52 protein-coding genes and 1 pseudogene (1 of these 53 cut by a window edge) are annotated in these 55,774 nt (G+C 69.0%); 29 read left to right on the forward strand and 24 right to left on the reverse strand.

Annotated elements, in window-relative coordinates:
* The 7 genes from AB4112_RS29660 to AB4112_RS29690 form a co-directional block, all read left to right on the forward strand.
* A partial coding sequence (locus AB4112_RS29660) for a hypothetical protein (RefSeq protein WP_441724836.1) occupies positions 1–246 on the forward strand: 246 nt, incomplete at its 5' end.
* Positions 247–595: 349 nt separating this feature from the next.
* Positions 596–1,483 (forward strand): NAD(P)-dependent oxidoreductase, encoded by an 888-nt coding sequence (locus AB4112_RS29665; protein WP_441724839.1) that lies wholly within the window; start codon positions 596–598, stop codon positions 1,481–1,483.
* Positions 1,480–2,493: a thiamine pyrophosphate-dependent dehydrogenase E1 component subunit alpha gene (locus AB4112_RS29670; protein WP_441724842.1), complete on the forward strand. Its 1,014-nt coding sequence runs from the start codon at positions 1,480–1,482 to the stop codon at positions 2,491–2,493. Before AB4112_RS29665 ends, AB4112_RS29670 begins: the two co-directional genes overlap by 4 nt.
* On the forward strand, positions 2,490–3,476 hold the full coding sequence (locus tag AB4112_RS29675) for an alpha-ketoacid dehydrogenase subunit beta (RefSeq protein ID WP_441724845.1): 987 nt from the start codon (positions 2,490–2,492) through the stop codon (positions 3,474–3,476). Before AB4112_RS29670 ends, AB4112_RS29675 begins: the two co-directional genes overlap by 4 nt.
* On the forward strand, positions 3,473–4,843 hold the full coding sequence (locus tag AB4112_RS29680; RefSeq protein ID WP_441724849.1) for an acetoin dehydrogenase dihydrolipoyllysine-residue acetyltransferase subunit: 1,371 nt from the start codon (positions 3,473–3,475) through the stop codon (positions 4,841–4,843). Before AB4112_RS29675 ends, AB4112_RS29680 begins: the two co-directional genes overlap by 4 nt.
* Before the next feature lie 94 nt (positions 4,844–4,937).
* Positions 4,938–6,071 (forward strand): helix-turn-helix transcriptional regulator, encoded by a 1,134-nt coding sequence (locus AB4112_RS29685; protein WP_309796826.1) that lies wholly within the window; start codon positions 4,938–4,940, stop codon positions 6,069–6,071.
* Positions 6,072–6,167: 96 nt separating this feature from the next.
* Positions 6,168–6,614 carry a DoxX family protein gene (locus AB4112_RS29690; protein ID WP_309796827.1) on the forward strand — a complete coding sequence of 149 codons (447 nt, stop codon included), beginning with the start codon at positions 6,168–6,170 and terminating at the stop codon, positions 6,612–6,614.
* A 20-nt stretch (positions 6,615–6,634) separates the two neighbouring features.
* Here AB4112_RS29690 and AB4112_RS29695 read toward each other — a convergent pair whose 3' ends face one another.
* From AB4112_RS29695 to AB4112_RS29705, 3 genes are read right to left on the reverse strand one after another with little or no spacing between them, the layout of a single operon-like run.
* The gene (locus AB4112_RS29695) at positions 6,635–7,414 is read right to left on the reverse strand and encodes a MetQ/NlpA family ABC transporter substrate-binding protein (RefSeq protein ID WP_441724854.1); all 780 of its coding nucleotides are present in this window, start codon (positions 7,412–7,414) and stop codon (positions 6,635–6,637) included.
* A 26-nt stretch (positions 7,415–7,440) separates the two neighbouring features.
* Complete coding sequence (locus tag AB4112_RS29700; protein WP_309796832.1) at positions 7,441–8,106, reverse strand: methionine ABC transporter permease; 666 nt, start codon at positions 8,104–8,106, stop codon at positions 7,441–7,443.
* Positions 8,075–9,133, reverse strand: coding sequence for a methionine ABC transporter ATP-binding protein (locus tag AB4112_RS29705; RefSeq protein ID WP_441724858.1), 1,059 nt, complete (start codon positions 9,131–9,133; stop codon positions 8,075–8,077). The genes AB4112_RS29700 and AB4112_RS29705 overlap by 32 nt, the downstream gene beginning before the upstream one ends.
* 642 nt (positions 9,134–9,775) lie before the next feature.
* On the opposite strand from AB4112_RS29705, the gene AB4112_RS29710 reads away from it, so the two are divergent.
* From AB4112_RS29710 to AB4112_RS29720, 3 genes are all read left to right on the forward strand, one after another.
* On the forward strand, positions 9,776–9,991 hold the full coding sequence (locus tag AB4112_RS29710) for a hypothetical protein (RefSeq protein ID WP_309796837.1): 216 nt from the start codon (positions 9,776–9,778) through the stop codon (positions 9,989–9,991).
* Between the two features lie 221 nt (positions 9,992–10,212).
* Positions 10,213–12,033, forward strand: coding sequence for an ABC transporter ATP-binding protein (locus AB4112_RS29715; protein ID WP_441724861.1), 1,821 nt, complete (start codon positions 10,213–10,215; stop codon positions 12,031–12,033).
* 74 nt (positions 12,034–12,107) lie between these two features.
* Positions 12,108–13,379 carry a glycosyltransferase family 4 protein gene (locus AB4112_RS29720; RefSeq protein ID WP_441724864.1) on the forward strand — a complete coding sequence of 424 codons (1,272 nt, stop codon included), beginning with the start codon at positions 12,108–12,110 and terminating at the stop codon, positions 13,377–13,379.
* Positions 13,380–13,399: 20 nt separating this feature from the next.
* Here the strand turns inward: AB4112_RS29720 and AB4112_RS29725 are convergent, their stop codons facing one another.
* The 4 genes from AB4112_RS29725 to AB4112_RS29740 form a co-directional block, all read right to left on the reverse strand.
* Positions 13,400–16,600 (reverse strand): class I SAM-dependent methyltransferase, encoded by a 3,201-nt coding sequence (locus AB4112_RS29725; protein WP_441724867.1) that lies wholly within the window; start codon positions 16,598–16,600, stop codon positions 13,400–13,402.
* Positions 16,601–16,818: 218 nt separating this feature from the next.
* Positions 16,819–17,529, reverse strand: a complete 711-nt coding sequence (locus AB4112_RS29730; protein WP_309796842.1) for a class I SAM-dependent methyltransferase — start codon at positions 17,527–17,529, stop codon at positions 16,819–16,821.
* A 193-nt stretch (positions 17,530–17,722) separates the two neighbouring features.
* Positions 17,723–19,192: a glycosyltransferase family 2 protein gene (locus tag AB4112_RS29735; protein ID WP_441724870.1), complete on the reverse strand. Its 1,470-nt coding sequence runs from the start codon at positions 19,190–19,192 to the stop codon at positions 17,723–17,725.
* Positions 19,192–20,598, reverse strand: a complete 1,407-nt coding sequence (locus tag AB4112_RS29740) for a rhamnan synthesis F family protein (RefSeq protein ID WP_309796846.1) — start codon at positions 20,596–20,598, stop codon at positions 19,192–19,194. The genes AB4112_RS29735 and AB4112_RS29740 overlap by 1 nt, the downstream gene beginning before the upstream one ends.
* A gap of 164 nt (positions 20,599–20,762) precedes the next feature.
* Here AB4112_RS29740 and rfbA point away from each other — a divergent pair, with 164 nt between their 5' ends.
* A complete protein-coding gene (gene rfbA, locus AB4112_RS29745; RefSeq protein WP_309796848.1) occupies positions 20,763–21,659 on the forward strand; it encodes a glucose-1-phosphate thymidylyltransferase RfbA in 897 nt (298 codons plus the stop codon).
* 6 nt (positions 21,660–21,665) lie between these two features.
* Positions 21,666–22,628 carry a hypothetical protein gene (locus AB4112_RS29750; RefSeq protein WP_309796850.1) on the forward strand — a complete coding sequence of 321 codons (963 nt, stop codon included), beginning with the start codon at positions 21,666–21,668 and terminating at the stop codon, positions 22,626–22,628.
* Between the two features lie 72 nt (positions 22,629–22,700).
* On the opposite strand, the gene groL is transcribed toward AB4112_RS29750, so the two are convergent.
* Complete coding sequence (gene groL / locus AB4112_RS29755) at positions 22,701–24,350, reverse strand: chaperonin GroEL (RefSeq protein ID WP_441724874.1); 1,650 nt, start codon at positions 24,348–24,350, stop codon at positions 22,701–22,703.
* 47 nt (positions 24,351–24,397) lie between these two features.
* Positions 24,398–24,685: a co-chaperone GroES gene (locus tag AB4112_RS29760; protein WP_441724877.1), complete on the reverse strand. Its 288-nt coding sequence runs from the start codon at positions 24,683–24,685 to the stop codon at positions 24,398–24,400.
* A gap of 316 nt (positions 24,686–25,001) precedes the next feature.
* On the opposite strand from AB4112_RS29760, the gene AB4112_RS29765 reads away from it, so the two are divergent.
* Together AB4112_RS29765 and AB4112_RS29770 are read left to right on the forward strand one after the other, a co-directional pair.
* A complete protein-coding gene (locus AB4112_RS29765; protein WP_309796857.1) occupies positions 25,002–25,250 on the forward strand; it encodes a hypothetical protein in 249 nt (82 codons plus the stop codon).
* A 6-nt stretch (positions 25,251–25,256) separates the two neighbouring features.
* Positions 25,257–25,916: an exopolysaccharide biosynthesis protein gene (locus AB4112_RS29770; protein ID WP_441724880.1), complete on the forward strand. Its 660-nt coding sequence runs from the start codon at positions 25,257–25,259 to the stop codon at positions 25,914–25,916.
* Positions 25,917–25,945: 29 nt separating this feature from the next.
* Here AB4112_RS29770 and AB4112_RS29775 read toward each other — a convergent pair whose 3' ends face one another.
* Positions 25,946–26,290 (reverse strand): hypothetical protein, encoded by a 345-nt coding sequence (locus AB4112_RS29775; protein ID WP_309796861.1) that lies wholly within the window; start codon positions 26,288–26,290, stop codon positions 25,946–25,948.
* Positions 26,291–26,549: 259 nt separating this feature from the next.
* On the opposite strand from AB4112_RS29775, the gene AB4112_RS29780 reads away from it, so the two are divergent.
* A complete protein-coding gene (locus AB4112_RS29780) occupies positions 26,550–26,981 on the forward strand; it encodes a hypothetical protein (protein ID WP_441724883.1) in 432 nt (143 codons plus the stop codon).
* A 3-nt stretch (positions 26,982–26,984) separates the two neighbouring features.
* On the opposite strand, the gene AB4112_RS29785 is transcribed toward AB4112_RS29780, so the two are convergent.
* Genes AB4112_RS29785 through AB4112_RS29800 form a run of 4 tightly spaced genes read right to left on the reverse strand, consistent with a single transcriptional unit; the run spans position 26,985 to position 30,619 of the window.
* Positions 26,985–27,749, reverse strand: coding sequence for an amino acid ABC transporter ATP-binding protein (locus AB4112_RS29785; protein WP_441724886.1), 765 nt, complete (start codon positions 27,747–27,749; stop codon positions 26,985–26,987).
* The gene (locus AB4112_RS29790) at positions 27,746–28,723 is read right to left on the reverse strand and encodes an amino acid ABC transporter permease (protein ID WP_441724889.1); all 978 of its coding nucleotides are present in this window, start codon (positions 28,721–28,723) and stop codon (positions 27,746–27,748) included. The genes AB4112_RS29785 and AB4112_RS29790 overlap by 4 nt, the downstream gene beginning before the upstream one ends.
* Entirely contained in the window at positions 28,720–29,613 is an 894-nt protein-coding gene (locus tag AB4112_RS29795) for an ABC transporter substrate-binding protein (RefSeq protein WP_441724892.1), read from the reverse strand. Before AB4112_RS29795 ends, AB4112_RS29790 begins: the two co-directional genes overlap by 4 nt.
* A 49-nt stretch (positions 29,614–29,662) precedes the next feature.
* Positions 29,663–30,619, reverse strand: a complete 957-nt coding sequence (locus AB4112_RS29800; RefSeq protein WP_441724895.1) for a hypothetical protein — start codon at positions 30,617–30,619, stop codon at positions 29,663–29,665.
* A gap of 118 nt (positions 30,620–30,737) precedes the next feature.
* Between AB4112_RS29800 and AB4112_RS29805 the strand changes: the two genes are divergently transcribed.
* Both AB4112_RS29805 and AB4112_RS29810 read left to right on the forward strand, forming a co-directional pair.
* Positions 30,738–32,090 carry an aminotransferase class I/II-fold pyridoxal phosphate-dependent enzyme gene (locus tag AB4112_RS29805; protein WP_441724898.1) on the forward strand — a complete coding sequence of 451 codons (1,353 nt, stop codon included), beginning with the start codon at positions 30,738–30,740 and terminating at the stop codon, positions 32,088–32,090.
* A 78-nt stretch (positions 32,091–32,168) separates the two neighbouring features.
* Positions 32,169–32,978: an HpcH/HpaI aldolase family protein gene (locus AB4112_RS29810; protein WP_309796876.1), complete on the forward strand. Its 810-nt coding sequence runs from the start codon at positions 32,169–32,171 to the stop codon at positions 32,976–32,978.
* Between the two features lie 15 nt (positions 32,979–32,993).
* On the opposite strand, the gene AB4112_RS29815 is transcribed toward AB4112_RS29810, so the two are convergent.
* Positions 32,994–33,815 carry a carbohydrate ABC transporter permease gene (locus AB4112_RS29815; protein WP_309796878.1) on the reverse strand — a complete coding sequence of 274 codons (822 nt, stop codon included), beginning with the start codon at positions 33,813–33,815 and terminating at the stop codon, positions 32,994–32,996.
* Positions 33,816–33,916: 101 nt separating this feature from the next.
* Between AB4112_RS29815 and AB4112_RS29820 the strand changes: the two genes are divergently transcribed.
* Both AB4112_RS29820 and AB4112_RS29825 read left to right on the forward strand, forming a co-directional pair.
* Positions 33,917–34,198, forward strand: a complete 282-nt coding sequence (locus tag AB4112_RS29820; RefSeq protein WP_441724903.1) for a type II toxin-antitoxin system RelE/ParE family toxin — start codon at positions 33,917–33,919, stop codon at positions 34,196–34,198.
* Between the two features lie 12 nt (positions 34,199–34,210).
* Positions 34,211–34,513: a HigA family addiction module antitoxin gene (locus AB4112_RS29825; protein ID WP_309796882.1), complete on the forward strand. Its 303-nt coding sequence runs from the start codon at positions 34,211–34,213 to the stop codon at positions 34,511–34,513.
* Positions 34,514–34,536: 23 nt separating this feature from the next.
* Here AB4112_RS29825 and AB4112_RS29830 read toward each other — a convergent pair whose 3' ends face one another.
* The 4 genes from AB4112_RS29830 to AB4112_RS29845 form a co-directional block, all read right to left on the reverse strand.
* The gene (locus tag AB4112_RS29830) at positions 34,537–35,520 is read right to left on the reverse strand and encodes a carbohydrate ABC transporter permease (RefSeq protein ID WP_309796884.1); all 984 of its coding nucleotides are present in this window, start codon (positions 35,518–35,520) and stop codon (positions 34,537–34,539) included.
* 76 nt (positions 35,521–35,596) lie between these two features.
* Positions 35,597–36,817 carry an ABC transporter substrate-binding protein gene (locus AB4112_RS29835; protein ID WP_309796886.1) on the reverse strand — a complete coding sequence of 407 codons (1,221 nt, stop codon included), beginning with the start codon at positions 36,815–36,817 and terminating at the stop codon, positions 35,597–35,599.
* Between the two features lie 41 nt (positions 36,818–36,858).
* On the reverse strand, positions 36,859–37,785 hold the full coding sequence (locus tag AB4112_RS29840) for a sugar phosphate isomerase/epimerase family protein (protein WP_309796887.1): 927 nt from the start codon (positions 37,783–37,785) through the stop codon (positions 36,859–36,861).
* Positions 37,782–38,813 carry a Gfo/Idh/MocA family protein gene (locus AB4112_RS29845; RefSeq protein WP_441724909.1) on the reverse strand — a complete coding sequence of 344 codons (1,032 nt, stop codon included), beginning with the start codon at positions 38,811–38,813 and terminating at the stop codon, positions 37,782–37,784. The genes AB4112_RS29840 and AB4112_RS29845 overlap by 4 nt, the downstream gene beginning before the upstream one ends.
* Positions 38,814–38,992: 179 nt before the next feature.
* On the opposite strand from AB4112_RS29845, the gene AB4112_RS29850 reads away from it, so the two are divergent.
* The 5 genes and pseudogenes from AB4112_RS29850 to AB4112_RS29870 all read left to right on the forward strand — a co-directional run bounded on the left by AB4112_RS29850 (position 38,993) and on the right by AB4112_RS29870 (position 43,421).
* Positions 38,993–40,030 (forward strand): LacI family DNA-binding transcriptional regulator, encoded by a 1,038-nt coding sequence (locus AB4112_RS29850; RefSeq protein WP_441724912.1) that lies wholly within the window; start codon positions 38,993–38,995, stop codon positions 40,028–40,030.
* 461 nt (positions 40,031–40,491) lie between these two features.
* A complete protein-coding gene (locus AB4112_RS29855; RefSeq protein WP_441724915.1) occupies positions 40,492–42,687 on the forward strand; it encodes a phosphocholine-specific phospholipase C in 2,196 nt (731 codons plus the stop codon).
* An 80-nt stretch (positions 42,688–42,767) separates the two neighbouring features.
* A pseudogene (locus AB4112_RS29860) lies at positions 42,768–42,902 on the forward strand (IS701 family transposase); the annotation flags it as partial.
* A gap of 49 nt (positions 42,903–42,951) precedes the next feature.
* A complete protein-coding gene (locus tag AB4112_RS29865; protein ID WP_309796896.1) occupies positions 42,952–43,275 on the forward strand; it encodes a substrate-binding domain-containing protein in 324 nt (107 codons plus the stop codon).
* Complete coding sequence (locus tag AB4112_RS29870) at positions 43,248–43,421, forward strand: substrate-binding domain-containing protein (protein ID WP_309796897.1); 174 nt, start codon at positions 43,248–43,250, stop codon at positions 43,419–43,421. The genes AB4112_RS29865 and AB4112_RS29870 overlap by 28 nt, the downstream gene beginning before the upstream one ends.
* 30 nt (positions 43,422–43,451) lie before the next feature.
* Here AB4112_RS29870 and AB4112_RS29875 read toward each other — a convergent pair whose 3' ends face one another.
* Complete coding sequence (locus AB4112_RS29875) at positions 43,452–44,414, reverse strand: cupin domain-containing protein (RefSeq protein ID WP_441724918.1); 963 nt, start codon at positions 44,412–44,414, stop codon at positions 43,452–43,454.
* A 239-nt stretch (positions 44,415–44,653) separates the two neighbouring features.
* Between AB4112_RS29875 and AB4112_RS29880 the strand changes: the two genes are divergently transcribed.
* From AB4112_RS29880 to AB4112_RS29890, 3 genes are all read left to right on the forward strand, one after another.
* Positions 44,654–45,421 carry an alpha/beta fold hydrolase gene (locus AB4112_RS29880; RefSeq protein WP_441724920.1) on the forward strand — a complete coding sequence of 256 codons (768 nt, stop codon included), beginning with the start codon at positions 44,654–44,656 and terminating at the stop codon, positions 45,419–45,421.
* A gap of 349 nt (positions 45,422–45,770) precedes the next feature.
* A complete protein-coding gene (locus AB4112_RS29885) occupies positions 45,771–47,963 on the forward strand; it encodes an RNA degradosome polyphosphate kinase (protein WP_441725020.1) in 2,193 nt (730 codons plus the stop codon).
* A 14-nt stretch (positions 47,964–47,977) separates the two neighbouring features.
* A complete protein-coding gene (locus AB4112_RS29890) occupies positions 47,978–49,486 on the forward strand; it encodes a Ppx/GppA phosphatase family protein (RefSeq protein WP_441724923.1) in 1,509 nt (502 codons plus the stop codon).
* 7 nt (positions 49,487–49,493) lie between these two features.
* On the opposite strand, the gene AB4112_RS29895 is transcribed toward AB4112_RS29890, so the two are convergent.
* Entirely contained in the window at positions 49,494–51,047 is a 1,554-nt protein-coding gene (locus tag AB4112_RS29895) for an ABC transporter substrate-binding protein (RefSeq protein WP_441724926.1), read from the reverse strand.
* A gap of 18 nt (positions 51,048–51,065) precedes the next feature.
* Positions 51,066–51,977, reverse strand: coding sequence for a hypothetical protein (locus AB4112_RS29900; RefSeq protein ID WP_441724928.1), 912 nt, complete (start codon positions 51,975–51,977; stop codon positions 51,066–51,068).
* A gap of 111 nt (positions 51,978–52,088) precedes the next feature.
* On the opposite strand from AB4112_RS29900, the gene AB4112_RS29905 reads away from it, so the two are divergent.
* On the forward strand, positions 52,089–52,712 hold the full coding sequence (locus tag AB4112_RS29905) for a GntR family transcriptional regulator (protein WP_441724931.1): 624 nt from the start codon (positions 52,089–52,091) through the stop codon (positions 52,710–52,712).
* 46 nt (positions 52,713–52,758) lie between these two features.
* Here the strand turns inward: AB4112_RS29905 and AB4112_RS29910 are convergent, their stop codons facing one another.
* Together AB4112_RS29910 and AB4112_RS29915 are read right to left on the reverse strand one after the other, a co-directional pair.
* The gene (locus tag AB4112_RS29910) at positions 52,759–53,631 is read right to left on the reverse strand and encodes an amidohydrolase family protein (RefSeq protein WP_309796904.1); all 873 of its coding nucleotides are present in this window, start codon (positions 53,629–53,631) and stop codon (positions 52,759–52,761) included.
* Between the two features lie 36 nt (positions 53,632–53,667).
* Positions 53,668–54,654 (reverse strand): aldo/keto reductase, encoded by a 987-nt coding sequence (locus AB4112_RS29915; RefSeq protein ID WP_309796907.1) that lies wholly within the window; start codon positions 54,652–54,654, stop codon positions 53,668–53,670.
* A 312-nt stretch (positions 54,655–54,966) separates the two neighbouring features.
* On the opposite strand from AB4112_RS29915, the gene AB4112_RS29920 reads away from it, so the two are divergent.
* Positions 54,967–55,774, forward strand: partial view of an ABC transporter substrate-binding protein gene (locus AB4112_RS29920; protein WP_441724935.1) — the 5' portion only. It continues 404 nt past the right edge of the window; the window shows 808 of its 1,212 coding nt (coding positions 1–808); it begins with the start codon at positions 54,967–54,969; its stop codon lies beyond the right edge, outside the window.

Genomic DNA, 55,774 nt, shown 5'->3' on the forward strand with positions numbered 1-55,774 from the left:
CAGCTCGACACCCTGTCGCCCGAGGAGTTCGTGCGCGAGGTCTGCCGCAGGATCGGCCGGCCGCCGGCTTCGGTCCCGCTGCCGCAGGGCCGGGATGATGGCACCGGCGATGATGCCGGCTTGGCCGGGGAGGGCACGGGTGCGGTCGCCGTGGGCTCCGGGACCGGGGAGGGCTGGGCCGAGCTGCCGGAGGAGTCCGGGGAAGGCTGGGCGCCGTCCAAGCTGGCGGCGCCGGACAGCAGCTGAGCGGGCGATGGGCCGCGCCACTCCCGAACTGTCGTCGAAGCCTGCTGATCGCATTGCCTCTCCCGTTCAGGGAGAGGTCGGAGGCGTTTGCGCCTCCGGGTGAGGGGGTTTTGTCGAGGCCGGGACCAGCCCTCACCCGGTCTCGCTGCGCGAGCCCGGCCTCTCCCGCCAGGCGGGAGAGGTGACGCACTCCCGTTCTCCCGAGGGAAGAGGCTCGCGGTCTCCCGCGCGCTATGTCGCCATCCCCCGCAGCGGATGCCGCTGGCATCCCGGCCCAGCCTTTGTAGGATGTGTGAAACGGCGCGACCGGACCCCGGCCGCGCCGCGTCATGACGGGAGGGCGGAACCCATGGCCGACATCGCATATCTCGGGCTCGGGCTGATGGGCCGGGGCATGGTCCGCAACCTGCTGAAGGCGGGACACAGCGTCCACGCCTGGAACCGCAGCGCCGTAGACCTGCCGGAGGAGGTCACCGGCCATGCCGGCTACCACGCCGCCGCCTCGGTGGCCGAGGCCGTGTCGGGCCGCGACCGGATCATGCTCTGCGTCACCGGGCCCGATGCCCAGCGCGCCCTGCTGCTGGGCCCCGACGGCGCCTTCGCCCATGCCGCCAAGGGTGCGGTGATCGTCGACAGCACCACCACCGACCCCGCGGTGTCGCGCGCCCTGGCCACGGCTGCCGCGGAGGCCGGCCACGCCTATCTCGACGCCCCGGTCTATGGCAGCAAGGCCCAGGCCTGGGACGGCACCATCGGCTTCATCGTCGGCGGCGAGGCGGCGGTGCTGGACTCGGTGCGGCCGATCCTGGAGGCGATCTCCGGCGGCGCCTTCCATCTCGGCCCCAACGGCGCCGGGGCGGTGATGAAGCTGATCGGCAACCTGCTGTCGGCCGCCCAGACCGCGGCGTTGGGCGAAGGCTTGGCCCTGGCCCGCAAGAACGGCCTGGCGGCGGAAGGCGTGATCGAGGTGCTGGACCGCTTCGGCGGGTCCTCCAGCGTCATCCGCGGCGCCGCCCGCAAGACCCTGGCCAACGACTTCGAGCCTGCCTTCCACCTCAAGAACATGGCCAAGGACATCGGGCTGATGCTCGACCTCGGCAAGGCCAGCGGCGTGCCGATGCTGGGCACCGCCGTGACCGCGGAGCTGTACCGCGCCGCCCTGGCCGCCGGCTATGGCGAGCTGCAGGCCAATGCCGTGCACAAGGTCCAGTTCGCCCTGGCGGGAATCAAGGAATGACCAGCAACACCGCCGGTCTCGACCTCTACCGCCGGCTGGTCCGCATCCGCCTGTTCGAGGAGCGGGTGGGCGAGCTGTTCGTGCGCGGCGGCACCGCCGGGTCGATGCTGCACCTCTCGATCGGGGAGGAGGGGGCGGCGGTCGGCGTCGCCGCGGCGATGCGCGACGGCGACAGCTTCACCACTCACCACCGCGGCCACGGCATCTTCCTGGCCCGCGGCGGCGAGCCCGACCGGATGATGGCGGAGATCGCGGGCAAGGCCACCGGCTATTGCCGCGGCAAGGGCGGGTCGATGCACATCGCCGACCGCGGCGTCGGCCATCTCGGCGCCAACGCCATCGTCGGCGGCGGCATCGCCCATGTCGTCGGCGCCGGCCTGTCGTATCGGGCCCAGGGGCAGGGCCAGGTCGCGGTCGCCTTCTTCGGCGACGGCGCGCTGCAGCAGGGCATCCTGTACGAAAGCATGAACCTGGCGGCGCTGTGGTCGCTGCCGGTCGCCTTCGTCTGCATCAACAACCAGTACGGCATGGGCACCCGCATCGACCAGGCCTCGGCCTCGCTCGACTTCTCCGGCCGCGCCCGCAGCTTCGGCCTCGCCGCGGCGCAGGCCGACGGCACCGATGTCGAGGCGGTGCTGGATGTCGCCCGCGGCCTGCTGGACGGCGCGCGGGAAGGCCGGCCGGCCTTCCTCACCATCGACTGCTACCGCTTCCACGGCCACGCCCGGATGGACAAGAGCCCCTATCGCGACGCGGCGGAGGAGGCGGCGGGGCGCCAGCGCGACCCGGTCGCCCACCAGCATGCCCGCCTGATCGCCGCCGGCCTGGCGACCGAAGCCGAGCTGGAGGCGATCCGCGACGCCGCGGCGGATGAGATGGACGCGGCGCTGGACACCGCCATCGCCGCGCCGGCGCCGGAGGCCGCCGCGCTGTTCGAGGATGTCTACGACCCCGCGACCCCGGCGCCGGAGCCGGTGGCCGCCATGCTGGACCGGGTGTTCGGGCCATGACCGCGCATCCCGCCGAGATCACCTACCGCGACGCGCTGCGCCTGGCCCTGCGCGAGGCGATGGCCGAGGACCCGGCCGTGATCGTGCTGGGCGAGGAGGTTGGCCGCTACGGCGGCGCCTATGGTGTCACCAAGGGCCTGCTGCAGGAGTTCGGGGCCGAGCGGGTGCGCGACGCCCCGATCTCCGAGGCCATCATCGTCGGTGCCGCGATCGGCGCGGCCATGACCGGCCTGCGCCCGGTGGCCGAGCTGATGTATGTCGACTTCATCGGCCTGGCGATGGACCAGGTCGCCAACCAGGCGGCCAAGATCCGCTCGATGTTCGGCGGTCAGATCGGCGTGCCGATGGTGCTGCGCACCCAGGGCGGCACCGGTCGGTCCGCCGCCGCCCAGCACAGCCAGAGCCTGGAGGCCTGGATCCTGCACGTGCCGGGGCTGCGCCTGGCGATGCCGGCGACCGCGACCGACGCCTATGTCCTGCTGCGCCAGGCGCTCAAATCGCCCGACCCGGTGGTATTCATCGAGCACAAAGGCCTCTACACCAAGGCCATGCCCTTCACGCCGGACGAGGCGCTGCCCTGGGGCAAGGCGGCGGTGCGGCGGCCGGGCCGCGACCTGACCATCGTCACCTATTCGCGCATGGTGTTCACCGCGCTGGAGGCGGCGGAGACGCTGGCGGCCCACGGCATCGAGGCGGAGGTGATCGACCTGCGCACCCTGAACCCGCTCGACCACGAGACCATGACCGCCTCGCTGCGCCGCACCGGCCGGGCCATCGTGCTGACCGAGGATGCGCTGACCGGCGGCGTCTCGGCCGAGCTGTCGGCCCGGCTGCAGGAAGGCGCGTTCGACTTCCTGGAGGAGCCGATCCTGCGCCTGGCCGGCGAGGACGTGCCGATCCCGGTGGCGCCGGGGCTGGAGCAGGCGGCGATCCCGCAGGCCGCCGGCGTGGTCGCCGCCGCCCGCCGGCTGCTGCGGCGATGAGCGCGCTGCTGACCCTGCCGCGGCTCGGCGAGACCATGGAGGAGGGCGTGGTCGTGGCCTGGCTGAAGCAGCCCGGCGACCGTTACCGCCGCGGCGAGGTGCTGCTGGAGGTCGAGACCGACAAGACCGTGGTCGAGGTGCCGGCGCTGTCCGACGGCACCCTGCTGGAGATCCTGGTCGAGGCCGGCACCCGACTGCCGGTGGGGGCGCCGATCGCCCGGGTGGAGGATGGGACGGCCGGGGCGGTGGCATTGAGTCCCCCCTCCCCTCGCGGGAGGGGGCTAGGGGGAGGGGGTTCCCGATCGGAGGGAGCCGGCTCTGCTGAGCCCGACGCCGGTCCTTCCGGCACCAACCCCCTCCCCCTACCCCCTCCCGCAGGGGGAGGGGGGACAACAGAAGGTGCCTCCGTCCGCGCCTCGCCCGCCGCGCGCCGGCTGGCGGATCGCGGCGGCGTCGCCCTGGCCGGCCTCGCCGGCACCGGGCCGCATGGCCGCGTCACCACCGACGATGTCCGCGCCGCCACGGCCGCACCGCCGGCCCCGGCCGCGCATCCGGCGACGCTGGCCGCCGGGGTCCGCACCCAGCAGGTCGCCCTGGCCGACGGCCGGTCGATCCGCTACCGCCGCATGGGCGCGGCCGAGGCCACGCCGATCGTGATGGTCCATGGCTTCGCCGGCGAACTCCTGACCTGGGCCGCCAACCAGGGGCCGCTGTCGGCCCGGCGCCCGGTCTATGCGCTCGACCTGCCCGGCCATGGCGGGTCGTCCAAGGATCTCGGCCCGGGCGGCGTGCCCGGCCTGGCCGAGGCGCTGCTGGCCTTTCTCGATGCCGTGGGCGTCGGCCGGGCGCATCTGGTCGGCCACTCCATGGGCGGCGCGGTGGTGCTGCAGGCGGCGCTGGCCCGGCCGGACCGCGCGGCGTCGCTGACCCTGATCGCGCCCGGCAGCCTGGGCGCCCAGGTCAACACGGGCTTCATCGACCGGCTGCTGACCGCCGACGACCCGGAGGCGCTGGCGGCGACGCTGCGCCCGCTCTATGCCGATCCGGCGCTGATCACCCCGGCGCTGGGCGAACTGGTGCTGACGGTGATGCGCAGCCCCGGCACGCGGCAGACGCTGCGCCGACTGGCCGACCAGTGCTTCACCGCCGGCGCCCAGCGCCTGGTGCTGCGCGACCGGCTGGGGGAACTCACCATGCCCGTCAAGGTGTTGTGGGGGATGAACGATGTCATCCTGCCGGCCCATCACGGCTGGGGCCTGCCGGGCACCGTGGCGCTGCACCTCTTCCCCGGCCAGGGCCACATGCTGCCGATCGAGGCCGCGGCCGAGGTCAACCGCCTGGTCGCGGAAATCGCGGCAACGGGCTGATCTGTCGCAGCAATCAGGGGGGCGGGGCCCCCTGTCGCCGTCCTGGCCGGTTTGAATAAAATGCCATTCGACGCTGCCGTCACGGAGGCCCGCCTTGGGGGATCTCGAAAGACTGAGCGATCTGATCGGCCGTATCTATGACGCTGGGAACGATCCGGACGCCTGGATTCCGGCGCTGAACGAGATCTGCAGCTGGACCGGTGGCGAGGCGGCGCAGGTCCTGGTGCTGAACCAGGGCGCGCCGGCGCCGGGCCTCGCCGCCACGGTCGGCTACGACGCGGAGGCCCATGACCGCTACCTCAAGGAGTACGCGCTGGAGGACCCGCGCCTGCCGGCCTGGCGCCGCCTGCCGCCGACCGCCCAGGCCTGCCATGTCGTGGTCGATCCCGGCTGGTTCGACCGCCAGCCCTTCGGCGCGTTCCTCGACGAGCACGGCTATCGCTGGACCATGGGCGCGATCGAGCCCGGCTTCGGCGGGCTGGCCGGCATCGGCGTGCATCGGGCCCGCCGGGCTGGTCCGTTCAACGCGGTGGAGCTGCGCCGGCTCGACCTGCTGGTGCCGCATGTCCGGCGGGTGCTGGCGCTGCATCAGCGCTTCGACGGCCTGTCGGGCCGCGCCGGCCAGGCCGAGGATGTGCTCGACCGGCTGGGCCAGGCGCTGATCCTGCTGACCGCGGATGGCCGGGTGGTGCACAGCAACGCCGCGGCGGAGCAGCTGTTCGAGAGCGGCCGGCTGCGCCTGCGCGGCCATCGGCTGGACTCCGATGATCCGGCCGAGGCGACGGCGCTGCGCGGCCTGATCGCGGCCGTGCTCGACCCCGCGCCCGATGCCGCGCTGACCCGGCTGCTCGGCGCGGCCGGCCCGGCGGCGCTGATCGCCCGCGGCTGCCGCCTGCCGGTGCGCCGGCCTCCCGCCATGGGATCGGTGCGGGCGGCGGCCGCCCTGTTCCTGACGCCGCTCGGGCAAGGGCAGGGCGACCTGCTGCGCCTGCTGCCGGCACTGTTCGGCCTCAGCCCGGCCGAGGCGCGCTTGGCCCTGGCGCTGCATGACGGCCTGTCGCTGACCGAGATCGCGGCGCAGCACCGGCTCAGCCGCGAGACGCTGCGCACCCAGCTGCGCTTCGTGTTCGACAAGACCGGCACGCGCCGCCAGGGCGCCCTGATCCGGCTGCTGGCGGACCTGGCCGGGGAAAGCCGGCTGCTGCGGCGGACGAAGCCGGAGGGCTAGGCAGGGCTTGGCGGGATCCTGTGATCGCCGACACGGCGCGGCCACAATGGTGGTGTTAGATTCCACCCATAGTCACTGCACAAGCGAACCTTTTTCATGTCCTCGACCACCATGGACGCGCACACCACAATCGAGCGGAATTCCGGGCTCGACCTGATCCAGCTGTTCGGCCGGCTTTGCCTGGCGATGGTCTTCTTCGCCTCCGGCCTGTTCAAGATCCCCGACTGGGCGGCGACGATGGCGATGATGACCGCCAAGGACCTGCCGATGCCGGAACTGCTGCTGGGCGGCGCCGCGGCGCTGCAGATCGTCGCCGGTGCCTTCCTATTGCTCGGCTGGCACACCCGGCTGGCGGCGCTGGTGCTGGCGGGCTTCACCGTCGTCGCCACCGTGATCTTCCACGGCTTCTGGAACTCGCCGCCGGACCGGTTCGAGTTCGACTTCGTCGTGTTCATGAGCAACGTCGCGCTGTTCGGCGCGCTGCTCTTCATCGCCGGGGCCGGCGGCGGCCGCCACTCGCTCGACAACGTCCCGCAGGACTGACCGTCCGCCCCACCTCCGGCCTACCAGCCGGCGACCACCGCGCCCTTGAAGCGGGTGGCCAGGAACTGCTTCACCGCATCGCTGTGATAGCTGTCGACCAGGATCTTGACCCAGGGCTCGTCCTTGCGCGCCGTCTGCACCGCGATGATGTTGACGTAAGGACCGTCGGCGGCCTCGCGCAGCACCGCATCCTTCGCCGGGTCCAGCCCGGCCTCGACCGCGTAGTTGGTGTTGATCGCCGAGATGTCGGTGTCGTCGAGTGACCGCGGCAGCTGCGCCGCATCCAGCTCCACGATCTGCAGCGTCTTCGGGTTGTCGGTGATGTCGGCCACGGTCGGCTTCAGCCCGGTGCCGTCGGCCAGCTTGATCAGCCCGGCGCTCTGCAGCAGCAGCAGCACGCGGCCGCCATTGGTCGGGTCGTTGGGGATGCCGACCACGGCGCCGTCGCGCAGCTCGCGGATCGCCTTGATCTTCTTGGAATAGATGCCGATCGGGAAGGTGACGGTGTTGGCCACCTTGCTGATCTTGTAGCCGCGCTTCTCGATCTCGTTCACGAGGTACGGCTCATGCTGGAACGAGTTGGCGTCGAGCTCGCCGGTGTCCAGCGCCGCATTCGGCACGACGTAGTCCGTGAACTCGACGATCTCGATGTCGAGGCCTTTGGCATGCGCGATCGGCTTCACCTGCTCCAGGATCTCGGCATGCGGGCCCGGCGTGACGCCGATCTTCACGGTCTCGGCTGCCGCCGATTGCGCCAGCAGGGCAAGCGCCGCCGCGGCCAGAATGGTCTTCAGGCTCATCAGTATCCCCCTCGGATGGAAAAAGTTCAGCCGGCGCGCTGGCGCTTGTTGACGCGGCGGGCCAGCCGGTCGCCAGCCATCTGCACCGCCTGCACGAACAGGATCAGGACGATGACCACCGCGGCCATCATCTCCGGCATGAAGCGCTGATAGCCGTAGCGGATGCCCAGATCGCCCAGGCCGCCGCCGCCGACCGCGCCGACCATGGCGGAATAGCCGATCAGGCTGACCACGGTCAGGGTCAGGCCCAGCACGATCGCCGGCATCGCCTCGGGCACCAGCACCTTGCGCACGATCTGCAGTGGCGAGGCGCCCATCGCCTTGGCCGCCTCGACCAGGCTCTGGTCGACCTCGCGCACCGACGCCTCGATGATCCGGGCGATGAAGGGCACGCAGGCGATGGTCAGCGGCACGATCGCGGCGGTGGTGCCGATCGAGGTGCCGGCCACCAGTCGGGTGAAGGGGATGATCGCCACCACCAGGATGATGAAGGGGGTGGAGCGGGTGGCGTTGACCACCAGGCCGACGATGCGGTTGGCGGCAGGGGCCGCGAACAGCTCGCCCTTGCCGCTGGTCGCCAGCCACACCCCGATCGGCCCGCCCAGCAGGGTGCCGATCGCGGCGGCGACCGCGACCATGTACAGCGTCGCCCAGGCGGCGTCAGCCAACAGCGCGAAGAGTTGCGGGGACATGGCCCAGGACCTCGACGGAAAGCTTGAGGGAGGTGAGGAGATCGATCGCCGGCCGCGCCGTCTCCGGCCCGCCGGGGATCGAGACGATCAGAGTGCCGAACGGTGCGCCCTGCACGCTGTCGACCCGGCCGTGCAGCAGCGCCGCGTCGACGCCCAGGCGGCGGGCCAGCTGGCCGATCGCGGTGGTGCCGGCCTGCGATCCGGCGAAGACAAGCCGCAGCACGGTCTCGCCGCCGGCCAGCGGCGCCTCGGACAGCTTGGCCGCCAGGTCGCCCGGCAGCTCGGCGCCGGTGACGCTGGCGACGAAGGCACGGGAGGTGGCGGTCTGCGGCCGGGTGAACAGGTCGAACACCCGGGCCTGCTCGATCACGCGGCCCTGCTCCAGCACCGCGACGCGATGGCAGATCGCCTTGATCACCGCCATCTCATGGGTGATCAGCACGATGGTCAGGCCCAGCTCGCGGTTGATCTTGGCCAGGAGCTGCAGGATCGAGGCCGTGGTCTCGGGGTCGAGCGCCGAGGTCGCCTCGTCGCACAGCAGGACGTTGGGCTCGCTGGCCAGGGCACGGGCGATGCCGACGCGCTGCTTCTGGCCGCCCGACAGCTCGGCCGGGTAACGGTCGCGCTTGTCGGTCAGCCCGACCAGCTCCAGCAGCCGGTCGACCCGGGTGGCGATGGTGCGACGGTCCAGCCCGGCCAGCTCCAGCGGCAGCGCGACATTGCCGAACACGGTGCGCGACGACAGCAGCGCGAAATGCTGGAAGATCATGCCGATCTTCCGCCGCTCCGCCCGCAGGGCGGATTCCGGCAGGGCGGTCAGGTCGGTGCCGTCGACCGTGACGGTGCCCGTGGTCGGGCGCTCCAGCAGGTTGATCAGGCGGATCAGGGTCGACTTGCCGGCGCCGCTGGGGCCGATCACGCCGAAGATCTCGCCGCGCTCGACCGTGAGCGAGACATCGGCCAGCGCCGCGACCTGGGCCTGGCCCGCGCGGTTGAAGGTCTTGGAGACGGAGTCGAGGCGGATCATGAGGGATGCCGGATGGTGGGAGCGGTCGGGATCGGGGAGCGGCCGGCCGGCGCAGGGCAGGGGCCGCAGGACGAGGGGCGGGGCCCCGGGATCAGGCGCGGCGACAGCGCATCCGCATCGCGGCTGCCGTCGAAAGCGGCCGGGGCGCAAAAGGGCTGTGGGGAACCGTCCTGGTCATCGTCGTGTCCTCGCCTCGCGATCCGAGGGAACCACGACCTGCATCGTGGCGCTTTAGCGGTTGGTGTCGCGGGCGCAAGCTGCTTCCCATCAAATCGCCGCGGATCCGTTGCGGGGGATCATTCCGTTGCCGTTTAGATAGAACGCCGCAGCGGGCGCGTCAATGAATCGCGGCATGCGCTGTGTGGATCTCAGAATTTCACAACACAATATCGGATGAATTGGCTGGCCGAATTCGGCCTCTCGGCCCCAAGAAAGCCATAGGCGCGCAGACCTTTCGATCGGCAACCATCTGACCTAGAGGCAGCGCGCGCTCGCCCGGGCGGAAGCGTGGCAAAGTCATGACATGCGGGCTTACCATTGCTGCACTGCAAAAACGCTGATCCTGTTCCGACCCAAACATCCTACATTGGATGGGTACGAAGACTCTGGAAGGAGCCGGCACTGGCCGGCAATGAGGTAAGCATGCATATCGACGTTTTGGATTTCGCCCCCGCCGCCGCCCGCCCGACCACCCTGTTCGGTCGTGTCCGCCAGGCCGTGGCCCATCGCATCGCCGAGCACCGCGAATACACGCGGATCCACAACGAGCTGCTGAAGCTCGACCGGCGCGAGATGGAAGAGCTCGGCATCGGCCCGGCCGATTTCGACTCCATCGCCCGCGGTACCTATAGCCGCTGAGGCCATGTGACCCACCGGCCTCGCCCGTCCGGCGGCGGCCGGCAGCCATTCGCGGGGTGCGCGCCCTGCCGCGGCCGGACGATCCGGCCCGGCGGCAAGGTCGGCGCACCCCGTCGTGTTTCCGGCCAGAGCTGCCGTGACCGGGCATCCGGGCCAATTTCCTGCCCCTTGTCGCGACTGTCATTTGGCGGATCGGCCGCGGGGCGCTATATGAGCACCCCATGAGCAAGTTACCACGCGCGCCACGCGCCCCCGGGCAGCTGACCGACTGGCAGATCACGAAGCGGCTGCTGACCGAGCACATGAAGGGCCATTTCTGGCGCTTCGTGATCGCCTTCGCCTGCCTGTTCGCAACCGCGGCGGCGAGTTCGGCCATCCCGTTCGTCAGCCAGCACATCCTGGACGGCATCTTCACCGACCGGCGGACGGACCTGTTGGTGCCGATCTCGCTTCTGGTGATCGCCGTCTTCTTCGTGCGCGGCGGCGCGACCTACGGCTTCACCGTGGTGATGAACAGCATCGGCCGGCGCATCGTCGGCGACCTGCAGATGCGTATGTTCCGAGCGAAGATCTGGGACGACCTGGCCAGCTTCCACGCCACCGCCTCCGGCCATCTGGTCAGCCAGTTCACCTTCAACGTCCAGGCTGTGCTCGGCGCGGTCTCGACCAGCGCGGCGGCGATCGGCCGCGACGCGATGACGCTGGTCGGGCTGGTGGCCGCGATGTTCTACCAGGACTGGAAGCTGGCTCTGATCGCCTCCGTCACCTTCCCGCTGTCGGTCTATCCCCTGATCAAGGTCGGCCGCGATCTGCGCAAGGTGACGCGCAAATCGCAGTTCGGCATGGGCGAGATGACCAGCTACCTCACCCAGGTGTTCCAGGGCATCCGCCACGTCAAGGCCTACAACGCCGAGCAGCGGACGATCAGCGCCACCGAGAAGATCGTGTGGTCGGTGTCGCGCATGATGCAGCGGATGACCAAGATCAAATCCTACAACGCTCCGTTCATGGAGGTGCTGTCGGGTGTCGCCATCGGCGCGGTGATCTACTATGGCGGCGGGCAGGTCATCGCCGGGAACCGCACCACCGGCTCGTTCTTCGCCTTCGTCCTCGCTCTGATGCTGACCTACGACCCGCTGAAGCGGATCGTGAACACCTGGGGCTCGATCCAGCAGGGCATCACGGCGGCGGAGGGCATCTTCGCCATGATCGACAAGCGGCCCGGCATCGTCGACCGGCCCGGCGCCGCGGTGATCGAGAAGGCCACCGGCGCGATCGCGCTGGAGGACGTGCATTTCTCCTACGGGCCCTCGATCCCGGCGCTGCGCGGCGTCTCGATCGAGATTCCGGCCGGCCGGACTGTGGCGCTGGTCGGGCCGTCCGGCGCCGGCAAGTCGACGCTCCTGAACCTGATCCCGCGCTTCTACGACCCGACCAGCGGTGCGGTGCGGGTGGAGGGCCACGACATCCGCGACGTCACCCAGCATTCGCTGCGCGAGCAGATCGGTCTGGTCAGCCAGGAGACCACGCTGTTCGACGCCTCGGTGCGCGACAACATCGCCTATGCCCGGCCCGGCGCGAGCCAGGAGGAGATCGAGGCGGCGGCCCGCGGCGCCGCGGCGCACGACTTCATCGCCAGCCTGCCGCAGGGCTACGACACCCAGATCGGCGAGCACGGCGTTCGCCTCTCCGGCGGCCAGCGGCAGCGCCTGTCGATCGCCCGGGCGATGCTGAAGAACGCGCCGATCCTGCTGCTGGACGAGGCGACCTCGGCGCTGGACACCGAGAGCGAGCGCTTGGTGCAGGATGCGCTGACCCGGCTGATGGTGGGGCGGACCACGCTGATGATCGCACACCGTCTGTCGACCGTGCGCAGCGCCGACCTGATCTATGTCATGGATCAGGGTGAGATCACCGAAGTCGGCAGCCATGCCGAACTGCTGCAGCGCGGGGGCCTCTACGCCCGGCTGTGGCTGATGCAGACCGCCGAGGACGAGCCGTCGGAGGCCGAGGCGCCGCTGCCGGTTGCGGTGGCAGGATGAGCCTGCTGCTTTGCCGCGGGTCGGACTGAGTGGTTGGGCCTGGAGGGGCCGCCGCGCCCCGCATCTTCTGCGACATGACCACCATCCTGGCGCATGCGCGCAAGCATGCGACCGTGACCGGCATCCAGCGTGTCGTGCTCCGCGTCGTCGGCCATCTGGTGGCGACGCATGGGCCGGCGGCGATCCGCGGCATCGCCTGGCATCCGAAGCTGCGCCGGGTGGTCGAGATCGACCTGTCCTTCCTGGGTCCTGACTACCGGTTCGAGGCGCATCGGGATGCGTTCCTGCGCGACATGGCCGTGCCCGACGACGCCGAGGGGCGAAAGCAGGGGCTGCGGCGCCGAATCGGCACCAGGATCGATCGGCTGCGCTGGCGGGCGCTGGGCGATGGCGGCTCCGGCCCGCACCTCGCCGAACCGTCGTTGCGGCCGGAGGATCGCATTCTTCTGCTGGCACCCAATTTCCGCAATGAACCCTACATCGCCTATCTCGCAGGGCGGAAAAAGGCCGGCACCGCCATCTTCCAGATGATTCACGACGTCATCCCGCTGCTGAAACCATGGCTGTCGAAGCCAGGGCACGACGTCGAGTTCCGCAGGTTCCTGGAGCGTACGCCCGGCTACGTCTCGGGGTTCCTCTGCGTCTCCGACCAGACCGAGGCGGACCTGCGAATGGTGATGCCGGCGGCGGGCGGCGAAATCCCGACCCGCGTGGTGCCGCTGGCGCATGAGTTCATGGGCGATGTCGGCGACGACGGGGTGCCGATCGGCCATGCCGTCCGCGCCCTGGCCGAGCACCCTTTCGTCCTGTGCGTGGGCACCATCGAGGTGCGCAAGAACACGCTGGCCTTGTGCAAGGTCTGGGCCCAGCTGCGGCAGGATCTCGGGGTCGGGCTGCCGCGGCTGGTGCTGGCGGGGCAGCGTGGCTGGCAGACCGAGGACGTGTTCGACCTGCTGCGCGCCACCGGCAATCTCGGCGGCTACGCCGCGCTGGCCGAGGCGCCCTCGGATGCCGAACTGGCGTTCCTGTACCGCAACTGCCGCTTCACCGTGTTTCCCAGCCTGTACGAGGGCTGGGGACTGCCGATCGGTGAGAGCCTGTGGTTCGGCAAGCACTGCATCGCATCGAAGACATCATCGATGCCCCAGGTCGGGGGCGACCTAGCGGAGTATGTCGATCCCTATGATCTGGAGGACATGCGGCGGGTGATCGGGCGGGCGATCGCGGAGCCGGATCATGTGCGGGGGCGGGAGGATCACATCCGCGCCGCTAGTCTGCGGCGGTGGGGGGATGTCGCCGGCGGGATCGTCGCGCTGGCGTCGGGCGCCAGCAAGGGCCGCGGATAGCCCGGCTGCCGCCGGGCCTCTCAGCCCGTGGAGGCCATGTCCGCGAGGGCGCTGGTTTCGAGGGTTCCTTCGAAGAAGACGGACATCATGCGGAACGCCGCTGCCTCTGGGGTGTGCTTCGCGGCCTCCGTGACGGCGGCGAGGCGTAGCCGGATCTGCAAATCGCGATCAGTGACCAGCCGGGCCGCGGCCGCGTAGCAAGCCTTGGCATCCCGGGTGTCCACCAGCAGCCCGGTTTCCTCGTGGCGCAGAAACTCTCCGGCGCCCCCTTCGATGGGGCCGATGACAGCACAGCCGCTGGCCATGGCTTCCAGGGCGGTCAGCCCCATGGCCTGCCAGACCGAAAAGTCGAGGAAAATGTCCGATTCCTCCATGATCGTCGCCACGCGGCCCGGGCTGATGGCGCCGAGCTGACGGATATCCCCGATCACCGCCGTGTCGGGCGCGATCCTGTCGTCTCCAAAGGTCGTGATCTCGACGGCGGTGCCGAATTCGCTACGAAGCCGGCGCAGGATGTCGAGCGTCAACTCCGGGGACCGGCGTGGCGATGAGGGCCGGACCATCGCGCAGATCCGGACCGGATCTGCGTGATGTGGGTTCATCGAGGGCGCCGGCCTGTAAAGGTCGAGATCCACGCTCGGGCCGATGGTCCGGGGTCGTGGGCAGCCAATGGCTTCGATCCGGTCTGCGTTCCATCCCGTCTTCGTGAAGATCCGGACATCCCGGCGAGCGGTGTAGGATGCCAGGGCCTGCTGGTAGCCGGCCGAGCCCTTTTCGAAGAACCAGGGCTCGAAATCCTGGGAGTAGTATGCCAGCACGACGTCTGGATCGGGTTCGGGCAGCCAGAACACCGATGCGTACAGCGTGGCGATCAACACATCGAAGCCGGGCTCGCGGCTGGCCAGAATATGGCGCAGTTCCGCCTCGTCCTGAGCATAGACGCAGGGCAGTTCCAGAGTTGGATAGGAGGCCTCGAAGACGGGACGGTGCCGGGCGAAATTGATGATCGAGACGTCGACGCCCATGCGCCACAAGGCGCGCGCTTCCTGCAGGACGACATTGGATCCACCCCCGGCCTCGGCGGTGGGCAGGATGATGCCAACCCTACGACCGTGCCACAACTCGCGGCCTTGCTTCGCGAGCCTGTCCCGGAGCATGGCCGCCTCGACGCGGGCGCGGACCCCCGCCAGGCCCAGGCCGTCGCGGCAGAACAGCACCGGGACGTGGACGTCCCTTTCCAGATCATGCTTGCGCTTCAGAGTATCGTCGGCGCGTTTGGCAAGCGCCAGCCGCCTTTCCGAAGAATAGCTCTTGGACTGGGCGTGAAAAACATAGCTGTCGTCGGCCACGATCAGCTTCCATCCGCGATTTCGGGCGCGAATGCAGAAATCATTCTCCTCGCCGTAGCCCTGGCCGAAGTTCTCCTCATCGAACAGCCCGACGTCGTCGAGGGTGGCCCGGCGAACGGCCAGGCAGAAGCCGTTCAGGAATGGGATTGGCATTCCCTGTTGGACGGAGGCTTGGGCCACGAGCTGCCCCATCTTGTCGACGTCGACGTCGTCGGGCAGCGGATTGTCGTGCCAATCGCCGTTCTTCGCGACATGCGGCACGGACTGCCAGGACGCAGTGTTTGACAGCGGACCCACCAGCCCGATCCGCGGATCCCGTTCGGCAGTCGCAACCATGCGGTCGATCCAGCCTTCGGTCACGATCGTGTCGCTGTTCAGGAGGACCACCCAGGGGGCGGTCGAGGCGCGCAGCCCGACATTCGCCGCGAAGGTATAGCCCTGCGCCTGATCGTGCCGGATCAGGGTCGCGCCGTGCTGCTGCGCGAAACGCGTCACCAGCTCCCGCGCCGCATCGCCGCTGCCGTCGTCGACGATGATGATACGATAGGGCGGCAGCGTATGGGCGATCACGGAGTCGAGGCATCGCCGCGTGTCGTCCGGTGCATTGTGGACGCAGACGATCACGTCCACGGCCAGGGAGCGGGTCGGGACGGGTTCGGTCCGTCGTGCCGCGACCGGCAGTGCCATCGCCATCATGCTAACGGTCTGCGGCTCCAGAACGCGCTGCTGCCTCGCCCGCCGGCGCCAGCGGCGGAAATGGGCGAAGACGTTGATCTTGCGGCGCGTCGAGCGCATGGCGTTGCGAACCGGCCGCGCAATCTTCTTCGATACGGTCCGGCCGAGCCGCCTCCGGCGTTTCCGGGCAAGGACCTCCGTCTGCTTCTCGACCGCGGACCGCAGCCGGGCGTTCGCCTGGGCCAGCTCGGAGAGGCTCGTGTCCAGGTGCCGGTTCCGGGCCTCGACCGATGCGAGGAGCCGTTGCTGCTGCTCCAATGCCGCCTTCTGCTGCTCCAGTGCAACCTTCTGCTGCTCCAGCGCAACCTTCTGTTGCTGCTCCAGTGCAACCTTCTGCTGCTCCAATGCGGTCTTCTTAAGATCCATCTCTGCGAGCCGTGCGGCAGCCTCCGAGGCGCGTGCGGCCGCCTCCTGGCGGAGCCGGTCAAGCTCGCCCTCGCGCGCCGACACGTCGCCGCGGAGCCGATCGGCCTCGGACTCGCGCGTCGCCAGGTGCTCGCGCGCCTGGGCCAGATCGGCCTGGCGGTCCGTCAGCTCGGACCGCAGCGCCTGTGCGCGATGCTGCTGGGTGACGGCCGCGCCCAGCCGGGCATACGCGACCTGCACGCCGGCCCGGGTCTCGGCATCGTTGCTGTCGAACAACGGGCGGATGCCGTCCGGCATATCGCGACCGACGGCCAGGACGCCGAGGCCGTGGCCATGCACGAATTCAAACGACGGATGGCTGCCGGAGATCTCCTGCCACAGCCTCCAGACCCCGAACTCCCGCTCGCGGACATTGGTGTCGTGGAACAGGACCACGGCGCGATCCGACAGCTTCGGCAGCCAGGTCTCGAAGTCTCGTCTCACATCCTCGTAGCCGTGCCGGCCATCGATGTGCAGCAGGTCGACCTCGCCGTCCGAGAAGTAGGGCAGGGCCTCGTCGAAGCGCATGCGCAGCAGGTTCGAGAAGCCGGTATAGGTCTCGCTGTTGATGGCGCTGAGGGCGCCGAAGACCCCTTCGCCATAGAACCCCGCGTGATCGTCGCCGACCCAGGTGTCTACCGCATAGCAGCGCGCGGGGATGCCGAACTGCTGCACAGCCTGGCAGAAGCAGAGATAGGAGAAGCCGGTGTGGGTGCCCAGCTCGACGACCACGCGCGGACGGATCGCCTCGATCAGCCAGAATGCGAACGGCGCATGCTCCAGCCATGCCGACGGACTCAGATGACGGGGCCCGATGAAGGAGGTGGGGGTTAGGCAGCGAACGGACTCTGACACCAAGATCAACTTTTCCTCGACGGCTGAACTGGTCCTGGGTTTCGGAAGCTTCGACAAAGGCGGGCTGACGGCAGGGCGCCCCTCTTTGGTCCCCGTCACGGAGCGTTTCGATAGGCGGGCGGCCGGATGGGGGCTTTGCAGACCACCGGATTCATCCGGTTCGCATACAGCTCCCGGCCTACATTTATCCTGGTCGGCCAGAAGTCCGCGGCGGGAAAACCTGCCTCATGCTGCTGGACGACCTGGTGGAAGAACCTCGACAGGAGCGCGAACAGATCGAAATGGCTATACTCGATCTTGTGGTGCTCCCAGTCCGGAAACAACCGGGTTTCGTCATGGCCGCAGGGCGTGGACAGGATTAGCCAGCCATCGTCGGTGAGATTGTCGGCCATGCGCATCAGGGCGATTTCGCGATGCGACAGATGCTCGATCGTATCGAACGACACGATGACGTCGGGTTTCGGCATCGGTGCCCCACCGCTCCTCCAGGTGGTCATGTCGCCGGTCGCATAGGTCAGGTTCGGAGCGTCATAGAGGGTTTTCGCGTGAGCCACCGCGCGCTCGTCGTAATCGACCCCGCAAACTCTGCTCCCAGGCGACGCCCGCGCCAGCATATAGCTGCCATAGCCGGCTCCGCACGCGACGTCCAGCACGCTGGCGGGCTGCTTTTCGGCGAGCGCCAATGTCGCCCACTGGTAGCGGCCGACGTGATGGATGCCCTGGATCTGGTCGGTCGCGATGTAGGGCGATACGTCGAAACCGAGCTCCGGCGTGAAAAACTCGATGGTCTCCGAAATGTCCTTCATCGGTGTGCCAATCGTCTTTCGCTGTGTCTCTGGGAATGGCGAGGATGAGCTATACGGAAATTTCTGCAGATGGCCTAGTGTCTTGGCGCGGAGTAGCGGACCGTTGGCCAAGGCGACAAGTCGCACACGCTCCTGGTTCGGCCGGGCTTGGCAAAGCACTGCCAAGATCCGGAAGCCCCGCGGATCGGGCCGGTCATGCCCATTTCATCCATGCCGCCTCATAGCTCTCGGCCCGTGGCTGGACCTCGGCGTAGCGGACCAACTGGGGATTGTACATCGGGTCATCGGCCAGGAAATCGCCCCAGCGGCGGAGAAACAACGCGACTTCGTCGCCGGGGCGCGGCGTCTCTCCCCGCGACGATTTCTCGTAGTGGATCAGCTCGGCATGTGGCGTGTAGACGATCCGGTAGCCCAGGGTCTTCAGGCGCAGGCACAGGTCGATGTCGTTGAATTCCAGGCTGAAGCGCTCGTCGAATCCGTCGGCGCGTTCGAGCACGGATCTGCGGGTGGCGAAGGTGGCGCCGGTTACGGCGCACCAGTCGCGGTGAACATCGGCCCAGTCCCCGTAGCTCGGCTGGCCGACCGGCTGGCCGAACCAGGGATGGCCGCAGCCGCCGTAGAGGCCGCCGACCATGCCGGCATGCTGGATGCGGCGGTCGGGAAATAGAAGCCGGGCGCCGACGCCTCCGACATCCTCCTCCAATGCGAAGGTGAACAACGCTTCGAGCCAGTCCGGCGACTGGATGGTCATGTCGTCGTTGAGCAGCACGAGGAGCTCAGTCTCCGCTTCCCGCCACAGCCGGTTCATCTTCCGGGCGTAGCTGAACGGCTCGCCTGCTATGCGCGCCGTGACGATGCGCCGGATGTCCAGCCGGGTGCGGGATTGCTGGTAGATCCCATCCTCCGCCCGATCGTCGCCGATCAGGATACGGATGCGGTCCAGCGGCCAGCTGCTGGCCTCGATGCTCTGCAGCAGCCCGACGATGTAGGGCGGTCCGCCCGGCGGGCCGCTCTGCCGGGTCGGGATGACGAGGGTGACGGTCGGGTGGCTATCGAAGTTCCGGCGCAGTTGGAACGCGCCGGGTACCAGGCCGGGGCGGATCTCGAACCGGCCGCCGTCCTCATGGACGTACCGTTGCAGCACCGCTTCCCGGGCTGCGGCATCAGGCGGCGCCAGCTGCTGCGGCAGGCCGATTAGGGTGGCGGCGATGCGGTCGAAGCCGATGCCGGCGCGCAGCGCCCGCAGGCAGAGATCGTACCAGGCGGCCGGCCCGTGCTCGGCGCGCAGGCCGCCGAGGCGGGTGAAGACGGAGCCGCGGATCAGCAGCGGCAGGCCGATGTAGTCTCGGGCCAGGAGCAGGCTGGGGTTGAGCTGTGGCTTGCAGTCCAGCCCCACTAGGTCGCGGCCCCGGATCCGCCCGCTATCGGCGTAGACGATGCCGGCATCCGATCGGGCGCGCAGCGCCGTGGCATCGAGATGAGAGAAGGCGTCCCGGTTCAGCCGGGCCCGGGCGGGCGCCACAAACAGCCAAGTATCGTCGCCGAAGGTCCGGCCGACCAGCACGCCCGGGTCGATCGGCTGCAGGGCCGGGTCGAGTGGCACCGGGATCAGGTGGCTGAAGGCGGCGAGGGACGGCGTCTGGCGCCGGCGGGGCAGGGGCATCACGGTTGGCCGGCCAACAGGTCGCGCAGCCGTGCCGAGATCGCCTCGCCCGATCCCAGCCGGGGCGGCCACACCGCATCGACCGTCACGACCGGGACCTGCGCGGGCATCGTGTCCCACAAGCCGATCCGGATCGTCGCGCTTTCGCACAGGGCCTGCTGCTCCTCGTCGAGAGTGGCCGACTCCAGCTGGATCAGCACCGCATCCGGGGCGCCGTCGAAACTGCGGACGTCCCAGGCTGGCGACAGGCGCCGGTCCGCGCCGATGTCACGCTCCAGCGGATGCAGGTTGATCTCGTGCCCGGTGTGGAACAGCGCCGCGACGATGTCTCGGCCGGCCTCGCCCGCGGCCCCGGCATGGGTCCAGGGCCCGATATAGGCCAGTCGCAGAGGCGCCGGGTCGGCTCGCAGCCGCTCCGCCAAGGCGCGGCGGCGCCGGGTGCGGGTGAGGCCGGACGCCGGCGGCGGGTCGCCGGCGGGCGCCTCATCGACCAGGCCGATGTCGTAGCCGCGCGCGGCCAGCGCCGCCTCCCATCCCTCCCGCACCACAGCCGGCGGCAAGGCGCCGCTCAGCACCGCGGATTTGATGAAGGGGAAGCCGCGGTCGATCAGCTCGCGCCAGGCGAAGGCCGTCTGGTTGTCGCGGGTCGGGTTCTCGAACAGGGCGGCGCAGGCCAGGCCGGCGTCGCGCATCCGGCCGCAGAAGGCCACCTCGTACAGGTCGATGACGTCCTGCTTGTCCGGATAGGCGCGGACATCCTGCCAGAAGTGATGGAAATCGGGATGGGAGAAGGCCGACCGCTTCAGGCACAGGAAGAAGCTCTGCAGATGCCAGCCCTTATCGTGGCTCTCGGTCAGGCCGACGATGTCGCTGCCGGCAGCCCGGATGCGGGCCATGAGGGCGCCGAAATCCACCGCGTTGAACGGCCCGTACAGGCTGTCGTTGACGAGGTACAGCGCGTCCGACCGGAACACCGCCAGCTCCCGCTGCATCACATGGGCCCAGGCGGCGAAGTCGAAGCCGAGATTCTGCCTGATGTAGAGCCCGGCCAGCGACCGCGCGAGATCCTCGGGCACGGCGATGTCAGGCGTGTCCGCGGCGACGATGAGGACGACCGCGACCCCTTCCGCCTGCAGCGCCCGCACATAGTGCCCGACATGGCGGCGCAGGGTACGGCCGTTGCGCGAATGGGTGACGAACAACGCCACCTCGCGCGGCGGCTCCGCCGGGGCATAGGGCCGGACAATGTCGAGCCACGCGGTCGCCGCGCCGGGCATCCGGGGATCGGCCTGCCGCAGCGGCGGCGACGCCTTGGTCGGCAGTGCCGGCAGGCCTCTCAGCCGCCGCCAGCGCTTGCGGACCGACCGGCGCAGGCGCTCGGGCAGGCTTCGGCGGCGCAGTCTCATCGGTGCCGGCCGGTCGGCATCCCGGAGGGCAGGCCGGCATCCGTCCCGGCGTCGAAAACCATCAGGGCCGCTCTTTCTGATTGCGGGGCGCCCTGCTATATCGCAGTGGACTCGGCGAGTCCACGCGCTCGCCCGATCTGCCCAACCGCACCGGAGGTCCATCCTTGAAAGGCATCATCCTCGCCGGCGGCAGCGGCACCCGGCTGCATCCGCTGACCCTGGCCACGTCCAAGCAGCTGATGCCGGTCTATGACAAGCCGATGATCTACTACCCGCTCAGCGTGCTGATGCTGGCCGGCATCCGCGAGGTGCTGATCATCTCGACGCCGCACGACATGCCGCAGTTCCAGCGGCTGCTGGGCGACGGGTCGCAATGGGGCATGGCCTTCGAGTATGCGGTGCAGCCCAGCCCGGACGGGCTGGCCCAGGCCTATGTCATCGGCGCGGATTTCGTCGCCGGCGGGCCCTCCGCCCTGATCCTGGGCGATAACATCTACCATGGCCACGGCCTGCCGGAGCTGCTGCACGCCGCCGCGGCCGAGCCGTCGGGCGCCACCGTCTTCGCCTATTACGTCACCGACCCCGAGCGCTACGGCGTGGTCAGCTTCGGCGCCGACGGCCGCGCCGCCGCGATCGAGGAGAAGCCGCGCCAGCCGGCGTCCAACTGGGCCGTCACCGGCCTCTATTTCTACGATGCCGATGTGGTCGAGATCGCCGCCAACATGAAGCCGTCCGCGCGCGGCGAGCTGGAGATCACCGACGTCAACCGCGCCTATCTCGAACGCGGCGCCCTGCATGTCCAGAAGATGGGCCGCGGCTTCGCCTGGTTCGACATGGGCACCCATGACAGCCTGCTCGAGGCCTCCGGCTACGTCCAGACGCTGGAGCGGCGCCAGGGACTCCGCGTCGCCTGCCCGGAGGAGATCGCGTATCTCGAGGGCTTCATCGGCCGCGACGAGCTGGTGGTCCAGGCCAAGCGCTTCGAGAAGAGCGGCTACGGCCAGTACCTGCTGCGGGTGGCGGAGGGCGAGGGCGGCCCGCACGGTCGCCTCGACCGGTAGTCAGGCATGGCGTCGGCACGCCGTGGCATCCGCGGGTTGGCGCGGCGGGTCGGCGTCGCGGCCCTCCGCCGGCTGCGCCCCGCCTCCGGCCCGCGGGTGCTGACGCTGCTGGCCCGGCACGGCACCGAGAAGTACCCCGAGGCGCTGCCGGCGCTCGACCGCCTGTTCCGCCGCGCCATGCCGGGCGCCCGCCGCCGCACCGTGGTGATCGACAACGCGCTGCCCGAAGGCCACGTCGGCGCGGCGCCGGGCGGCGTCACGGTGATCGGCGGCGACAACGCGGCCTGGGAGTTCTCGGCCTGGGATGCCGGCCTGCGCTTCGCCGCGGCCGAGCTGGACGGGTACGACCTGGTCCACCTCGCCACCTCGGCCTTCGACACGCTCTACACCGGCTACCTCAAGCGCTTCGACGACGCGCTGCTGGCGGAGGTCGCGTGCCGCCGCATCGCCTGCGGCCATGTCGACTACTATGCCGAGCCGGTGACGCTGTTCGGCGAGCGGTCGCGCCACTGGCTGCGCTCGTCCTTCGTGATGCTGCCGCCGACGGAGCTGCGGCGGCTGGGGTCGCTGGTCTCGGTCGGGCCGGAGCGGCGCGCGGCGCTGTTCTCCGGCGACCCGGTGGCGCCATTTCGGGTAGAGGCGCCGATCTCGGACTCCTACCGGCGGTCGATCACCGGCTGGCTGGTCGGCGACGGCACCGGCCAGGGGGTGGAGTGGCATTCCCGCTTCGCGCTGACGGCGGAGACGCTGGATTTCTTCGAGCGCAAGACGCTCGCCATCCTCAACGAGCAGATGCTGTCGCCGCGGCTGCGGGCCCAGGGCTGCGCCATCGCCGACACAACCTGGGCGGCCACCGTCCTGGCCCGCCATGGCCGCCTGCCGGACGAGATCCCGCCCTGGCGCGAGCAGCTGGCCGGCCGGGACCGCAACATCGTATCCCTGGAACAGACCAGCCGGCCCGAGGATTGAGGGCCGGCTGGGGATAGGCACGAGGTCGCAGCGGCCAGCCCCCGGGATCGGGGGCCGGCCGCCGCGTTCGGGTCAGTAGTCCATGCCGCCCATGCCGCCCATGCCGCCGCCACCGCCGCCCGGGGCGGCCGCGCCGGCCGGGTCCGGCCGCTCGGCCACCATCGCCTCGGTGGTGATCAAGAGGCCGGCGATCGAGGCGGCGTTCTGCAGCGCCACCCGCACCACCTTGGCCGGGTCGAGGATGCCCGCCTTGATCATGGCGGTGTACTCGCCCTTCTGGGCGTCGTAACCCCAGTTGTGGTCCTTGCTGTCGAGCAGCTTGCCCACCACCACCGAGCCGTCGCTGCCGGAATTCTCGACGATCTGCCGCACCGGCGCCTGCAGGGCGCGGCGGACGATGTCGATGCCGACCTTCTGGTCGGTGTTCTCCGGCTTCAGCTTGTCGATCACCCGGCTGGCGTAGAGCAGAGTGACGCCGCCGCCGGCGACGATGCCCTCCTCGACCGCGGCGCGGGTGGCATGCATCGCGTCGTCGACGCGGTCCTTGCGCTCCTTGACCTCGATCTCGCTGCCGCCGCCGACGCGGATGATGGCGACGCCGCCGGCCAGCTTGGCCAGCCGCTCCTGCAGCTTCTCGCGGTCATAGTCCGAGGTGGTCTCCTCGATCTGCGCCCGGATCTGGTTGGTGCGGCCCTCGATGTCCTTCTTGGCGCCGGCGCCGTCGACCACCGTGGTCTCCTCCTTGGTGATGACGACCTTCTTGGCCCGGCCGAGCATGTCGAGGGTGACGTTCTCGAGCTTGATGCCGAGATCCTCGGAGATGACCTGGCCGCCAGTGAGGATGGCGAGATCCTCGAGCATCGCCTTGCGGCGGTCGCCGAAGCCCGGCGCCTTGACCGCCGCGACCTTCAGGCCGCCGCGCAGCTTGTTGACCACCAGCGTGGCCAGGGCCTCGCCGTCGACGTCCTCGGCGATGATCAGCAGCGGCTGGCCGGCCTGGACCACCGCCTCGAGCAGCGGCAGGAAGGACTGCAGGCTGGGCAGCTTCTTCTCGTGCAGCAGGATGTAGGGGTTCTCCAGCTCGACGATCATCTTCTCGGCGTTGGTGACGAAGTAGGGCGAGATGTAGCCGCGGTCGAACTGCATGCCCTCGACGATCTCGAGCTCGGTCTCGAAGCTCTTGGCCTCCTCGACCGTGATCACGCCCTCGTTGCCGACCTTCTTCATCGCCTTGGCGATCATCAGGCCGATCTCGCGCTCGCCATTGGCCGAGATGGTGCCGACCTGGGCGATCTCGTCATTGGTCGAGATCTTCTGGGCGCGCTTGCCGATCTCCTCGACCACGGCGGCGACCGCCAGGTCGATGCCGCGCTTCACGTCCATCGGGTTCAGCCCGGCGCCGATCGCCTTGGCGCCTTCCTTGACGATGGCGTGGGCCAGGACGATGGCGGTGGTGGTGCCGTCACCGGCCAGGTCGTTGGTCTTGGTCGCGACCTCGCGCACCATCTGGGCGCCCATGTTCTCGAACTTGTCGGAAAGCTCGATCTCCTTGGCCACCGTCACACCGTCCTTGGTGATGCGCGGCGAACCCCAGGATTTGTCGAGCACCACGTTGCGGCCCTTGGGACCGAGCGTGACCTTGACGGCCCGGGCGAGGATGTCGACGCCGCGCAGCATGCGGTCGCGCGCGTCGGCGCTGAATTTGACGTCTTTGGCGGCCATGGTGTTGGCTCCTTAAAGGGGGAAGGGGATCTGGAAGGCGGCCGGGATCAGGCGACGACGCCGATCACGTCGCTCTCCTTCATCACGAGGTAGTCGACCCCCTCGAGCCGGATCTCGGAGCCGGACCATTTGCCGAACAGGATGCGGTCGCCGACGCTGACGTCCAGCGCCTGGATTGTGCCCTGCGCGTCCCGCGCGCCCAGGCCGACGGCCATGACCTCGCCCTGCTGCGGCTTCTCCTGGGCGGTGTCGGGGATGATGATCCCGCCCGCGGTCTTGGCTTCGGCATCGATGCGGCGGACCACGACCCGGTCGTGCAGCGGGCGGAATTTCATCGGCTGAATCCTTCGGAGAATCAATTTTTGGAGATAGGGCTTAATTCACTATCTCCTCCTCAAATGCGCATGACGCCCCCGACATGCAAGTCGAATTGCCTGTTGTCGGGAAATAAAGGCCGGTGTCATTTTTTCAATCGACGCTTCAGATCTTGCCACAATTTTCAATGATTATTGACAGGAAGGGGCGATTCGGCGGGCTTGTTCCTGCATTCCCGTGTACTGTATCGGGAATTCGGTGTGCCGGTCGTGCCGCCGCCTCCGCCACATCCGATCCCGCAGCCGGCGCTCCCCCCGGGAGGCCAGAAATGTCGTCATGAAGGACTACAAATTCCCGGTGGGCACCACCGTGCAGGTCTCGCGCAAGTCGCTGTCCGGGCAATCCGCCGTGGGCGCGTTCAAGGTGCTGGCCCGCTATCCCAGCGAGAGCTCCGGCCCGATGTACCGGGTCCGCAGCGTGCTCGGCAGCGAGGAGCGCATGGTGCCGGAGCACGAGCTGTCGTCCTCGGCGCAGTCGGCCGAGGCCGACGCCGCCTGGAAGTCGCCCAAGTCCGGCCGCCGCTGACCGGCCATGCCCCCGGGCGAGGGGCCGGGAGGGTCGCCCGGCACCGGCGTCCTCGGCTATCCTGGCCGGGCCATGGCGACCCGGATCCCGACCTCCGTCCTGCTCGACGACCTGCTGCGCGACGCCCGCACCGACCGGGTGACGCTGGGCTGGCTGGTGCAGGCCCTGGGCGACCGCTCCTTCGGCCTGGTGATGCTGCTGCTGGCGCTGCTCGGGGTGATGCCGGGCGCGTCGGGCGTGGTCGGGCCGCTGCTCGGCATCCTGGCGGTGCAGATGCTGCTGGGCCGTGCCGGGCCGGTGTTCCCGGCGACAGTGGCCAAGCGCAGCTTCCGCACCCAGGGGCTGGCGCGCACGCTGGGCCGCGCCGTGCCGGTGCTGCGCCGGATCGAGGGCTTCATCCATCCCCGCTGGCCGGTGCCGTTCGCGGCGCTGAGGCGCGGCGTCGGCGTGCTGGTGCTGCTGCTCGGCGCCCTGCTGCTGGCGCCGATCCCGCTGAGCAACATCCCGCCGGCCCTGGCGATCGTGCTGATCGCCATCGCCTATCTCGAGGAGGACGGCCTGCTGCTGTGCGTCGCCCTGGCCGTGGCGGTGCTGATGCTGGCGGTCGCCGCCGGCGCGGTGTGGCAGGCGATGGGCGAGCTGGGCTGGGTGCGGGGCTTCTTCTAGGAGCCTATCCCGCACCCATTACCGGGCCGCTAGCTGGCGAGCTGGCTGGCGCAGGACTTGGCGACCTGGGCGTTGGCCTCGGTCGTCCCCGGCATGGTCGCCCAGCCGGCCTTCACCACCACGTCGCCGCGGCTGTAGCTCGACGCCGCCTTCAGCTCGACCAGCTTCTGGGCCAGCTGCGGATCGCGCTTCGACTGGTCGAGGCAGATCAGCGACAGGGCGGCGACGACATCGGTCTTGCCCTGGTCCTGGGCCATGCGCTTCGCCGAGCCGCCGGTGACCCAGCCACCCCAGCTGAAGCCGATGATGGCAAGTGCGGCGGCACCGCAGGCGACGCCATACAGCGCCGGCTTCAGCCATTCTGGGGTTGTCATGATGATGCTTTCGCTGGAAGGAAGGCATTCTTCCTTCGACGAAAAAATATATCATGCGAGGCGTGTTTTCTGGAATTTATTTTTATTTTTAACGGATTTTGGAACCGAAGATTGCACAGCAGGTGGAGGAGCGAGATAAGGACGGCCAGCATTGCGGTTGGCCGCTGCCGCTTCGCTTGGAATGATCATTCGCAGTTACTGATTGAATCTGGAAATAAATTTCACACTTATGGACCACCCGAGAGGACGGCCCGGAGAGATGCCAGACACCGACGTTTTCCGCCTGCAGAAATCCGATCTGAACTCGTTCCTGTTCGCCGATGTCGGGACCGAGTCCAACGGCATGCCGCTCAGCGTCGTCTCGATGCTGGGCCGGCTGGGCGGGGACCCCTGGGCCGATGCGGGCCGGCTGGCGCGGCAGACGCCGGAGGCCGCGACCCGCGAACTGGCGGAGATCATCACCGGCACGGCCTGCAGCGGGCGGTCCAGCGCCGAGGTCATGGCCATCGCCACCCGGCTGGCGGCGCTGCTGCCCTCCGCCTCGTCGCGTCGCGCCGAACGCCAGGCCGCGCGCTCGGAGCCCCCGGGGCCGGGGCTGCCCGGCATCCGCAACCTCACCACCACGCTGACCTGGGGCGCGATCATCCTCGGCGTCATGGTCCTGGCCGCGCGGATGCTCGGCCTGATCTGATCCTCAGATAAAGCGCGCCAGGAACGCCCGGGTCCGCGGATGCTGCGGCGCGACCAGCACCTCGCCCGGCGGGCCGGCCTCGACCACCACGCCGCCATCCATGAACACCACCCGGTCGGCCGCATCGCGGGCAAAGCCGATCTCATGCGTTACCACGATCATGGTCAGGCCCTGGCCGGCGAGGTCGCGCATGGTGGCCAGCACCTCGCCGACCAGCTCCGGGTCCAGCGCCGAGGTCGGCTCGTCGAACAGGATCAGCTCGGGCCGGATCGCCAGGGCCCGGGCGATGGCCACGCGCTGCTGCTGGCCGCCGGACAGCTGCCGCGGGAAGGCGGCTGCCTTCTCCGCCAGCCCGACCCGGGCCAGCAGCTCGCGGGCATGGGCTTCGGCCTCGGCCCGGCTGCGGCGATGGATGCCGACCGGCGCCTCGACGATGTTCTCCAGCACGGTCATGTGCGGGTACAGGTTGAACTGCTGGAACACCATGCCGATGCGGCTGCGCTGCCGGGCGATGGCACGGGCCGGCAGCTTGTGCAGGTGGCCGTGGCGCAGCTCGTAGCCGATCTGCTCCTCGCCCAGCCGGATCGACCCGCGGTTCATCACCTCGAGCTGGTTGATGCAGCGCAGCAGGGTGGATTTGCCGGAGCCGGAGGGACCGAGGATCACCACCACCTCGCCGGCCCGCACGTCGAGATCGATGCCGCGCAGCACCTCGTGGTCGCCATAGGATTTGTGAACGCCGCGGATGCGGACCAGGGGCGCGGTCATCGTGCGTCTCCCGGGGGCGCTTCGACCGCGTCGCCCGGTCCCGCCGCCGGGCGCCCGCCCTTGGTCGCCACGGCATTGCGCTCGCCGCGGGCATAGTACCGCTCGATCGCGGACTGGCCGACATTCAGAATCGAGGTGATCAGCAGGTACCACAGCACCGCCACCATCAGCAGCGGGATGACCTCGAAGGTGCGGTTGTAGACCGCCTGGGCGGAGTACAGCAGGTCGCCCATGGCGATGACGCTGACCAGCGAGGTCGCCTTGATCATGCTGATCAGCTGGTTGCCGGTCGGCGGCACGATCGAGCGCATGGCCTGGGGGATGACGATGCGGCGCAGGGCGCGGCCGCGGGTCATGCCGAAGGCCTCGGCCGTCTCGTACTGGCCGCGGTCGACCGACAGCAGGCCGCCGCGGATGATCTCGGCCATGTAGGCGGCCTCGTTCAGCGACAGGCCGGCGATCGCCGCGGTCAGCGGCGTGATCAGGTCGTTGGTCTTCCAGGAGGCGAGTTGCGGCCCGAACGGGACGCCGATCGACAGGGTCGGGAACAGGGTCGACAGGTTGTACCAGAAGATCAACTGCACCAGCAGCGGCGTGCCGCGGAAGAACCAGATGTACAGGCCGGACAGGGTGCGCGGCAGCCGGTCGGTCGACAGCCGCGCCACCGCCAGCAGCAGGCCCAGCGCGGTGCCGATCAGCATCGACACCAGCGTCAGCCCCAGCGTCACCGACAGGCCGCGCAGGATCGAGCCGGCGGTGAACCACTGGCCCACCACCGCCCATTCGAAGTTCGGGTTGCGGGCGACCACCCAGGCGGCCGCGGTCGCCACGACGAGGGTGAGAGCCCAGAGCAGCCCGCTGCCGTAGCGGATGGGCCGGCGGGCATGGGCGACGTCGCGCAGGCGGGCTTCGGCGACGTCGTCGGCCGCCAGCCCATCCACCACGGCAGGGGCGGCCCCGGGCGTCACGGTCACTGCGCCGGGGTCCCGGCGAGGTTCAGCCCCGGCGCCTTCAGCATGTTGCCCTCAAGGCCCCATTTCTTCATCACGGCGGCATAGGTGCCATTGTCGAACAGGGTCTTGTAGCCGGCCAGCATCACCTCGCCGAGCACCGAGCCCTTCGGCACCACCGTGCCCTGGTACAGGTTGTGGAAGCCGTTGGCCTGGCCGGTGCCGGCGAGCTCGAGCTGGCCCTTGGACTGCTGGATGAAGTAGGTCAGCGGCGCCTGGGACGAGAAGAAGGCGTCCGCCCGCTTCGACCGCACCGCCAGGATCGCGGTCGGCTGGTCGGGATAGGACTGGACCTCCAGCGCGGGCTTGCCTGCCTTCTCGCAGGCCTCGGCCTGGGCCTTGATCACCCGCTCGGCGGAGCCTGCGGCCATCACCGCGATCTTCTGGCCGCAGGTGTCGTCCAGCGACTTGATGCCGGTCGGGTTGCCGGACTGCACGGCGAAGACGACGAACTCCTGCACGAAGTCGACGAAGTCGTTGGCCTGCTCCCGCTCCGGGAAGTCGCCGATCGGGCCGGACGCCATCTGGTAGCGGCCGGCCCTGATGCCGCTCAGCACCGCCGCCAGGCCGCTGACCGTCTCGTGTCGGATCTTGAGGCCCAGCAGCTGGCCCAGCGCGTCCGACAGGTCGGCGCTGGCGCCGGTCAGGGTGCGGTCGTCGCCGACGATCTCATAGGGCGGGAACGACCCGCTGTTGACCGAGACCAGCTCGCCGGCATCCAGGATCTCCTTCGGCAGCTTGGCGCGCAGGGCCTCGTCGACCTTCTGCTGGGGGAGGGCGTCCTGCGCCAGGGCCGGCAAGGGTCCGACCAGGGCGGCCAGCAGGGCGGTGCGGATCAGGATTTTCGCGTTCATTTTTTGTCTCCCCGTTTGGTGGTCGTTCTGTTCAAGGTGTCGTGCCCGGTCACGACGGCAAGGCGGGGAACAGATCCCGCGGCGACAGCCGGGCCGTGGTCAGCTCCTGCGCCTGCAGCTCGGCGATGAAATCGCCCAGCATCGCCTCATTGGCGGCGAAGCCGTTGCGGTCCCAACCGGTCGGCAGGTCGCGGGCGACCTGGCGCAGCTCGTCCAGGATCCAGGGCGTGGTCTCGGCGTATTTGACGCGCTTCTCGATCCACAGCCGGGCAGATTCATCCAGCACCTCGCTCAGCGCCTGAGGCAGCCAGGGATGCTCGCGGACGATCGCAGGCTTGAGGCCGAGCAGGTGGATGCCGGGGACATAGCCGACCTCTTGGGCATAGGCGACCTCGGCGGCGCGGAAGTCGGGCAGCAACTGGCGGAACGGCGAGGCCGCCTCGAAGAAGCCCTGCGGCATGAAGGGCGTGAACACGGCGTCCAGTTCGCCGGTCTGCAGCAGCTCCAGCATCGGCCGCTCGCCCGGCACTGCCTCGATTCGCCCGGGCCGGCCGAAGCCGCCGAGACGGTCGGTGACGGGGTGCGCCGCGGACAGGCGGCCGACGAACCAGCTTGCGTCGCCGATGCCGATGCCCTCCCGCCGCAGCAGGGCGCGGGTCCAGGTGTTGCCGGAATCCTGCCAGCCGGTCAGGCCGATGCGCTTGCCGGCCAGCTGCGCCAGCCCGGTCAGGCCGCTGCTCTTGGCGGTGATGATGCAGCGGTGGCGGAAGCCCCGCATCAGGAAGTGCGGCACGCCGGCGATCGCGGTCTCGCCGCGGGCCCGGCCCAGCGTGTAGCGGCTCAGCGACATCTCGCCGGCGTCGTAGTTCGGGTCGCTGCCCAGATCCCCCGGCAGGGTGCCGACCCGGTCGATCTGCAGCGTGAAGCCCTCGGGGCTGATATCGCCGAGGGCCAGCGGGGTGACCCAGTCCCAGTCGCGCACGGCCAATCTGATCGCGATCGCCATCCTGAAGCCTCTGTCGGGAAGCGGGCGCGGCCGGTCTTGCGGCCCGCCCTTTTTTCCACGATTAATTGTTCAGTCGATGCCGGACAATGCTTGTTATGACACTGAACAAAAGAATCGCATGACCGATCCGATCTCCGCCGAATGGCTCGCCGCGCGGCTGAAGGACCGGTCGATGCGGGGCATCGCCATCGAAACCGGGGCGCTCATCCGGTCCGGCGCCATCGCGGTCGGGGCCAGGCTGCCGTCGGTGCGCGACCTCGCCTTCGCCCTCGGCGTCAGCCCCGCCACGGTCTCGACCGCGTGGAGCGACCTGCGCAAGTTCAAGGTCATCAGCGGCCGCGGCCGCACCGGCATCCATGTGTGCGGGGACAAGCTCAGCCCGCGGCCCCTGCGCTACGGCGGCGACGCGGATTACGGGGCCGAGGCGCTGGACCTCCGGCTGGCCGTGCCGGACCCGGCGCTGCTGCCGCCGCTGGAGGAGGCGCTGCGCCGCGGCGCGCGGGCGGCGGGCCTCAACAGCTACCAGCGCGTGCCGATCCTCGACAGCCTGGCCGCGGCGGCGGGGGCCGATTGGCCCTACCGGCCCGAGGCGTTCCTGGCCGCCAATGGCGGCTACGAGGCGGTCTATGTCACGGTGCAGACCCTGATCCGCCCGGGGACGGCGGTGGCGGTCGAGGACCCGACGGCGATGCGCCTGCTCGACATCCTCGACAATGTCAGCGCCCAGCTGATCCCGGTCGCCTGCGACGAGGAGGGGCCGCTGCCGGCCTCGCTCGCCGCCGCGCTGGCCAAGGCGCCGGCGGCGTTCCTGTACCAGCCGCGCACCCATTCGGTCACCGGGCGGATGGTCAGCCCGCAGCGCATGGCCGAGCTGGCCAAGACCCTGGGCGGCAGCGAGGCGCTGATCCTGGAGGATGACGGGGTCGGCGATGTCTCGGCCGCGCCGCCGGCCAGCCTCGGCCGGGTGTTCCCGGACCGCACCGTGCACATCCGCTCCTACTCAAAGTCGCTCGGCCCCGACCTGCGCGTCGCCGTGCTGTCCGGCCCGGCCGAAATCGTGGCCCAGATCCAGGCCTATCGCAGCTTCGGCGCCGGCTGGACCAGCCGCCTGCTGCAGGAGGCGACGGCCTGGCTGATCGGCGACCCCGACACCACCGCCATGGTCGACCGCGCCCGGCAGGTCTATGGCGAACGGCGCCGTGCGCTGATCGCCGCCCTCGGCGCCCGCGGCGTCGCCGTGCCCGATCGCGACGGGCTGTGCCTGTGGATGCCGGTGCGGTCGGAACAATTCGCCCTGGTCACGCTGGCGGCGCGAGGCATCGCGGTCGGGCGCGGCGCCAATTACAGCCCGCGCCCCGGTGACCACATCCGCGTCGCCACCAGCCTGCTGACCGGTCCCGTCGGGGCGGTGGCGGACGCGCTGGCGCTGGCCGACCCGGTGCGGCTGCGGGGCCTCACGCCATCGCATTAGCTGCCCTGCGCTGCTCGCTTATTGTCGGACAAGAAGCCGCGGCCCTACACTCCGGCAAAAGCAAGGAGGAACCCCTAGATGTTTCGCCCCAACAGGCTGAAGGAACGACTGCGGCGCGGCGACAAGCTGTTCGGCGCCTGGGTCGGCAGCGGCTCGCCGACGGTGGCCGAGATCATGGCCCATGCCGGATTCGACTTCGTCATCCTGGACACCGAGCACGGGCCCGGCGGCATCGACGAGACCATCAACCTGCTGCGCGCGGTGCAGGCCTCCGACACCCCGGCCGTGGTGCGGGTGCCGGCGCATGACCCGGTCTGGCTGAAGCGCGTGCTGGACGCCGGCGCCGACAGCCTGATGGTGCCGATGATCGAGAGTGCGGCGGATGCCGAGGCCCTGGTCCGCGCCTGCCGCTATCCCCCGGCCGGCCGCCGCGGCTATGCCGCCGGCGCGGTGCGCGCCTCGACCTACGGGTTCGAGCCGGACTACATGCGCAAGGCCAACGACAACCTGCTGCTGCTGGCCCAGATCGAATCCAAGGATGCGGTGCCCCAGGCCGCGGCGATCGCCCAGGTCGACGGCATCGACATGGTGTTCATCGGCCCCAACGACCTCGCTGGTTCGATCGGCCTGCTGGAGGAACTGCACGACCCCAGGGTGCAGGCGCTGGTGAAGCAGATCGAGGATGCGGTGCGGCCGACCGGCACGCTGCTGGGCACCGTGCCCAGCTCGGCCTCGACCTGGGCCGAGCTGTTCGACCGTGACTACCGCATGGTGACCGGCGGCGGCGACGTGCCCTATCTGCGCCAGGCGGCCTCGGATTCGGTGGCGGCGTACAAGGCCTATCGCGAGGGCGCGGGAGCGAGAGGGGCCAAGGGCGGCGGCTACTGATGAACGGTGCGGGGGCTACTTCAGCGCCCCCGCGGTCAGGCCGCTGACGATCCGGCGCTGCAGCAGGGCGAAGACGATCAGGATCGGCGTCACATAGATCGCGGCATAGGTCATCATCCCGCCCCAGTCATTGGTGTTCGTGCCCATGAAAGCGGACAGGCCGACCGTCGCGGTCTGCAGGCTCTCGGCCGCGATCAGCGAGCGTGAATAGACGTATTCGCCGAAGGACTGCAGGAAGATCAGCACCGACACCACCAGGATGCCGTTGCGGGCCAGCGGGATCATGATGCGGAGGAAGGCGCCGATGCGCGAGGCGCCATCCACCCGCGCCGCATCCTCCAGCTCGCGGGGCACCTGCAGGAAGGTCGACCGGCACAGCACGATGTACAGCGGCAGGACCTTGGCGGTCTGGGCCAGCACCACGGCGAAACGCGGCGTCTCCAGCAGGCCGACCTGGTTGAAGGCGACGAAGATCGGCGTGACCATCAGCGACGGCGGCAGCACCTGCAACATCAGCACCAGGAACAGGGCGACCGCGGTCCAGGCGTTGCGGTGGCGCGACAGGGCATAGGCGGCGCCGGTGCCGATCAGCGTCGCCACCGCGGTGGTGCCGACCGCGATCAGCAGCGAGTTCCACAGGTACCGGTCCATCGCGTGCTCGGCGAAGATCTTGCCGAACTGCCATTGCGGGTCGGTCGGCCAAAAGCTCGGCGGGAAGGCGAAGATCTCGGTACCTGACTTCAGCGCCGTGACGTACATCCAGTACAGCGGAAACAGGTAGATGCCCGCGAAGACCAGGGCGAGGCCGAGCAGGACGAAGGGCTTGGCCGACCTCATCGCGCAGCCTCCCGAGCGATGGCATGGCAGAAAGCAGGAGCGGACATGATTTCTGTACGCTTTTTCTTGTGCTGCGTACAAGAAAGAAGTACGCTCCATCGATGATCAAGGCGTTTGCCGACGCCAGGACTGAAAGCATCGCGTGCGGCATCGCCGTGAAGGGCGTTCCGGCCGATATCCTGCGTCGCGCCGTCGCGAAGCTGTTCCTGATCGACACGGTCACGCGGCTCGATGATCTGCGCGTGCCGCCGGGCAACCGGCTGGAGGCCCTGAAGGGAAACCGCAAAGGCCAGCACTCGATCCGGGTCAACGACCAGTTCCGGATCTGCTTCGTCTGGCGGGACGGCGACGCCTATGACGTCGAACTCGTCGACTATCACTGAGGACGCAGCATCATGGTTCGCGACATCCCGCTGCCCCATCCCGGGGAGATCCTGAAGGAGGAGTTCCTCATCCCCATGGGCCTCTCGGTCTACGCGCTGGCCAAGGCGATCGACGTGCCGCGCAGCCGGATCAACGAGATCTGCCATGGCCGGCAGGGCATCACCGCGAATATCGCGCTGCGCCTCGGCCGGTTCTTCGAGGTGGATCCGCAGTGGTTCATGAACATGCAGTCGAAATGGGATCTCGAGACGACGCGCGACAAGCTGGTGGAGGTGCTGGCGGCGATCGAGCCCCATCACGACAAGGCTGCGTGAGGCGGTGACCCGTTGCCCGGCCGTCATGCCCGCTGCTCCTGCCCGGTCGAGCGGACATAGAGCGCCGCGACCAGGATCACCACCGTGATCATCAGCACGGCGACGACGCTGCCGGCCGAAATCTCGTAGGTCTCGAACGACATCTGCCAGGACCAGTACTGGGCGACGTTCGACGCGTTGGCCGGGCCGCCTTTGGTCAGGGCCGCGATCAGGTCGAACTGCTGCAGCGTGAAGATGATGCCCAGCGCCACAACGGCGCCGAGGGTCGAGCGCATCATCGGCAGGGTGATGTGCAGGAAGCGCCGGCCGGCGCGGGCGCCGTCGATCTCCGCCGCCTCGTACAGGTCGTGCGGGATCGCGGCCAGGCCGACCGATAGCAGGATCATGTTGAACGGGATGCCCAGCCAGATATTGGCGATGATCACCGCGAACAGGGCGAAGTCGGGGTCCGACAGCCAGAAGATCTTGCCGCCGGTCAGGTGCAGGCTGGTCAGGGCGTAGTTCAGCACTCCGAAATCGCCGGCCAGGATCCATTTCCAGATCGCGCCGACCACCAGCGCCGGCATGATCCAGCCGGCCAGGAACACGCCGCGGATATAGGTCGCGCCCGGGAAGGGCTGCTGGAAGAACAGCGCCAGGCCGAAGCCGATGCCGAGCTGGAAGGTGATCGACAGCACCACGAAGATCACCGTGTTCCTCAGGATCTGCAGCGCCTCCGGCCGGCTGAACACGTCGCGGTAGTTGTCCAGCCCGGCGAAGGGCCGGTCGAAGGAGGCCAGCGAGAACATGTCGACCTGCTGCAGCGACATGACCAGCGTATAGACCAGCGGGAAGGCGGCGAAGACCAGGAGGTAGCCGACCGCGCACAGCACCAGCACGACATCGAAGCCGCTGCCGTCCCGCAGGGTGCGGAGCAGGGGCAGGCGCGAGAGGCCCCGCGCCGCCGGAGCGGAGCGGGAATTGACCGATCGATCGGTCAGCGATTGGCTGGCCTGGGCGCGCGTCATCGACAACCCCCTCCCCCTGGCCCCCTCCCACAAGGGGAGGGGGGACTCGGTGTTGCTGCGATGGTGCCGATCCGCCTCACTTCTTCAGCACGCGGTCGATCGTCGCCTGGGCGGTCTGCAGCGCGGTCTTGGGGTCCGACTGATGGGTCAGGGCCGACTGGATCGCGGTCTGGATCGCCTTGGAGATCTTCGGCCAGTCCGGGTTCGGGCCGCGCGGCCGGGCGTACTGCATCTGCTCGGTAAACACGGCATAGGCCTTCGGCCATTGCGGCGAGTCGGCCTTGGCGTCCTGGACCGGCGGCAGCAGGCCGAACTCGTTCCAGATCCGGTGGTTCTGCGAATAGATGTACTCCAGCAGCATGAACGCCTCCTTCGGATGCTTGGAGGTCTTGAAGATCACGTTGTTGAAGTCGCCGAGGGCCGAGGCGCGCGGGCTGCCGTCCTTCTCGATCGGGAACAGCGCGACCCGCCAGTCGAACTTGGCCTCCTTGGCCATGCGCGGCAGCTCCCACGGGCCGGAGATCGCCATGGCGGCATTGCCGGCGTTGAAGGTACCGGTCGAATCATACTGGCTGCGGATCAGCGTGTCCGGCGAGGCCAGCTTCTCGTCCAGCAGCTTCTGCCAGAACTCCAGCGCCCGCACCGCGCCGTCCGAGCCGACGCTGTCGTAATCGGCGCCGGCGCTCTGGATGAAGGGCAGAAACTGGAAGGTGCCCTCTTCCGTGCCGATGGCGGAGAAGGCGAGGCCGTACACGTTCTTGGCCGGGTCGGTGAGCTTCTTCGCCGCCTGATAGAGATCATCCCAGGTCTGCGGCGGCTTGTCGGGGTCGAGCCCCGCCGCCTTGAACATGTCGGCGTTGTAGTAGAGGGCGAGGGTGTTGGAGGCACGCGGGATGGCGAAGAGCTTGCCATCCCAGGTCGAGGAGTTGCGCGGCCCGGGATAGAAGGCGTCGGCCTTGATGACCTGCGACTGCTCGACATAGGGCGACAGGTCCAGCAGCACGTTGCGCGCCGCGAACATCGCCGTTTCCGGGTTGTCGATGCCGATGACGTCGGGGGCCGAGCCGGCGGCGTAGGCGCGCATGGCGTCGTTCACCACGTCGGCGAAGTTGACGTGCTTGAGATTGACCGTGATGTCGGGGTGCTGGGCCTGGAATTCCTTCACGAAGACGTAGGTGAACTTGGTCTCGTCCTCGTCATGGGTCCAGACCTCCAGCGTCACCGGCTCGGCTTGGGCCAGGGTGGCGGAGGCCAGAAGGGCGGCGGTTCCCAACAGAAGTCGCAAGGTCCTGGTCATAAGCTTCCTCCACTGTTTTGGTTGATTGTCCGCGCGACGCCTCACCCCGGATTGGCGACGAACCCCCCGCCGCGGCAGCGCTGGAGATAGCGCAGGCCTTCGACCTGGCCGGTCATCTCCAGGTCGCCGCGATAGACCGGGTCGTGCCAGCCCTCGATGTCGATCGATCCCCGGAAGCCGCCCAGCCGCAGCTCGGTGATCACCCGGGTCCAGTCGGTGTCGCCGAAGCCGGGGGTGCGGTGGAAGGCGAAGGGGACGCGGCCGTGCACGCCGTGCTCCTTGACCACGTCCCAGCGCACCGTGGCGTCCTTGCCGTGGACATGGAAGATCTTCGGCGCCCAGCGGCGGATCTGCGGCACCGGGTCGATCAGGTAGTACAGCTGGTGGCAGGGCTCCCACTCCAGGCCCAGATTGTCGTCCGGCAGGGCGTCGAACATCAGCTCCCAGGCCGCCGGGTTGTGGGCGATGTTCCAGTCGCCGGTCTTCCAGCTGCCCTCCATCGGGCAGTTCTCGAAGGCCAGCCGCACACCCTTGTCGGCGGCGCGTTTCGCCAGCCGGCCGAACACTTGCCTGAAGCGCGGCAGGCTGTCCTCCAGCGGCTTGCCGCGCACCCGGCCGGTGAAGCCGGAGACGATGTCGGTGCCGAACAGGTGGGCGTGGTCGATCAGCGCCTCCCACCCGGCCAGGGTCTCGCGGTCCTGCGCCTGGTCCTCCAGCGGGTTGCCGAAGATGCCGAGCGCGCCGATGGTGACGCCGCTGTCGCCGATCGCCTCGCGGATCTGGCCGGCCAGGCGCGGAATATCCTTGCCGCCCAGCGTCTGCCAGAAGAACGGCTCGATGCTCTCGAAGCCGTGGGCGATGATCGCCTTGATATAGCCGGCGGGGTCGTCGGCATTGGCCCGGACCATGGTGCCGATGCGGATGTCCTGGTGCCCGGTTCGCGCGGGCGGGGTCTGGTTGGGGCTCATGATTCCTCGGTGGTCGGGATGGCCACGCGGCGGCCCTGGCGCGCGCTGTCGATCGCGGCGAAGACCATGGCGAGGCTGTGGATGTTCTGGTGGCCGACGGTTTCGGGCTCGGTGCCGGCGCGGATGGCGTCGACGAAGTCGCGCATCACGCCGAGATGGCCGCCGACCCGGTCGGCCGGGTCCAGCGGCGGTACCTCGATCGCTTCGGGGGCGAAGAACAGGCCGTCGCGCCGGTCCGTGGCGACCTCGGCCCGGAAGTCCTCGGCGCCGTCCCAGCTCAGGCTGCCGCAGGTCCCCGTCAGGCGCCAGGCGCTCTCCCAGCTGGTGCGCAGGCCTTCGGCGCACCAGCTGCCGCGATAGGTCAGGACGCCGCCGCCCTCCAGTTCGAAGATGGCATGGGCGCTGGCGCCATGGGCGTACCAGGACCCGGCCGGGTTGCTCTCATGGCAATAGACCGCGACCGGGCGCCGGCCGGCGACCAGGCGGGCGGCGTCGAAGGTGTGGATCGCCATGTCCAGCAGCAGCACATGCTCCATCTCCTCGCGGAAGCCGCCGAAATGCGGCCCGACGAAGAAGTCGCAATGCACCCCGGTCAGATCGCCGATCGCGCCGCTCTCGACCAGCCGGCGGATCCGCCGGATGCCGGCGAGGTAGCGGCGGTTCTGGATGATGGCGTGCACCCGGCCGGCCGCCTTGGCCGCCGCGGCCATGTCGCGCGCCGCCGCCATGCTGTCGGCCATCGGCTTCTCGCTCAGCACGTGGCAGCCATGGGCGAAGCCGGCCAGCGCCACCTCCCGGCGCGCGCCGGGCACCACCACGTCGAACAGCAGGTCGGGCTTCAGCCGGTTTAGCAGGGCGTCCAGATCGGTGCCGATCTCGGCATGGGCCAGCCCGAACTCCGCGGCGCGGGACCGCGCCCGCTCCAGGTCCAGGTCGACCAGGCCGACGATCTCGAGGTCGTCGATCTCGGCCGCCGCGCTGAACCAGGCGCGGCTCATGGCACCGCATCCCACGAGGATGGCTCGCACTTGGTTTCGCTCCCTTCGTCTCGGCCACCGGTTTCTTGGCCAAACGTATGATTGTGTCGCCGTAAACGTTTACGGTAGTTGATGTGATAGTGGTGTAGGACAATTCGGGCTGTCAATCGGCTTGTGGCGTCACCCGGTGGTTCGGTTGCACTCTGTCGCCGCCGGAGGGAGAGAATCGCTTGGGAATCCGCGAGCTTGCGAAGCACCTGAACATTTCGATCGGGACCGTCTCCCGCGCCCTCAACGGCCGCGGCGACGTGAACCCGGAGACGCGGCGCCGGGTGCTGGCAGCGGCGGCGGAACTCGGCTACTCCCCGAACCAGTCCGGCCGCAGCCTGCGCCAGGGGTCGACCAGCGCCATCGCCTTCATGCTGCAGACCTACAGCGGCGCCGAGCTGTACGGCGAGCCGTTCTTTATCGGTCTGTTCAGCGGGGTGCAGGAGGTGCTGGCCCGCCATGGGCTGGACCTGATCGTGCTGCTGAACACGCCGGACGGCGACCACGAGGCGCAGTTGCGCCGGGTGGTCGAACGCCGCCTGGCCGACGGCATCCTGATCCCCTGGACCCGGCGGATCGACCCGCGGCTCGACTATCTGATCCAGCGGGGCTTTCCGTTCGCCGCCCTCGGCCGCAGCGAATCCGGCGGCGGCCATCCCTGGCTCGACCTCGATTTCGAGCAGGCGGCGGATGTGGCGATCGACCGGCTGGCCGGTTTCGGCCATCGCCGCATCGGGCTGGTCAACAACGGGCACGACCTGATGCACGGCCATATCCTGCTGGCCGGCTATCGCCGCGCCCTGGCCCGGCACGGCATCGGCTTCGACGAATCGCTGGTGCGGACCGAGGAGATGACCGAGGCCGGGGGCTATCGCCTGGCCGAGGGGCTGCTGCGGGACGGGCCGCTGCCGACCGCGCTGCTGGTGGGCAGCGAGCGGGTGGCGGTCGGCGTCTACCGCCGGCTGAACGAGGCGGGGATCCGGCCGGGCCGGGACATCGCCATCATCGGCGGCATGATCGACAGCCCGGCCAGCCGCTTCCTGTCGCCGGCCCTGACCTGCTTCCGGCTGTCGCTGCACGATCTCGGGGTGCGGCTGGCCGAGGCGCTGCTGGCGACCATGCCCGACCACGCCGAGGCCTATGGCGGCGGCACCGTCCAGGCCCTGTGGCCGCTGGAGCTGGTGCCGCGCGAGAGCGACCTGATGCGCCTGGGAGGGTAGGGCCGGGACTGCTCAGGAGGAGGGTGGGAAAGGTGGTTGGGTTGCGGAAACTCACCATTCAACCGGCGCAGGGTATAGGGGGGTATGAGAAATGCGGGCCAGATGAACAAATCGTAAGTAGCCAGCATAGGATCCTTCAGTGTTACTGGTAAGGGCGCATTGACAATTCTTAAGCCGGACTTCGCGGCTTACGCAGATTTTTATAGTACAATAAAGTATAGTTATTATTGTTTCAGAAATGGGATTATTAAAATACTTTAATGATTAAAATATGAAGATATGACATTTTTTTGCAACAAATGTAGATTAAAGACAAATCCGCATAAGGTGATCTCACGTCGACTGTGCCGCTCATCTCGGAACCGAGGTGATTTCTCATGATTTGCCATAGAAGACCCAGGAATACCCAGGAACACCCGCCCAATACTTTGGGTGACAAGCTCTTGTTCGGAGAACCCCTCATGACGTCTGAAAGCAGGCGCGATTTCCTGAAGACCGCCGGCTCGGTCGCCGGCGCCGCCGCAGCGATGACCGCTTTTCCGCCGGTCATCCGCCAGGCCCTCGCGATCCCGGCCAATAACGCCACACGCTCGATCAAGGATGTCGAGCACATCGTCGTGCTGATGCAGGAGAACCGCTCCTTCGACAGCTATTTCGGGACGATGGCCGGGGTCCGCGGCTTCGGTGACCGATTCACCATCCCGCTGCCAGGCGGCGCCAGCGTGTTCCAGCAGTCCAACGGCAGCCGCGTGGTGATGCCCTATCACCTCGACGAGAAGCGCGGCAATGCCCAGCGCGTCAAGGGCACCCCGCATACCTGGAGCGACACCCAGGCGGCCTGGGCAAGCGGCCTGATGACCAACTGGCCGGAGTTCAAGCAGAACCAGTCGATGGGCTACTACCGGGCAGAGGAACTCCCCTTCCAGTTCGCCCTCGCCAATGCCTTCACCCTTTGCGACAACTACCATTGCTCGCTGCTGGGCGGCACGATCCCGAACCGGCTGTTCCTGTGGACCGGCACCAACGGCCCGAGCGGGCAGGGTGTCGCCATGGTCGTCAATGAATGGGACACCTGCGGTCCGTCGACCGAGGGCTTCACCTATACGACCTACCCGGAGCGGTTGCAGCAGGCCGGCATCTCCTGGAAGGTCTATCAGAACATGCCGGAGAATTACGACGACAACATGCTGATCTCGTTCCGGCAGTATCGCGCGGCGAGCGAAGCGATCGGCAACCGCCCGGACGGTTCTCCCTTCATCCCCTGGGACCCGTCGCAGGACAAGGCCCAGCCCCTGTACAAGGGCGCCGGCAACACCATGCCAGCCGGCGGACTGCTGGAGGAGTTCAGGGCCGATGTCATGGCCGGGCGGCTGCCGCAGATCTCCTGGATCGTCCAACCCGAGATCTACTCCGAGCATCCCGGCCCGTCCAGCCCGGTCCAGGGCGGCTGGTACACCCAGGAGGTGCTCGCCGCCCTGGTCGCCAATCCGGAGGTCTGGAGCAAGACCGTCCTGGTCGTCAATTTCGACGAGAATGACGGCTTCTTCGATCACGCCCCGCCGCCGGCCTTGCACTCCCTCAACCCCGATGGCTCTCACGCCGGCGCCTCCACCGTGTCGGACGAGGATCTTGCCTTCGAACGCTTCACCTGGCCGGTTCCCCCGGGCACCAAGAAGCAGCCGGGGCCGGACGGCAATGTGTTCGGGCCGGGCAACCGCGTGCCCTGCTATGTGGTGTCGCCGTGGAGCCGGGGCGGCTGGGTCAACTCCCAGCTCTTCGACCACACCTCCGTCCTGCAGTTCATGGAACAGCGCTTCGGCGTGCGTGAGCCGAACATCAGCGCATACCGCCGCGCCATCTGCGGCGACCTGACCACCGCCTTCAATTTCAAGGACCCCAACACCGAGCGCCTGCCCAGCCTGCCCTCGATCACCCGGGCCCAGGCCGACGCCCGGCGGACGCAGCAGGAGGCCCTGCCTCAGGTTCCCCTGCCGAACCCCAGCGCCCAGAGCGCTCCAGTCCAGGCCCGCGGCACCAAGCCCTCCCGCGCCCTGCCCTATGAGCTCAACGTCAATGGCGACGCCGATGGCCCAGCCAAGCGGATGCGGCTGCACTTCCTCAATACCGGCGATGCCGGCGCCGTCTTCCACGTCTATGACAAGCTGCATCTCGACCGCATCCCCCGCCGCTATTCGGTCGAGGCCGGCAAGCAGCTGACCGGGGAGTGGGACACGGCCGCCGATCTCGGCGCATACGATCTGTGGGTGCTGGGACCCAACGGCTTCCACCGCCACTTCATCGGCACCGTCATCCCAGGCGACCCCAACCCTGGCCCGGAGCCGGAGGTGACCGTCGCCTATGACACCCAGGCCTCCAGCCTGGCCGTGACGCTCGTCAACAACGGCGATTCGCCGTGCGCCTTCACCGTCTGGGCCAATGCCTACAAGCTGCCCGGCCTCGATATGCCGGCTCCGCAGCCCGTCCCGGCCCACACCCAGTCGACCATCCATCTGCCTCTGGATCGTCAGGGCCGGTGGTACGACTTCTCGGTCACGGTCGAAGGCGATGACCTGTTCTCCCGCCGCTTCGCCGGCCGCATGGAGGATGGCACCCCCAGCGTCTCCGACCCCGCCATGGGCGAGCCCAACATCGCCTGAGCCTGGATGAAACGCATCGGCGCGGCGGAGCCGCCACGCCGATGCTTCGGCGTGTTGCCGTTGCTCCCGGGAGGGGGTGATGGGCCTACCGCCCGCTTGCCGATCTCGATGCCGAGGAATACGCCGCGCCGGCACCCGGGCTCTGGACCCGCGGCCTGTTGATCCGTCGCGGCATCGACGACGGCGAACTCACCTATGTCACCACCTGGTGCCCAAAGCGCGGTCGATGGCTTCGATATCGCGGGTGCCCGCTGTCGCCAGCACATGTCCGCTTGGGGGTCGAAAGCCGACCCGGGTGATCGGTCCCAAGCCCCTGTCGCGGTCGACCGCTTCGTCGGCTTCGGCCACCGCCGCATCGGGCTGGCCAGCAACGGGCACGACCTGATGCGCGGCCATATCCTGCTGGCCGGCTATCGCCGCGCTTTGGCCCGGCACGGACTCGAGTTCGACCCGACGCTGGTGCGGTCGGAGGAGATGGCCGAGGCCGGCGGCTACCGCCTGGCCGGGGCGCTGCTGGGGCAGGGGCCGCTGCCACGGCGCTGCTGGTCAGCAACGAGCGGATGGCGGTCGGCGTCTACCGCCGGCTGAACGAGGCCGGGATCCGGCCGGGCCGAGACATCGCCATCATCGGCGGCATGATCGACAGCCCGGCCAGCCGCTTCCTGTCGCCGGCGCTGACCTGCTTCCGGCTGTCGCTGCACGATCTCGGGGTGCGGCCGGGCGGGGTGGGGTGACGGCCGGCGCGGACCTCAGCCCGCTCCATGTCAATCGACGGCTTCCGCCTCCACGCCGTCGCCTTGCCCCCGGCCGGAATCAGGGCGCCGGGCGGCGCGGAAGCGGCCGGGCGACAGGCCGTGGTGACGATGGAACAGCTTCGAGAATGCTGCCGCGGTCTCGTAGCCGACCCGGGTGGCAATCCGCGCGATCCCCTCGTCGCTTGATTCGAGCAGAAAGGCCGCATCCGCCATCCGGCGTGCGATCAGATAGCGCTGCATGGGCTGGCCCACGAGCCTGGTGAAGCGCGCCGAAAACGTCGAGCGGCCCAGCCCGACATGCTGCCCGAGCTCGTGAAGCGTCCAGGGCCGGTCGGGTCGTTCATGGATCAGCTGAAGCGCCTGCCCGATCTGCGGGTCCGCCATCGCGCCGATCCATCCGCCCTCCCCCGGGCGGAGAGACCTGATCCAGCTGCGCAGCACCTCGACGAACAGCAGCTCCGTCAGCCGGGACAGCGCGACGCGTTGCCCGGGACGCTCGAGCGCCGACTCGCTGACCATGCGCTGCAGGATCGCCTCGAGCCAGTCGCCATCCGCCGCCGGCTTCAGGAGAAGCACGGGCGGAAGCAGCTCCATCACGCTGCCGCGCGAGGGGCGCGACATGGTGAAGTTGCCGCAGATCATCGTCGAGGACGGTTGTCCGTCGCCGCCGTGACGGATGACGCCGGAATACGGGCGCGATCGATCGAGGTCCACAACCGAAAGCGGTGTCGTCAGGCGATCCGTATAGAAGATGTGCGGAGCGCCGCGCGTCACGACCACGAGGTCGCCCTCGGTCATGGGCCGTTCCTGTCCCGGTCCGAGCGCGAAGGTCGCTGAGCCACGGCTGAGATAGTGGAACAGGGCGTAGGGGCGTTCCGGCAGCGCCACGCCCCAGGGATGGCCGAGCTCGAAGTGGTACAGCAGGGTCCCGCCAAGGCGAACGCGATCGAGCACTTCGGCGAGGATGTCCATACAGTCGAGCTTAGGCCCGCGGACGATCGAACACAATATTCGGACGATGGCAGCCTATCGTCCGGAACGCCTCCATGCCATCTGATGCCCGGGCAGACCAATGCGTCCGCCCGGGCGGACCAACGCGTGGCGCGGCAGGCCATTTCGCCGAACGGGATATGGCAGAGCCGCGGCTTTACAGAAACGCCCGCCCATTCCCCCGAAATTCCGTCGTCCGATATCCCGAACAGGACCAATCCATGCGAAATCTTCTGCTCTCGGCCGCCACCGTCGTCATGGCCGGAACACTTGCGGCGCCCGCCCAGTCGGCGGGCCTGCCCCCAGGGTCGGTTCACAACATCGTGCTGGTCCACGGCGCCTTCGTCGACCAGACCAGCTGGCAGCCGGTTGCCGATATCCTCACGAAGAAGGGCTACACCGTAACCCTCGTCGAAAACCCCCTCACATCCCTCGCCGCGGATGTCGAGGCCACCAGGCAGGCGCTGGCGAAGCAGGACGGCAAGACCGTTCTGGTCGGCCACTCCTGGGGCGGCGTGGTGATCACGGAGGCGGGCAACGATCCCAAGGTCTCGGCGCTGGTCTACGTCTCCGCCTTCGCGCCCGATGTGGGGGAATCCCTGAAGTCCCTGGCCGATGCCGGCCCGGCCACCGAAGGCGGCAAGGCCATCCATCCCGACGCCAAGGGCAACCTCACCATCGATCCCAAGGTGTTTCCGGCGGCGGTCGCGGCCGACCTTCCCCCGAAGATCGCCGAATCCCTGGCGAACTCCCAGCTTCCGCTGAGCTACGCCGCGTTTGCGGCTCCGGTCGACACGGTCGCCTGGCGCGACAAGCCGACCTTCTTCGTGATCAGCACGAAGGACAAGCTGCTCGCGCCCGAGGCCCAGAAGATGTTTGCCGCCCGGATGAAGGCCCAGACGACGGAGGTCGCGGGGAGCCATGCCTCCCTCGTCGTCCATGCCGGCGAAGTCGCTGCGGTGATTGAGAAGGCCGCGCTCGCGAAGTGACGATACCGCTCCCGGCGCCCTGGCGCCGGGAGCGCCCACGCTTCGGTGCTCCCTCCGGCTGATATGTTGATGGAATTTTGATCGTCGATGCGCGCGCCTTGTGGCGATTTCGGATTTCATTGAAGCTTTGAGACGCGAATGAAACCGCCGGATGAAGGGTACGAAGTCCGCAAGGTCGAGGTGGCCGGGCCCCGGCATCGCCATCATCGGCGGCAGGGTCGACAACCCAGACCGGGGCATGGCGCTTCCGGTTCGGGCTTGTGTATAGTGGGTCTGAAATCGAGCCGGATAAGGGCTTGATATTACAGTTTTGTTGCGATCGATGAAGGTTCGGAGGCGACCCGTGAGCATGTTGCAGACCACCGCCGAGGCCCTTCCCGCCGAGGCGCCGGACACCGTGCGCGCCCCCGTCCCGCCTGCGATCGCCGTGGATTCGCCCGAACGCTTCATCAATCGCGAGCTGTCCTGGCTGGCCTTCAACCAGCGTGTGCTGGAGGAGGCCTACAACACCCGCTACCCCCTGCTGGAGCGGCTGCGCTTCCTGTCGATCTCGGCCAGCAACCTCGACGAGTTCTACATGGTCCGCGTCGCCGGGCTGAAGGCGCAGGTCGCCCTCGGCGTCGCCTCGCCGAGCCAGGAGGGGCTGAGCCCGGCGCAGCAGCTGGGCGAGATCGCGACCCGGGTGCAGGAGCTGATGCGCGACCAGCAGCATTGCTGGCGGGCGCTGAGCGAGGAGCTGCGCGCGGCCGGCATCGCCGTGGTCTCCCGCGACGAGCTGACCAAGACCGAGAAGGCCTGGCTGGAGGAACGCTTCCTGGGCCAGATGTTCCCGGTGCTGACCCCGCTGGCGATCGATCCGGCCCATCCCTTCCCCTTCATCCCCAATCTCGGCCTCTGCCTCGCGCTGGCGCTGACCAACGACGAGGACGCGCATGAGGAGATGGAGGCGATCGTCCCGCTGCCGCCGCAGCTCGACCGCTTCACCCGCCTGCCGGGCCTGCCGATCCGCTTCGTGCTGCTCGAGGACGTGGTCAAGCTGTTCCTCGACCGTCTCTTCCCCGGCTACACGCCGCATGCCAGCGGCGTGTTCCGGGTGATCCGCGACAGCGAGATGGAGATCGACGAAGAGGCGGAGGACCTGGTCAAGACCTTCGAAAGCGCGCTGAAGCGCCGGCGCAAGGGCATCGTCATCCGCCTCGCCGTCTCGGCCGAGGTGCCGGAATCGCTGCGCCGCTTCGTCTGCGAGAAGCTGAAGGTGAAGGACGAGGACGTCTTTGCCATGGACCGGCTGCTCGGCCTGGTCGACACCAAGAAGCTGATCGTCGACGAGCGGCCGGAGCTGCTGTTCCCGCCCTACAACGCCCGCTTCCCCGAGCGGGTGCGCGACTTCGGCGGCGACTGCTTCGCCGCGATCCGGGCCAAGGACATCGTCGTCCACCACCCGTACGAGAGCTTCGACATCGTCGTGCAGTTCCTGCGCCAGGCGGCGCGCGACCCCGACGTGGTGGCGATCAAGCAGACCCTGTACCGGACCTCGAAGGACTCGCCGATCGTCCAGGCCCTGGTCGAGGCGGCGGAGGCCGGCAAGTCGGTCACCGCCATGGTCGAGCTCAAGGCCCGCTTCGACGAGGAGGCCAACATCCGCTGGGCCCGCGACCTTGAGCGGGCGGGCGCCCAGGTGGTCTACGGCATCATCCACCTCAAGACCCACGCCAAGGTCTCGATGGTGGTGCGGCGCGAGCAGGGCGGCCTGCGCACCTACACCCATTTCGGGACCGGCAACTACCACCCGATCACCGCCAAGGTATACACCGACCTCAGCTTCTTCACCTGCGACCCGGTGCTGGGCCGCGACGCGGCGGCGATGTTCAACTACATGACCGGCTACGCCAAGCCGGCACAGATGGAGAAGCTGGCGATCGCGCCGCTGTATCTGCGCAACCGGATCATGGATCTGATCCAGGCCGAGATCGCCAACGCCCGCGCCGGCAAGCCGGCGCAGATCTGGGTCAAGCTGAACTCGCTGGTCGACGCCGACATCATCGACAAGCTCTACGCCGCCTCCCAGGCCGGGGTGGAGATCGACCTGGTGATCCGCGGCATCTGCTGCCTGCGCCCCGGCGTGCCGGGCCTGTCCGACAACATCCGGGTGCACTCGATCGTCGGCCGCTTCCTCGAACACGCCCGCATCCTGTGCTTCGGCAACGGCCAGAAGCTGCCGTCGCGCCAGGCCAAGGTGTTCCTGTCCTCGGCCGACTGGATGCCGCGCAACCTCGACGGCCGGATCGAGACCCTGGTGCCGCTCGAGAACGCCACCGTCCGCCAGCAGGTGATGGAGCAGATCATGCTGGCCAACCTGAAGGACGAAACGAACACCTGGATGCTCGATGCCGATGGCCGCTATCATCGGCTCGACGCGCCGGAGGCGGATGACTTCAGCGCCCACACCTACTTCATGACCAACCCCAGCCTGTCGGGCCGGGGCAGCGCGCTGAAGGATGCGAAACGGGCTCCACGCCGTCTGGTCAAGCCCACGGAATGAGGATCTGAGGTCAGGTGTTTCGTATCGGACCGATCGTGCCGTCCAGGCCCGGGCGGGTGGGTGTCATCGACATCGGCTCGAACTCCATCCGTCTCGTGGTCTATGACCGGGTGACCCGGTCACCGGTGCCGATCTTCAACGAGAAGGTCATGTGCGGGCTGGGGCGCGGCCTGGGCCAGTCCCGCCGCATGGCGCCGGACGCGGTGGCCCTGGCGGTGGACAACCTCGCCCGCTTCACCCGGCTGCTCGAAGGCATGGGCGTCGACCGGGTCGACGTGCTGGCCACCGCGGCGGTGCGCGAGGCCGAGGACGGCGCCGACTTCGTCGCCGAGGTCGAGCGCCGCTGCGGCCTGCCGATCACCATCATCAGCGGGGTGGAGGAGGCGCGGCTGTCGGCGCTGGGCGTCATCTCCGGCATCCGCGACGTCGACGGCGTGATGGGCGACCTCGGCGGCGGCTCGCTCGAGCTGGTCGGGCTCGACCATGGCGACATCGGCGAGCAGGTGACCCTGCCGCTCGGCCCGTTCCGGCTGATGGACGAGACCGGCGCGCGCAAGGAGGCGCGCAGCGTGGTGCAGGACACGCTGGGGCAGCAGGGCTGGCTGTCGCGCTATTCCGGCCGCAGCTTCTATCCGGTCGGCGGCGCCTGGCGCGCCATCGCCAAGCTGTACATGGAGCGCGAGAACCACCCGCTGCACATCATCCACCAGTACACGGTGCCGACCGCGGCGATGACCGATTTCGTCGGGCTGGTGGCGAAGCAGAGCAAGGGGGCGCTGTCCGGCGCCTCGATCTCCCGCCGCCGGGTCGAGATGCTGCCGATGGCGGCGCTGGTGCTGGAGGGCGTGCTCAAGGCGCTGCGCCCGGCGCGCATCGTGTTCTCCGCCCTCGGCCTGCGCGAGGGCCACCTGTTCGACCTGCTGTCGCCGGAAGACCAGGCGCGCGACCCGCTGATCTTCGCCGCCGCCGAGATCGCCCACCGGCTCGACCGCTTCGGCCATGCCGAGGTGGTGGCGGAATGGACCCGCTCGGCCTTCCCCGACGAGACCGCGGACGAGGCCCGGCTGCGCCAGGCCGCCAGCCTGCTGTCCGACATCGGCTGGTTCGAGCATCCCGACTACCGGGCCGAGCACGCTTGGCTCAGGGTGCTGCGCATGCCGGTGGCGGGGTTGGACCATGCCGAGCGCGTGTTCCTGGCCGCCGCGGTCTATGTCCGCTACGGCGCCGTCCTCGGCGACGCGCTGACCCGGCCGGTCTTGGAACTGCTGACCGACGCGGCCCGGACCCGCGCCCTGATCCTGGGGCAGACCTTGCGCCTGGCCCACACCCTGACCGGCGGCGCCACCTCGCTCTTGGAGCGTACCAGCCTGGCCTTCTCCGGCGATGCGGTGGTGCTGACCCTGCCGGCCGATGAGGAGGCCCTAACCGGCTTCGCGGTCGACCGCCGCCTCGACGCCGTGGCCAAGGCGCTGGGCCGCCCCGGCCGGGTGGTGGTCGAGGAATCCCGGCGGGCAGCGGGGTAGGAGCGGATTATTTCCGGATCGACACGCCCCAGAACCGGGCGGCGTCGGCCGGCCAGACGGTGAAGCCGGCGACGCGCCTGGCCACGGCGTAGTCGGAGCTGTGGAGGTACAGGCTGGCGGCCGGCGCCTCCTCGGTGAACAGCCGGCCGATTTGGTCCAGCACGGACTGCATCTTCGCCGGGTCAGTGGCGGCGTTGGCCTGGGCCAGCAGGGCGATGGCGCGCGGGTCCTTCCAGATCTTGCGCGGCTGGGTGCCGATGATCCGCTCCCACTGGCCCAGCGGGTCGAGCCGCGGCGAATAGGAGAAGGACTGGGCCTGGAACTTGCCGGTCTGGTAGGCGTCGAGCTGGGCGGTCCATTCCAGCACCTCCAGCTCGACGTTCAGCCCGGCGCTGCGCAGCATGTCCTGGGCCAGCACGCCGCAATCGTACATCTCGGTGTAGCGCTTGTTGGCGGTCAGCACGATGCGCTGGCCGCTGTAGCCGGCCTCGGCCAGCAGGGCCTTGGCCCGCTCCAGATCGAAGGGCAGGGCGTCGGTCTGGGCCTGGGAGTGGTAGGGGCTGAAGGCCGGCACCGGCGTCGCCGAGAAGGTCGAGCCGCCGAAGGTCACGGCGTTGGCGATGGTGGCGCGGTCCAGCGCCATGACGATGGCCTGGCGTACCCGCTTGTCCTGCAGGATCGGGTCCTCCGAATGCAGGATCAGCGCCTCCCAGCCCGGGGTGACGGCGGACTGGATCTCGAAGGCCGGGTCGCCCTGCAGCTGCATCCGGCCCTGCGACTCCAGCGGCGCGACGTCCAGCGCGCCGGCCTGCAGCGCGGTCAGCATCGCCGCCGGGTCGGGCATGATGTTGAAGCGGACCTTGTCGACATACACCTCCTTGCGGCCAACATAGCCGCTCATGGCGTCGTCGCGCGGGGTGTAGCCGTCGAAGCGGGTCAGCTCGATGTACTGGCCGGGCCGCCAGTCCGACAGGATGAAGGGGCCGGTGCCGACCGGCTTGTCCCAGCTGCCGTCGGGCTTGACCGAGGACGGGTGCAGCACCGGGGTGCCGCCGCAATCCATCCGCGCCAGGTTGTACAGGAAGCCGGCGCTGGGCCGGTCCAGCGCGTAGACCACGGTGTCGGCGTCGGGCGCGGTGACGCTCTCGACCTTCAGGTCGTTGTCGCCGGTGTAGACGTCGCGGCAGCGCCATTTGGTGGCGGGATCCATCAGCCGGTCCCACGACCATTTGACCTCGGCCGAGGTCATGGTCGCGCCGTTCTGGAACTTCACGCCGTGGCGCAGGTGGAAGGTGTAGGTCTTGCCGTCGGGCGAGACGTCCCAGCCCTCGGCCAGCATCGGCCCGATGCTGAGATCCTCGCGGAAGCCGACCAGGCCTTCGACGATGTGCTGGTGCACGATGTCGGTGGCGCCGTCGCGGTCGACGCCGGGATTGGTGCTGCGCATGTCGGCCGACAGCACGGTGCGGATGGTGCCGCCGCGCTGCGGCGTCTCGGCCGCGGCGGCGGGCAGGGCTGCCAGCGCCGCCGCCGCGATGGCCAGGATCGTGAGCCGGTTCATGTCTGCCCCCTGTCTTTCTTATCCGCCGAACGCGGGCGCCCGGCCGGGGCCGAGCACGTCGTGGAAGAAGTCCTTGGCCCGGTCCGCCACCGCCGCCAGGTCGTGGGCGGCGCCGGGGACGATGTCGTGCCGCACCGCCACGCCATGCGCCTGCAGGTTGCGGCGCAGGCTGGTCAGCCGGGCGATGCGGTTCGCCCCGGCGCGGTTGGCGTCGTCCATCCAATGCGCGCTGCCGGGCCGGTGGATGATCGACGCCGTCTCCAGGTCGCTGTCGCCGACCGCCAGATGCACCGGCACCCGGCGGATCGCGGCGATGTCGGGGGCGCGGCCGAAGATCCGCTCCATGTCGCGGGTGCCGACCCACCAGTCGCGCTTCGGGTCGATCAGGGTGACCGAGCCGGGGGCGCCGATCGACACGGCGCGCAGCCGCTCCGGATGCAGATAGAGGAAGCGATGGGCGAAATGGCCGCCGCCGGAAAAGCCGAACAGGCAGAAGCGGTCAAAGCCGAAGCCATAGCGGGCCTCGACCTCCGCCACCATCGCCAGCAGCAGCCGGTCGTAGCGGATGTCGCCCTCGGCCAGGTATTTGTAGCCGTCCTCGTTGCCGTCGCCGCGGATATCGACCGGGAACAGCGGCGCCAGCACCACGGCGTCGTGCCAGCGGGCGAAATCCGCGAACAGGTCGCGGCTGCCCTCCATGGTCCGGAAGCTGCCATGCACCGACACCAGCAGCGGCACCCGCGCCGGCGATGATTCGCGCAGCCGCGGCGGAACGTAGAGGCAGTAGGAAAAGCGCGGATCGGCGCGGCAGGCGATGACCGGCGTGGCGCCGTAATGGCGCTTCGGCGCCGGCCTCGCCACGGCCGCGTCCGCCTCGATCTTCGCCGCCCCGCCATCCGCCATGTCGGTCTGCTCCAAAATTGGCGCCAATTTTTCCGTGACGATATCCGTGAAAATCGCATCCCGCAACCCGGCATGCTAGAAGGAGGGACGGGCGCGGCGGGAGGGCGGCGGTCCGGGGGCAGTCGAGACCGGGGCGGAATGAAGCGTCAGGACACGGATCAGGGGCGGATCGAAACGCTGGTCGCGGCGATCCGGGACGACATTCTCTACGGCGTCTACCGGGCCGGGGAATGGCTGAAGCAGATCGACCTGCAGGAGCGTTATGCCGCCAACCGCTTCGAGGTGCGGCAGGCGCTGGTCGAGCTGAAGAACCGCCATCTGGTCGAGCACAAGGTCAACAGCGGCTTCCGCGTCGCCTCGCCCGATCCCGACGAGCTGCTGCAGATGAAGGCGGTGCGGACAATCCTGGAGGCCGGGGCGGCGGCGATGGTGGTCGACCGGGCGACGGCGGCGGACCTCGCGGCGCTCGACGACCTCGCCACGCGGTTCGAGCAGGCGATCGAGACCGGCGACCCGCCGACCCGGACCGAGCTGAACTTCGCCTTCCACCGGCGGCTCTACGACATCGCCGGCAACCCGGTGCTGGCCGGGATGATCCGGGAGATGCGCGAGCGCGGCCAGGACGGCACCACCGGCCGTTGGTACACGCTGGCGGGGGTGCGCCTCAGCGCTCGGGAGCACCACGACATGATCGCCGCGATCCGCGGGCGGGATGCGGAGACGCTGCGCCGGCTGATCGACCAGCACATCAACCGGCGCTGAAGCCATGGGGTGAAGCCGCCCTGGCGTCACCCCATGAATGGGGCCGTCAGGCGCCCGCCGTGGCGAAGGCCGGCAGCCCGTAGGCCTCAATCGCGGAGCGGCCGAAGATCTGCGCCCGCTCGGCCTCGCTCAGATGGCCCAGGCAGGTCTTCAGCGCGCCGACGACGTCGTCATAGCTGCCGGCGACCAGGCAGACCGGCCAGTCGGTGCCGAACATGCAGCGGTCGACGCCGAAGATGCGCAGCACCTCGGCGACATAGGGCTTCAGGTGCTCCGGCGTCCAGTCGCGCCAGTCGGCCTCGGTGACCATGCCGGACAGCTTGCACCAGACATGGTCGCGATGGGCCGCGAAGCCGCGCATCAGCGCCGCCCAGGGCGCGAAGCCGCCGCCCTTGATGTCCGGCTTGGCGATGTGGTCGAGCACAAAGCGCAGCTCCGGGAAATCCTCGACCGTGCGCAGCGCCGCCGGCAGATGCGGCAGCTTGGGCACCAGGTCGTAGACCAGCCCGGCATCCGACACCGCGCGCAGGCCGCGGCGCACATCGTCGCGCAGCAGCCAGTTGGGGTCCGCCTCCTCATGGATCAGGTGGCGGATGCCGACCAGCCAGCGCCCCTCCGGCGCCGCCTGCAGCTCGGCCAGGGTCTGCCCGACCTTGGGATCGGTCAGGTCGACCCAGCCGACCACCCCGGCGACGAAGTCGGTCGCCGCGGCGGTGCGAATGAAGTCCCAGGTCTCGCCGAGGTCGTTCCAGGTCTGCACCAGCACCGTGCCCGACACGCCGTTGGCCTGCAGCGACGGCCGCAGGTCCTCCGGCGCGAACACCCGCCGGATCGGCGCGAACGGGCCGCTCAGCCAGCCATAGTCGCCCCGCTCGGGGTCCCAGAAATGGTGATGCGAATCGATGATCGGGGAGGTCATGGGCCGGTCTCCGCAGGCCGGGGAAGGGAAGGGCGCTTACCAGCGCTGGTGGACGAAGGGCTTGATGTCCTGGTCGTAGATCGCCCGCAGCTCGGCCATCACATCGGGCGGCAGGGCGGCGAGATCGGCGGCCTCGGAGTTCGACTTGGCCTGCGCCGCGTTGCGGGCTCCGGGGATGACGACGGTGACGGCGTCGAACATCAGGATCCAGCGCAGCGCGAACTTCGCCATGGTGGTGTCGCCGCCGACCAGCGGTCGGATCCGCTCCACCGCCTCCAGCCCCTTCTCATAGGGCACGCCGGAGAAGGTCTCGCCCACGTCGAAGGCCTCGCCGTTGCGGTTGAACAGGCGGTGGTCGGTGGCCTCGAACTTGGTGTCGGCGCGGAACTTGCCGGACAGCAGGCCGCTGGCCAGCGGCACCCGGGCGATGATCGCGACCTTCTTCTCCTCGGCCAGGGCGAACAGCCGCTCCGCCGGGCGCTGGCGGAAGATGTTGAAGATGATCTGGATGCTCTGGACGCCGGGATATTCCAGCGCCTTCAGCGCCTCCTCGACCCGCTCGACGCTGACGCCGTAGTGGCGGATCTTGCCCTGCTCGACCAGGCGGTCGAGGGCACCGAACACCTCCGGGTGGTAGTACAGGTCGGTCGGCGGGCAGTGCAGCTGCACCAGGTCCAGCGTCTCGACGCCGAGATTGGCCAGGCTGCGGTCGATGAAGCCGGACATGGTCTCGAGATTGTAGCCCGCCACCGTCTGCTGCGGCAGGCGACGCCCGGTCTTGGTGGCGACATAGGACTTGTCGCCGCCGCGCTCCTTCAGCGCGCGGGCGATCAGCTGCTCCGACCGGCCGTCGCCATAGACGTCGGCGGTGTCGATGAAGGTGACGCCGCTGTCCAGCGCCTCATGCAGCGCCGCGAGCGCGTCGCCGTCGTCGACATGGCCCCAGGCCGACCCGATCGCCCAGCTGCCGAAGCCGACCTCGCTCACCGTGCGGCCGGTCCGGCCGAATTCCCTCGCTCGCATCTCTTCCTCCATCTCACGCCGGCATGACGCGGCGCCGGCTTGATTCGACCAGGTCACAGGGTTATCATACAACTGGTGATCCTCTGACAAGACCTATATCGGGCGGGCGAGGAGAGTTTTGCCGTTGGCCGGGTTGGACGGCGGGGCCCCGGCTTCTGGACGGAAGGCTGCGGCCCGATCGCAAGTGCGATCCCGGGACGATCTTCGGGGCCGGGGCGACAGGTGGCTTGACAGACCTGTTGTCCGACATATCAGATGATAGGGTTGTATGATAACAGTGCAATAATCGATGCTGCTCGGGAGGCAACGCACATGATGGCATTATCGACTAGGACCGCCCTTCTGGCCCTGGGGCTCGGCGCGCTGGCCCTGCCGGCGGCCGCGGCCGACGACACCGTCAAGATCGGCGTCGTCGCGGCGGAATCGGGGGCCTTCGTCTCGGCCGGCCACACCCTGCCGGCCGGCGTCAGCCTGGCGGTCAAGGAGATCAACGACGCCGGCGGCGTCAAGGTCGGCGACAAGACCTACAAGATCGAGCTGGTGCGCCGCGACGACCGCACCGACATCGGCACCGCGGTCGCGGCGACCCAGGAGCTGGTGCGCGACGTCGGGGTGAAGGCGATCTTCGGGTCGGAATCGCACGACTTCACCCTGGCCATGGCCAAGATCACCCAGCCGGCCAAGATCCTGCACTTCGCCGGCAACAGCACGCTCGACACCATCCTGACCGACGCGGCGGTTGCCCCGGGCGGCGAGAACCACTACCTGTTCCAGTCCGAACCGCGCGAATTCCAGCGCAGCGGCAGCACCGCGCGCGGCGTGCTCAGCCTGCTGCAGCCGCTGGTCGACCACCCGATCAAGAAGTCGGTGATCATCGCCGGCAACGACGCCACCGGCCAGTTCCTGTCCTCCTACTACATCAAGGCGCTGAAGGCCGAAGGGCAGGAGGTGCCGGACATCATCTTCTACCCGCCCGACACCACCGACTTCTCGCCGATCCTGACCCGGGCGAAGAGCCTCAATCCTGACGTCGTGCACTTCTGGTACAACGGCGACTCCACGCTGACGGCGCTGCCGCAGGCGCTGGAGCTGGCGGTGGCGCCCAGCTACTTCCTGTTCG

The sequence above is a fragment of the Inquilinus sp. 2KB_23 genome (assembly GCF_052115705.1).
In the GTDB taxonomy this organism is placed as follows: Bacteria; Pseudomonadota; Alphaproteobacteria; order DSM-16000; family Inquilinaceae; genus Inquilinus; species Inquilinus ginsengisoli_A.

Bases quoted from the DNA above. Each gene is read 5' to 3' on its own strand.
- AB4112_RS29665 (WP_441724839.1), top strand. From the start codon at position 596: ATGGCCGACATCGCATATCTCGGGCTCGGGCTGATGGGCCGGGGCATG.
- AB4112_RS29670 (WP_441724842.1), top strand. From the start codon at position 1,480: ATGACCAGCAACACCGCCGGTCTCGACCTCTACCGCCGGCTGGTCCGC.
- AB4112_RS29675 (WP_441724845.1), top strand. From the start codon at position 2,490: ATGACCGCGCATCCCGCCGAGATCACCTACCGCGACGCGCTGCGCCTG.
- AB4112_RS29680 (WP_441724849.1), top strand. From the start codon at position 3,473: ATGAGCGCGCTGCTGACCCTGCCGCGGCTCGGCGAGACCATGGAGGAG.
- AB4112_RS29690 (WP_309796827.1), top strand. From the start codon at position 6,168: ATGTCCTCGACCACCATGGACGCGCACACCACAATCGAGCGGAATTCC.
- AB4112_RS29695 (WP_441724854.1), bottom strand. From the start codon at position 7,414: ATGAGCCTGAAGACCATTCTGGCCGCGGCGGCGCTTGCCCTGCTGGCG.
- AB4112_RS29700 (WP_309796832.1), bottom strand. From the start codon at position 8,106: ATGTCCCCGCAACTCTTCGCGCTGTTGGCTGACGCCGCCTGGGCGACG.
- AB4112_RS29705 (WP_441724858.1), bottom strand. From the start codon at position 9,133: ATGATCCGCCTCGACTCCGTCTCCAAGACCTTCAACCGCGCGGGCCAG.
- AB4112_RS29710 (WP_309796837.1), top strand. From the start codon at position 9,776: ATGCATATCGACGTTTTGGATTTCGCCCCCGCCGCCGCCCGCCCGACC.
- AB4112_RS29715 (WP_441724861.1), top strand. From the start codon at position 10,213: ATGAGCAAGTTACCACGCGCGCCACGCGCCCCCGGGCAGCTGACCGAC.
- AB4112_RS29720 (WP_441724864.1), top strand. From the start codon at position 12,108: ATGACCACCATCCTGGCGCATGCGCGCAAGCATGCGACCGTGACCGGC.
- AB4112_RS29730 (WP_309796842.1), bottom strand. From the start codon at position 17,529: ATGAAGGACATTTCGGAGACCATCGAGTTTTTCACGCCGGAGCTCGGT.
- AB4112_RS29735 (WP_441724870.1), bottom strand. From the start codon at position 19,192: ATGCCCCTGCCCCGCCGGCGCCAGACGCCGTCCCTCGCCGCCTTCAGC.
- AB4112_RS29740 (WP_309796846.1), bottom strand. From the start codon at position 20,598: ATGAGACTGCGCCGCCGAAGCCTGCCCGAGCGCCTGCGCCGGTCGGTC.
- AB4112_RS29750 (WP_309796850.1), top strand. From the start codon at position 21,666: ATGGCGTCGGCACGCCGTGGCATCCGCGGGTTGGCGCGGCGGGTCGGC.
- groL (WP_441724874.1), bottom strand. From the start codon at position 24,350: ATGGCCGCCAAAGACGTCAAATTCAGCGCCGACGCGCGCGACCGCATG.
- AB4112_RS29760 (WP_441724877.1), bottom strand. From the start codon at position 24,685: ATGAAATTCCGCCCGCTGCACGACCGGGTCGTGGTCCGCCGCATCGAT.
- AB4112_RS29765 (WP_309796857.1), top strand. From the start codon at position 25,002: ATGAAGGACTACAAATTCCCGGTGGGCACCACCGTGCAGGTCTCGCGC.
- AB4112_RS29770 (WP_441724880.1), top strand. From the start codon at position 25,257: ATGCCCCCGGGCGAGGGGCCGGGAGGGTCGCCCGGCACCGGCGTCCTC.
- AB4112_RS29775 (WP_309796861.1), bottom strand. From the start codon at position 26,290: ATGACAACCCCAGAATGGCTGAAGCCGGCGCTGTATGGCGTCGCCTGC.
- AB4112_RS29780 (WP_441724883.1), top strand. From the start codon at position 26,550: ATGCCAGACACCGACGTTTTCCGCCTGCAGAAATCCGATCTGAACTCG.
- AB4112_RS29785 (WP_441724886.1), bottom strand. From the start codon at position 27,749: ATGACCGCGCCCCTGGTCCGCATCCGCGGCGTTCACAAATCCTATGGC.
- AB4112_RS29795 (WP_441724892.1), bottom strand. From the start codon at position 29,613: ATGAACGCGAAAATCCTGATCCGCACCGCCCTGCTGGCCGCCCTGGTC.
- AB4112_RS29800 (WP_441724895.1), bottom strand. From the start codon at position 30,619: ATGGCGATCGCGATCAGATTGGCCGTGCGCGACTGGGACTGGGTCACC.
- AB4112_RS29805 (WP_441724898.1), top strand. From the start codon at position 30,738: ATGACCGATCCGATCTCCGCCGAATGGCTCGCCGCGCGGCTGAAGGAC.
- AB4112_RS29810 (WP_309796876.1), top strand. From the start codon at position 32,169: ATGTTTCGCCCCAACAGGCTGAAGGAACGACTGCGGCGCGGCGACAAG.
- AB4112_RS29815 (WP_309796878.1), bottom strand. From the start codon at position 33,815: ATGAGGTCGGCCAAGCCCTTCGTCCTGCTCGGCCTCGCCCTGGTCTTC.
- AB4112_RS29820 (WP_441724903.1), top strand. From the start codon at position 33,917: ATGATCAAGGCGTTTGCCGACGCCAGGACTGAAAGCATCGCGTGCGGC.
- AB4112_RS29825 (WP_309796882.1), top strand. From the start codon at position 34,211: ATGGTTCGCGACATCCCGCTGCCCCATCCCGGGGAGATCCTGAAGGAG.
- AB4112_RS29830 (WP_309796884.1), bottom strand. From the start codon at position 35,520: ATGACGCGCGCCCAGGCCAGCCAATCGCTGACCGATCGATCGGTCAAT.
- AB4112_RS29835 (WP_309796886.1), bottom strand. From the start codon at position 36,817: ATGACCAGGACCTTGCGACTTCTGTTGGGAACCGCCGCCCTTCTGGCC.
- AB4112_RS29840 (WP_309796887.1), bottom strand. From the start codon at position 37,785: ATGAGCCCCAACCAGACCCCGCCCGCGCGAACCGGGCACCAGGACATC.
- AB4112_RS29855 (WP_441724915.1), top strand. From the start codon at position 40,492: ATGACGTCTGAAAGCAGGCGCGATTTCCTGAAGACCGCCGGCTCGGTC.
- AB4112_RS29865 (WP_309796896.1), top strand. From the start codon at position 42,952: ATGTCCGCTTGGGGGTCGAAAGCCGACCCGGGTGATCGGTCCCAAGCC.
- AB4112_RS29870 (WP_309796897.1), top strand. From the start codon at position 43,248: ATGGCGGTCGGCGTCTACCGCCGGCTGAACGAGGCCGGGATCCGGCCG.
- AB4112_RS29875 (WP_441724918.1), bottom strand. From the start codon at position 44,414: ATGGACATCCTCGCCGAAGTGCTCGATCGCGTTCGCCTTGGCGGGACC.
- AB4112_RS29880 (WP_441724920.1), top strand. From the start codon at position 44,654: ATGCGAAATCTTCTGCTCTCGGCCGCCACCGTCGTCATGGCCGGAACA.
- AB4112_RS29885 (WP_441725020.1), top strand. From the start codon at position 45,771: ATGTTGCAGACCACCGCCGAGGCCCTTCCCGCCGAGGCGCCGGACACC.
- AB4112_RS29895 (WP_441724926.1), bottom strand. From the start codon at position 51,047: ATGAACCGGCTCACGATCCTGGCCATCGCGGCGGCGGCGCTGGCAGCC.
- AB4112_RS29905 (WP_441724931.1), top strand. From the start codon at position 52,089: ATGAAGCGTCAGGACACGGATCAGGGGCGGATCGAAACGCTGGTCGCG.
- AB4112_RS29910 (WP_309796904.1), bottom strand. From the start codon at position 53,631: ATGACCTCCCCGATCATCGATTCGCATCACCATTTCTGGGACCCCGAG.
- AB4112_RS29915 (WP_309796907.1), bottom strand. From the start codon at position 54,654: ATGCGAGCGAGGGAATTCGGCCGGACCGGCCGCACGGTGAGCGAGGTC.